The organism is Moraxella sp. CTOTU49803 (genome assembly GCF_032097965.1).
GTDB classification, from domain to species: domain Bacteria; phylum Pseudomonadota; class Gammaproteobacteria; order Pseudomonadales; family Moraxellaceae; genus Faucicola; species Faucicola tetraodonis.
The window spans coordinates 1-57,671 of the sequence record NZ_DAMCJP010000009.1 but is presented as its reverse complement, the minus strand read 5'-3'; the positions used below and the strand labels follow the sequence as shown (position 1 = coordinate 57,671).

The 57,671-nt window shown below is 45.7% G+C and carries 53 protein-coding genes, 1 tRNA gene and 1 riboswitch (1 of these 55 running past the window's edge); of the genes, 26 read left to right on the top strand and 28 right to left on the bottom strand.

Going from position 1 to position 57,671, the window contains the following annotated elements; genetic code table 11:
- A protein-coding gene (locus tag RT422_RS09690) for a ParA family protein (protein ID WP_313422088.1) crosses the window boundary here: on the bottom strand, window positions 1-337 show its beginning. 506 nt of this gene lie to the left of the window's left edge; the window shows 337 of its 843 coding nt (coding positions 1-337); its start codon is at window positions 335-337; the stop codon falls past the left edge of the window.
- A gap of 84 nt (window positions 338-421) precedes the next feature.
- Window positions 422-1,858: a UDP-N-acetylmuramate:L-alanyl-gamma-D-glutamyl-meso-diaminopimelate ligase gene (gene mpl, locus RT422_RS09685; protein ID WP_313422087.1), complete on the bottom strand. Its 1,437-nt coding sequence runs from the start codon at window positions 1,856-1,858 to the stop codon at window positions 422-424.
- Between the two features lie 302 nt (window positions 1,859-2,160).
- Here mpl and gdhA point away from each other — a divergent pair, with 302 nt between their 5' ends.
- Window positions 2,161-3,495 (top strand): NADP-specific glutamate dehydrogenase, encoded by a 1,335-nt coding sequence (gene gdhA, locus RT422_RS09680; RefSeq protein WP_313422086.1) that lies wholly within the window; start codon window positions 2,161-2,163, stop codon window positions 3,493-3,495.
- A gap of 79 nt (window positions 3,496-3,574) precedes the next feature.
- Here the strand turns inward: gdhA and RT422_RS09675 are convergent, their stop codons facing one another.
- On the bottom strand, window positions 3,575-4,558 hold the full coding sequence (locus tag RT422_RS09675; RefSeq protein WP_313422085.1) for an alpha/beta fold hydrolase: 984 nt from the start codon (window positions 4,556-4,558) through the stop codon (window positions 3,575-3,577).
- A 164-nt stretch (window positions 4,559-4,722) separates the two neighbouring features.
- Window positions 4,723-5,319: a YigZ family protein gene (locus tag RT422_RS09670; RefSeq protein ID WP_096489568.1), complete on the bottom strand. Its 597-nt coding sequence runs from the start codon at window positions 5,317-5,319 to the stop codon at window positions 4,723-4,725.
- Window positions 5,320-5,368: 49 nt separating this feature from the next.
- Between RT422_RS09670 and RT422_RS09665 the strand changes: the two genes are divergently transcribed.
- Window positions 5,369-6,073 (top strand): pseudouridine synthase, encoded by a 705-nt coding sequence (locus RT422_RS09665; RefSeq protein ID WP_313422084.1) that lies wholly within the window; start codon window positions 5,369-5,371, stop codon window positions 6,071-6,073.
- On the opposite strand, the gene RT422_RS09660 is transcribed toward RT422_RS09665, so the two are convergent.
- Window positions 6,070-6,729 (bottom strand): DUF2939 domain-containing protein, encoded by a 660-nt coding sequence (locus RT422_RS09660; protein ID WP_313422083.1) that lies wholly within the window; start codon window positions 6,727-6,729, stop codon window positions 6,070-6,072. The genes RT422_RS09665 and RT422_RS09660 overlap by 4 nt on opposite strands.
- A 253-nt stretch (window positions 6,730-6,982) precedes the next feature.
- Here RT422_RS09660 and dnaJ point away from each other — a divergent pair, with 253 nt between their 5' ends.
- Together dnaJ and dapB are read left to right on the top strand one after the other, a co-directional pair.
- Window positions 6,983-8,152 carry a molecular chaperone DnaJ gene (dnaJ, locus tag RT422_RS09655; protein ID WP_313422082.1) on the top strand — a complete coding sequence of 390 codons (1,170 nt, stop codon included), beginning with the start codon at window positions 6,983-6,985 and terminating at the stop codon, window positions 8,150-8,152.
- A gap of 222 nt (window positions 8,153-8,374) precedes the next feature.
- Window positions 8,375-9,181: a 4-hydroxy-tetrahydrodipicolinate reductase gene (dapB, locus tag RT422_RS09650; RefSeq protein WP_313422081.1), complete on the top strand. Its 807-nt coding sequence runs from the start codon at window positions 8,375-8,377 to the stop codon at window positions 9,179-9,181.
- A 70-nt stretch (window positions 9,182-9,251) separates the two neighbouring features.
- Here the strand turns inward: dapB and RT422_RS09645 are convergent, their stop codons facing one another.
- Window positions 9,252-9,815, bottom strand: coding sequence for a hypothetical protein (locus RT422_RS09645; protein ID WP_282842206.1), 564 nt, complete (start codon window positions 9,813-9,815; stop codon window positions 9,252-9,254).
- A 306-nt stretch (window positions 9,816-10,121) separates the two neighbouring features.
- Entirely contained in the window at window positions 10,122-12,140 is a 2,019-nt protein-coding gene (thiC, locus tag RT422_RS09640; protein WP_313422080.1) for a phosphomethylpyrimidine synthase ThiC, read from the bottom strand.
- A 142-nt stretch (window positions 12,141-12,282) separates the two neighbouring features.
- Window positions 12,283-12,385: riboswitch (TPP riboswitch) on the bottom strand.
- Window positions 12,386-12,546: 161 nt separating this feature from the next.
- On the opposite strand from thiC, the gene RT422_RS09635 reads away from it, so the two are divergent.
- Window positions 12,547-13,887, top strand: a complete 1,341-nt coding sequence (locus tag RT422_RS09635) for a TolC family protein (protein WP_313422079.1) — start codon at window positions 12,547-12,549, stop codon at window positions 13,885-13,887.
- Between the two features lie 81 nt (window positions 13,888-13,968).
- Here the strand turns inward: RT422_RS09635 and pstS are convergent, their stop codons facing one another.
- Complete coding sequence (pstS, locus tag RT422_RS09630; RefSeq protein WP_313422078.1) at window positions 13,969-14,973, bottom strand: phosphate ABC transporter substrate-binding protein PstS; 1,005 nt, start codon at window positions 14,971-14,973, stop codon at window positions 13,969-13,971.
- A gap of 346 nt (window positions 14,974-15,319) precedes the next feature.
- Here pstS and phoU point away from each other — a divergent pair, with 346 nt between their 5' ends.
- From phoU to RT422_RS09615, 3 genes are all read left to right on the top strand, one after another.
- Window positions 15,320-16,090, top strand: a complete 771-nt coding sequence (gene phoU / locus RT422_RS09625; RefSeq protein ID WP_060995892.1) for a phosphate signaling complex protein PhoU — start codon at window positions 15,320-15,322, stop codon at window positions 16,088-16,090.
- A 140-nt stretch (window positions 16,091-16,230) separates the two neighbouring features.
- Window positions 16,231-16,965 (top strand): phosphoglycolate phosphatase, encoded by a 735-nt coding sequence (locus RT422_RS09620; protein WP_313422077.1) that lies wholly within the window; start codon window positions 16,231-16,233, stop codon window positions 16,963-16,965.
- Entirely contained in the window at window positions 16,952-17,512 is a 561-nt protein-coding gene (locus RT422_RS09615; protein WP_060995890.1) for a DUF4385 domain-containing protein, read from the top strand. The genes RT422_RS09620 and RT422_RS09615 overlap by 14 nt, the downstream gene beginning before the upstream one ends.
- 39 nt (window positions 17,513-17,551) lie before the next feature.
- Here RT422_RS09615 and RT422_RS09610 read toward each other — a convergent pair whose 3' ends face one another.
- Window positions 17,552-19,045, bottom strand: a complete 1,494-nt coding sequence (locus tag RT422_RS09610; protein ID WP_309593130.1) for a YifB family Mg chelatase-like AAA ATPase — start codon at window positions 19,043-19,045, stop codon at window positions 17,552-17,554.
- A 208-nt stretch (window positions 19,046-19,253) separates the two neighbouring features.
- Between RT422_RS09610 and hemN the strand changes: the two genes are divergently transcribed.
- From hemN to RT422_RS09595, 3 genes are read left to right on the top strand one after another with little or no spacing between them, the layout of a single operon-like run.
- Window positions 19,254-20,732 carry an oxygen-independent coproporphyrinogen III oxidase gene (hemN, locus tag RT422_RS09605; RefSeq protein ID WP_313422076.1) on the top strand — a complete coding sequence of 493 codons (1,479 nt, stop codon included), beginning with the start codon at window positions 19,254-19,256 and terminating at the stop codon, window positions 20,730-20,732.
- Between the two features lie 17 nt (window positions 20,733-20,749).
- Window positions 20,750-21,208, top strand: a complete 459-nt coding sequence (locus RT422_RS09600; protein ID WP_313422075.1) for a hypothetical protein — start codon at window positions 20,750-20,752, stop codon at window positions 21,206-21,208.
- 20 nt (window positions 21,209-21,228) lie between these two features.
- Entirely contained in the window at window positions 21,229-21,837 is a 609-nt protein-coding gene (locus RT422_RS09595) for a class I SAM-dependent methyltransferase (RefSeq protein WP_313422074.1), read from the top strand.
- Between the two features lie 10 nt (window positions 21,838-21,847).
- Here the strand turns inward: RT422_RS09595 and RT422_RS09590 are convergent, their stop codons facing one another.
- A complete protein-coding gene (locus RT422_RS09590) occupies window positions 21,848-22,402 on the bottom strand; it encodes a DUF4442 domain-containing protein (protein WP_313422073.1) in 555 nt (184 codons plus the stop codon).
- Window positions 22,403-22,509: 107 nt separating this feature from the next.
- On the opposite strand from RT422_RS09590, the gene RT422_RS09585 reads away from it, so the two are divergent.
- Complete coding sequence (locus tag RT422_RS09585) at window positions 22,510-22,896, top strand: HNH endonuclease (RefSeq protein ID WP_313422072.1); 387 nt, start codon at window positions 22,510-22,512, stop codon at window positions 22,894-22,896.
- A gap of 42 nt (window positions 22,897-22,938) precedes the next feature.
- On the opposite strand, the gene RT422_RS09580 is transcribed toward RT422_RS09585, so the two are convergent.
- Window positions 22,939-24,027 carry a catalase family protein gene (locus RT422_RS09580; protein WP_050325333.1) on the bottom strand — a complete coding sequence of 363 codons (1,089 nt, stop codon included), beginning with the start codon at window positions 24,025-24,027 and terminating at the stop codon, window positions 22,939-22,941.
- Window positions 24,028-24,608: 581 nt separating this feature from the next.
- On the opposite strand from RT422_RS09580, the gene uvrC reads away from it, so the two are divergent.
- Both uvrC and RT422_RS09570 read left to right on the top strand, forming a co-directional pair.
- Window positions 24,609-26,486 carry an excinuclease ABC subunit UvrC gene (gene uvrC, locus RT422_RS09575; RefSeq protein ID WP_313422071.1) on the top strand — a complete coding sequence of 626 codons (1,878 nt, stop codon included), beginning with the start codon at window positions 24,609-24,611 and terminating at the stop codon, window positions 26,484-26,486.
- A 67-nt stretch (window positions 26,487-26,553) separates the two neighbouring features.
- Window positions 26,554-26,910: a YkgJ family cysteine cluster protein gene (locus RT422_RS09570; RefSeq protein ID WP_313422070.1), complete on the top strand. Its 357-nt coding sequence runs from the start codon at window positions 26,554-26,556 to the stop codon at window positions 26,908-26,910.
- On the opposite strand, the gene RT422_RS09565 is transcribed toward RT422_RS09570, so the two are convergent.
- The 3 genes from RT422_RS09565 to RT422_RS09555 all read right to left on the bottom strand — a co-directional run bounded on the left by RT422_RS09565 (window position 26,907) and on the right by RT422_RS09555 (window position 30,756).
- Window positions 26,907-27,821, bottom strand: a complete 915-nt coding sequence (locus RT422_RS09565) for a hypothetical protein (RefSeq protein WP_313422069.1) — start codon at window positions 27,819-27,821, stop codon at window positions 26,907-26,909. The two genes, RT422_RS09570 and RT422_RS09565, sit on opposite strands and share 4 nt — an antisense overlap.
- Window positions 27,822-27,949: 128 nt before the next feature.
- Window positions 27,950-29,257, bottom strand: coding sequence for a beta-ketoacyl-ACP synthase II (gene fabF / locus RT422_RS09560; protein ID WP_282850243.1), 1,308 nt, complete (start codon window positions 29,255-29,257; stop codon window positions 27,950-27,952).
- 269 nt (window positions 29,258-29,526) lie between these two features.
- Entirely contained in the window at window positions 29,527-30,756 is a 1,230-nt protein-coding gene (locus tag RT422_RS09555) for an anhydro-N-acetylmuramic acid kinase (RefSeq protein WP_313422098.1), read from the bottom strand.
- A gap of 225 nt (window positions 30,757-30,981) precedes the next feature.
- On the opposite strand from RT422_RS09555, the gene tyrS reads away from it, so the two are divergent.
- From tyrS to RT422_RS09525, 6 genes are all read left to right on the top strand, one after another.
- Window positions 30,982-32,202: a tyrosine--tRNA ligase gene (tyrS, locus tag RT422_RS09550; protein WP_128681037.1), complete on the top strand. Its 1,221-nt coding sequence runs from the start codon at window positions 30,982-30,984 to the stop codon at window positions 32,200-32,202.
- Between the two features lie 83 nt (window positions 32,203-32,285).
- On the top strand, window positions 32,286-32,558 hold the full coding sequence (locus RT422_RS09545; protein WP_062333167.1) for a type II toxin-antitoxin system RelB/DinJ family antitoxin: 273 nt from the start codon (window positions 32,286-32,288) through the stop codon (window positions 32,556-32,558).
- The gene (locus RT422_RS09540) at window positions 32,536-32,865 is read left to right on the top strand and encodes a type II toxin-antitoxin system YafQ family toxin (RefSeq protein WP_050325297.1); all 330 of its coding nucleotides are present in this window, start codon (window positions 32,536-32,538) and stop codon (window positions 32,863-32,865) included. The genes RT422_RS09545 and RT422_RS09540 overlap by 23 nt, the downstream gene beginning before the upstream one ends.
- A 14-nt stretch (window positions 32,866-32,879) precedes the next feature.
- Window positions 32,880-33,836, top strand: coding sequence for a D-2-hydroxyacid dehydrogenase (locus RT422_RS09535; RefSeq protein WP_313422068.1), 957 nt, complete (start codon window positions 32,880-32,882; stop codon window positions 33,834-33,836).
- 17 nt (window positions 33,837-33,853) lie between these two features.
- Window positions 33,854-34,252: an FKBP-type peptidyl-prolyl cis-trans isomerase gene (locus RT422_RS09530; protein WP_203171225.1), complete on the top strand. Its 399-nt coding sequence runs from the start codon at window positions 33,854-33,856 to the stop codon at window positions 34,250-34,252.
- Window positions 34,233-34,469 (top strand): DUF1653 domain-containing protein, encoded by a 237-nt coding sequence (locus tag RT422_RS09525; RefSeq protein ID WP_286130682.1) that lies wholly within the window; start codon window positions 34,233-34,235, stop codon window positions 34,467-34,469. Before RT422_RS09530 ends, RT422_RS09525 begins: the two co-directional genes overlap by 20 nt.
- Window positions 34,470-34,573: 104 nt before the next feature.
- On the opposite strand, the gene RT422_RS09520 is transcribed toward RT422_RS09525, so the two are convergent.
- A tRNA-Phe gene (locus RT422_RS09520) sits at window positions 34,574-34,649 on the bottom strand.
- Between the two features lie 112 nt (window positions 34,650-34,761).
- Window positions 34,762-35,160, bottom strand: a complete 399-nt coding sequence (locus tag RT422_RS09515; protein WP_065253908.1) for a hypothetical protein — start codon at window positions 35,158-35,160, stop codon at window positions 34,762-34,764.
- Between the two features lie 98 nt (window positions 35,161-35,258).
- Between RT422_RS09515 and RT422_RS09510 the strand changes: the two genes are divergently transcribed.
- The 3 genes from RT422_RS09510 (at window position 35,259) to RT422_RS09500 (ending at window position 38,540) form a co-directional block, all read left to right on the top strand.
- Window positions 35,259-35,828, top strand: a complete 570-nt coding sequence (locus RT422_RS09510) for a type IV secretion protein Rhs (RefSeq protein ID WP_313422067.1) — start codon at window positions 35,259-35,261, stop codon at window positions 35,826-35,828.
- Window positions 35,829-36,019: 191 nt separating this feature from the next.
- A complete protein-coding gene (locus RT422_RS09505) occupies window positions 36,020-37,666 on the top strand; it encodes a phosphoethanolamine--lipid A transferase (RefSeq protein ID WP_284034866.1) in 1,647 nt (548 codons plus the stop codon).
- 112 nt (window positions 37,667-37,778) lie between these two features.
- A complete protein-coding gene (locus RT422_RS09500) occupies window positions 37,779-38,540 on the top strand; it encodes a PAP2 family lipid A phosphatase (protein ID WP_284034867.1) in 762 nt (253 codons plus the stop codon).
- An 80-nt stretch (window positions 38,541-38,620) separates the two neighbouring features.
- Here RT422_RS09500 and lolB read toward each other — a convergent pair whose 3' ends face one another.
- Complete coding sequence (lolB, locus tag RT422_RS09495) at window positions 38,621-39,301, bottom strand: lipoprotein insertase outer membrane protein LolB (RefSeq protein WP_284034868.1); 681 nt, start codon at window positions 39,299-39,301, stop codon at window positions 38,621-38,623.
- A gap of 237 nt (window positions 39,302-39,538) precedes the next feature.
- Window positions 39,539-41,434, bottom strand: a complete 1,896-nt coding sequence (locus tag RT422_RS09490) for a tetratricopeptide repeat protein (protein ID WP_050325290.1) — start codon at window positions 41,432-41,434, stop codon at window positions 39,539-39,541.
- A 545-nt stretch (window positions 41,435-41,979) separates the two neighbouring features.
- Between RT422_RS09490 and hemA the strand changes: the two genes are divergently transcribed.
- Window positions 41,980-43,338: a glutamyl-tRNA reductase gene (hemA, locus tag RT422_RS09485; protein ID WP_313422066.1), complete on the top strand. Its 1,359-nt coding sequence runs from the start codon at window positions 41,980-41,982 to the stop codon at window positions 43,336-43,338.
- A gap of 143 nt (window positions 43,339-43,481) precedes the next feature.
- Window positions 43,482-46,160, top strand: coding sequence for a [protein-PII] uridylyltransferase (glnD, locus tag RT422_RS09480; protein ID WP_313422065.1), 2,679 nt, complete (start codon window positions 43,482-43,484; stop codon window positions 46,158-46,160).
- A gap of 96 nt (window positions 46,161-46,256) precedes the next feature.
- Here the strand turns inward: glnD and RT422_RS09475 are convergent, their stop codons facing one another.
- The 10 genes from RT422_RS09475 to mazG all read right to left on the bottom strand — a co-directional run bounded on the left by RT422_RS09475 (window position 46,257) and on the right by mazG (window position 56,078).
- A complete protein-coding gene (locus tag RT422_RS09475) occupies window positions 46,257-47,489 on the bottom strand; it encodes a sugar transporter (RefSeq protein ID WP_313422064.1) in 1,233 nt (410 codons plus the stop codon).
- A gap of 179 nt (window positions 47,490-47,668) precedes the next feature.
- Window positions 47,669-48,178, bottom strand: coding sequence for a ribosome biogenesis factor YjgA (gene yjgA / locus RT422_RS09470; RefSeq protein WP_050325287.1), 510 nt, complete (start codon window positions 48,176-48,178; stop codon window positions 47,669-47,671).
- 51 nt (window positions 48,179-48,229) lie between these two features.
- Window positions 48,230-49,105 carry an RNase adapter RapZ gene (gene rapZ / locus RT422_RS09465; protein ID WP_095356293.1) on the bottom strand — a complete coding sequence of 292 codons (876 nt, stop codon included), beginning with the start codon at window positions 49,103-49,105 and terminating at the stop codon, window positions 48,230-48,232.
- A 2-nt stretch (window positions 49,106-49,107) separates the two neighbouring features.
- A complete protein-coding gene (gene panC, locus RT422_RS09460) occupies window positions 49,108-50,076 on the bottom strand; it encodes a pantoate--beta-alanine ligase (protein ID WP_313422063.1) in 969 nt (322 codons plus the stop codon).
- Between the two features lie 19 nt (window positions 50,077-50,095).
- On the bottom strand, window positions 50,096-50,977 hold the full coding sequence (gene panB / locus RT422_RS09455) for a 3-methyl-2-oxobutanoate hydroxymethyltransferase (protein WP_313422062.1): 882 nt from the start codon (window positions 50,975-50,977) through the stop codon (window positions 50,096-50,098).
- A gap of 203 nt (window positions 50,978-51,180) precedes the next feature.
- Window positions 51,181-51,675 (bottom strand): 2-amino-4-hydroxy-6-hydroxymethyldihydropteridine diphosphokinase, encoded by a 495-nt coding sequence (folK, locus tag RT422_RS09450; RefSeq protein ID WP_313422061.1) that lies wholly within the window; start codon window positions 51,673-51,675, stop codon window positions 51,181-51,183.
- Complete coding sequence (gene pcnB / locus RT422_RS09445) at window positions 51,672-53,924, bottom strand: polynucleotide adenylyltransferase PcnB (RefSeq protein ID WP_313422060.1); 2,253 nt, start codon at window positions 53,922-53,924, stop codon at window positions 51,672-51,674. Before pcnB ends, folK begins: the two co-directional genes overlap by 4 nt.
- 240 nt (window positions 53,925-54,164) lie before the next feature.
- Window positions 54,165-54,563, bottom strand: a complete 399-nt coding sequence (locus tag RT422_RS09440) for a ComEA family DNA-binding protein (protein WP_313422059.1) — start codon at window positions 54,561-54,563, stop codon at window positions 54,165-54,167.
- 127 nt (window positions 54,564-54,690) lie between these two features.
- Window positions 54,691-54,960, bottom strand: a complete 270-nt coding sequence (locus tag RT422_RS09435) for a hypothetical protein (RefSeq protein ID WP_313422058.1) — start codon at window positions 54,958-54,960, stop codon at window positions 54,691-54,693.
- 293 nt (window positions 54,961-55,253) lie between these two features.
- A complete protein-coding gene (gene mazG, locus RT422_RS09430) occupies window positions 55,254-56,078 on the bottom strand; it encodes a nucleoside triphosphate pyrophosphohydrolase (protein ID WP_313422097.1) in 825 nt (274 codons plus the stop codon).
- A 299-nt stretch (window positions 56,079-56,377) separates the two neighbouring features.
- Between mazG and RT422_RS09425 the strand changes: the two genes are divergently transcribed.
- Window positions 56,378-57,577 (top strand): nucleotide sugar dehydrogenase, encoded by a 1,200-nt coding sequence (locus tag RT422_RS09425; protein WP_313422057.1) that lies wholly within the window; start codon window positions 56,378-56,380, stop codon window positions 57,575-57,577.
- Window positions 57,578-57,671 lie beyond the last annotated feature (94 nt).

Here is a 57,671-nt window from a genome sequence, read left to right as displayed (position 1 = left end):
ATAAATTATCAAATCGGGTGGTGTGAATACAGTGCTCCAACCCTTGATTGCGACTACCCGTCATACCGCCAAATGGAAATGCAAACATCATCGGCATAGGGCTAGACGCCGCTTGCAGGGTTTGCGAAAAGAAATTTTCGATATTGGGTTCTGTGATATGCGCGGGATGAATGTCTGTGTCAGCATCGCCGACGATATATTGGGTAGCGTTGCACTGTGGATCAAGGTCGATGAGTAGGGTACGCAAACCTTGATGGGCACTCATCGCGGCAAGATTGACAGCAATGCTGGATTTACCAACACCGCCTTTTTGATTAAAAATGACTCGGGTAAGCATTGTGTAACCTAATATTTTTACAAGTAATCATGAGTATGCTAAAAAATCACGATTTTTGCTAGCAAATTTACAAGGTTAAAACAGTTAGGCTTGCTGTAGCGCCTTCACCAGTCGACCATGAATACCTTCAAAGCCGCCATTTGACATCACAATCACCACATCGTCATCGCCAATGTGCGCTGCAATATGCTCAATAATCGCATCGGTCGATGTCATCACTTGTTGGTTGGCAGCATTGCCAATCGCATCGGCAACTGACCAATCTAGATTGGCAGGTTGATACCAAATGACTTGGTCGGCGATACTCGCTGACGGCGCAAGCAAACCTTGGTGGGTACCGAGTTTCATGGTGTTTGAACGCGGTTCAATCACCGCCCAGATTTTACGGTTTGGGTTATCCGCAAAACGTTTTTTGGCGCCATCAAGCGTGGTTTCAATGGCGGTTGGGTGGTGGGCAAAGTCGTCATAAACTTCTATCTGTTTGCCGTTGTTATCGATTGTGCCGACCAGCTCCATACGGCGTTTGATACCCGCAAAATTGGATAAGGCTTCACAGGCTTGTGCAACCGATACGCCAACATTGTAAGCTGCTGCAATTGCCACTAAACCATTATTGACGCTATGTAGTCCGCTCATCTGCCAATTGACTTGTCCTTTGTGACCATCAAACATCACTTCATATTGGCTTCCGTCTTGTTTCACTAGCTTGGCTTGCCAATCCGCTTGGGGATTGCTAGTGGGAGCAATCGCTGTCCGCCAAATCGGGGTCCAACAGCCTTTTTTAAGGGTTTCTTCCAAGCTTTCGGTATCTGCTGGCATGATGATTTTACCATTTGACGGTATCATGCGTACCATGTGATGAAACTGGGTTTGGATGGCGGCAAGGTTTGGGAAGATATCGGCGTGGTCGTATTCAAGATTGTTTAAAATTGCGGTGGTTGGGCGATAGTGAACAAACTTAGAGCGTTTATCAAAAAAAGCACTGTCATATTCATCCGCTTCGATGACAAAGTAACCTTCATGATCCGCAGTTTTATCACTACCCAAATAACTACTGTGAGCAAACGCTTTTTTTAGGCGTTCATCTGGGGTATCAACAAGTGGCACACCACCAATCAAAAAGCCGGCATCAATGCCTGCATAGTGTAAAATCCACGCCAGCATCGTGGTAGTGGTGGTTTTGCCATGCGTCCCTGCGACGGCTAATACGTGACGGTATTGCAATACCTGCTCTGCCAAAAACTGCGGGCCTGAGGTATAAGGAATACGCTCATTGAGCATATATTCAACCGCTTCAATGCCGCGCTTCATGGCATTGCCGACAATCACCAAATCAGGTGCAGGTTGTAAATGACTAGCAGCGTACCCTTGCATAATCTCAACACCCGCATTTTCAAGCTGGGTGGACATTGGTGGATAGACATTGGCGTCTGAGCCTGTCACGGTATGTCCAAGGTCACGCGCAAGCAGCGCCAACGAACCCATGAAGGTACCACAAATACCAAGAATATGAATGTGCATAAGTTTGCCTTAGGTCAAATACGCATTAGCGGCTAACCAAAGCCGCTAAACCTTGCTAAAAATTAACAATTTTAAAGGACAAATTAGGCTTTGTCAGCTATTAAATCCAGTTGTAGGTTAACTTGCTCGCAAACACCCATGTCTAGTTTTCGGCAACCCATCCTGCCAAAGGGGTACAGAAAAATAGTTTTACAAATTACAAAATAGTTTTACAAATTACTATGACAGTGATAAGTTACTATAAATTCACCAAAATAGTGTTTTTGCACTATTTTTATGAAGTTAAAGAATTGAGGAGTGGTATGAAAAGCAGTGAGTTATTAAGCATTTTAAAGCAGTGTCATAGCAATGAGCCAGAGTTTATCCAAGCGGTCGAAGAATTCTGGGAAGATATCGCAGCGGTTTATGACCAATCCACTGTTTATCAACACCTTAATCTATTTGACCGCTTAACCAACCCTGACCGTGTTATTCAATTTCGTATCAACTGGGAAGATGACCAAGGCAATGTTCAAGTCAACCGCGGTTGGCGTGTGCAATTTAACAATGCATTAGGCCCTTACAAAGGCGGTATCCGTTTTCATCCCAGTGTGAATCTTTCGGTACTAAAATTTTTAGGGTTTGAACAAATCTTTAAAAACGCATTGACCGGTCTGCCTATGGGTGGGGGTAAAGGCGGTTCAGACTTTGACCCAAAAGGTAAATCAGACGCTGAAATTCGCCGATTTTGCTATGCCTTTATGCGCGAATTAGCGCCTTATATTGGTGCAGATATAGACGTACCTGCGGGTGATATCGGTGTCGGTGGCCGCGAAATTAATTATATGTTTGCCATGTATAAGACGCTTAATCGTGAGTTTACGGGGGTATTAACCGGTAAGACGGTGGGACAAGGTGGTAGCTTGATTCGTACCGAGGCAACGGGGTTTGGTCTTGTGTATTTTTTACAAAACATGCTAGAAGCCCATCATGACGGCTTGATGGCTAAGACTGTTCTGGTCTCAGGTGCGGGCAATGTATCGCTACATGCCGCACAAAAATGTATTGAGCTTGGCGCACAGGTACTGACATTATCAGACTCAAAAGGTACCTTATATCTCAAGCATGGCTTTACCTTAGAGCAAATTGAAGCGCTCAAAACTTATAAAGCGCAAGACAAACGTTTAAAAGACTTCGTCGGCACCAGTGATGACGCAGAATGGATCGACGGTAGCCGTCCATGGCATATCAAAGCCGATATTGCCCTACCTTGCGCCACCCAAAACGAAATCAACGGGCAAGATGCGCAAAATCTGGTCAATCATGGCGTTAAATACGTGGCAGAAGGTGCCAACATGCCCAGTGATGCCGATGCCATCGCCATCTTCCAAACTAATGGCGTCATCTATGCGCCGGGAAAAGCCTCGAATGCCGGTGGGGTTGCGGTATCAGGTCTTGAGATGTCACAAAACTCGGTACGTCAATACGCAACCTTTGCGGTGCTTGATGAGCAATTAAAAACCATCATGAAAAATATCCATGACGATTGTTTTAACCATGGTAAGCAAGCGGATGGGAGCATTGATTATAAAAAAGGCGCCAACCTAGCAGGTTTTAATAAGATTGCTAAAGCCATGGTGAATTACGGCATTTTATAATGTTAAAAAACCCCTCATTAACTTTAATAAATAAAAAGCGCCGTCATTGTGATGGCGTTTTTTATTGAAGCAATAGCAATCAGTCAGCACAAGCCTGAAAAAATTTAAAGCTAGTGCTAGGCAGCCAATTCACATTGAGTTTTTTGTTTTGTAATTGCACAAAGCCTACATGTCCCCCATGCTGGCTATACAGTAAGCGCACACAAGGTGACACATCGTCTTGGGTGGCAAGAATGCCTAAAAATGGGTCGTCTTTGGCAGTGATAATCAGCGTGGGTTTAGTGATGTTTTTGAGTACGGGTAGGGCCGAGGCTTGGATGTAATAATTCGCCCCTGTGCCAAAACCATGGCGCGGCGCGGTATATAACTCATCAAACTCGTCAATCATCTTGATATTTTTTAATGCGTTGATTAGTGCTGGCTCATCCACCTTTTTTAAGGCTTTTTGCAATAAAGGATTGAGCAAATAAGGCGTATACACCCGTTTGGCGACAAAACGATGCATGGCTTTTGCCGAAGTCGTCAAATCGACGGGCGCAGAAATCACTACCGCTGCTTCACAGGCAGCTGCATCGCCTTGTTCACCCATATAACGCGCCAGCATATTGGCACCGAGCGACACCCCACTGGCTACAATTCGGCTATAACCGTACTGAGTTTTTAGCAGGTTAAACATATGCACCGCTTCGGCAGTATCACCCGCGTTATAGTCCAATTCTGAGGTATTATCCACCCCGCCGCAGCCGCGAAAATGGACGATAACCGCATCATACCCCAATCGGTGCGCTTGGTGGGCAAAGGCAATGGCATAATGGCTGTCGCTACTGCCTTCAAGCCCATGAAACATCACCGCCAATGGCTTATCAAGGTTTGGCTGATTGTCGGTATTGGCAAACACAAAGTCATAAGCCACTTGGGTGGTGCCGGTGCGGTCAGGGTGAAGCCGACGCTGATAGTTAGGTTTTGGCAGTTTGATAAACTTGGGTAAAATGGTTTGAACGTGGGGGTTGGCTAAGAAAAACGGGGTACGAAATGGCGTTAGGGGTAGTTGGTGAATATTCATAATATGCCTAGTGATTGTTATGATTTTTGACTATTTTACGGCTTTTTGACAGTTTTTTCATGGCGACTTGTGAGCTAAGTTTGGGACGTTGTGTAGGTTTTTTGAGAAAAATTTTGCTATGCTATCACTTCTATGCTGCTGCTGCTGTGGTTATTGGCTTTTGGTTATTCACTGGCTTTCACAGTTCCATAAAAGCCGATTTTTTCGCTGAGGACTTGAACCGACTTTTGCGCAGCCTCTACGGTCAAAACGACATTTTTACCATAATCAACCTTTAAAATCGTGGCATTAAAGCCATCTAATGTATGTCTGACAAAGGACTCATTGGCAAAATCGGTTTCAATTATTATCACGCTTAACGGCACAAACTCGTGCAAATTCATATTATCAACCACGGCTTGTGCGGTGCTACTATAGGCACGTGTTAGTCCGCCTGCACCAAGTTTGATACCGCCAAAGTAACGCACCACAATGACCACGCAGTTACCAATGCCCTTGTGTTGTAACACGTTTAAAATCGGCTTACCTGCTGTACCACTGGGCTCACCATCATCATCAAAACCTGCCGAGGTGGTGTTGTGCGGGTCGCCAATAATATAGCCATAGCAGACATGGCGCGCATCGGGATATTGGTTGCGTAATTGTTCCACGTGAAACATTAATTGCTCGCGGCTATCAATGGCAAAGCCAAAGCCCAAAAATTGGCTTTTTTTAATCTCAAGTGTGGCAGTACATGGGTCGCTAAGCGTGTAATAGGTCATGGTTAATCTATGTTACAATAAACAAAACAAGCACTAGGATAACAAAAAAATGCGTTTAGACAAATTTTTAAGCAAAGCCACCGAGCTATCGCGTAAAGACTGCAAAAAAATCTTGCACGCAGGCGAAGTCACTGTCAATGGCGAGGTGGTCAAAGATTCAAGCTTACACATCGATGAAGTGGGTGACGATATCGAATGGGCGGGTGAGCCGTTATCAGTCGCGACGGGCAATCGCTACTTACTGCTATATAAGCCAGAAGGCTTTGAATGCACCCTAAAGCCAAAAGAATGGCCGATTGTTACAGACTTGATTGATGTACCCCAGCTAGGTAGTTTGCGGATTGCAGGGCGACTCGATGTCGACACCACAGGTGCGCTGCTGCTTAGTGATGATGGTGGCTTTTTGCACCGCGTCACCAGCCCAAAACATCATGTGGCAAAAGTGTATGAGTTGACCCTTGCCGAGCCAATGACTGAAGCACAACAGGCATTTGCTATCCAAGAATTGGCAAAAGGCATCATGCTTGAGGACGAGTATGATAAAACCAAACCCGCTGAGTTAAGTTTTTCTGATGCTACTCATGCCAAGCTGGTACTCACGGAAGGCAAATACCACCAAGTCAAGCGCATGATGGGCTACTTTGGCAATAAAGTCATTGAGTTACACCGTGCCAGCATCGGTAACATTACCTTAGCAGGATTAGAAAAAGGTGAAAGCCGATTTTTGACCGCTGAAGAAATTGACCAGTTTTAAGCATTTAGCGGCAGTGTCACACCCACGATTTTCCAATGAATAAGCCCTTGGCGCTGCAAGCGGAGCGTTAAGGGGTAGCCACGCACCTGTCCGCTGACTTCAAAACAGTTAACACCACAATAGTGTGTGGTCGGTTGGGTCTGTGACGTTGCTGTGGTGGCGTTGGGATTAGGCGATTGTAGTTGTTGTTTGATTTTTTGATTAAGCTCAGCTGAATTGCGCGCCAAAATCAAGTCTTTGATATCAATCTTATCCATCGCTACTGCCACCAAGCCCCCTAGCAGTTTGACATTTGTTTTGAGCGGCTCACTGGTCGCTTGTCCTGTCAGCGCATACTGTACGCCCTCTGGCGTGACGGTATTATCTACGGCTTGATTGACCATTTTATTCACTAGGTCATCAGGGTTTAGCGCGATATTGAGCATCTGCAAAATAGGGGATTTTGCCACATGATTGGCTTTTTCTATTAATACAGGGCTTAGCTGTGATTTGATACTTTGCTGCAGTTGCGTAAATTCAATCGCTGCACTGATGGTGTTTGCTTGTTGTGCATCATAGGCTTTTTTCAGTTGGTACACTGCCCAATAAGGGGAGGCAAATACCCATGCGACGACAATCAGTGCAAGGATGATTAGCAAAGATAATACTTTTTTCATAAATCACTATTAGAGTTAGAGTTTGCTAATTAGTTTAAAACAACGGGCTAGGCTGTTGCGTATTTTTCTTGCAAAAAAAGCAAAATATTTTTGCGCTGATTGCCGATTATTTGCTTGATTATTTAACAAAAATCGCCACTATATTGCATATTTTTAAATTTTAGTCTTTCAAAGGTTTGGCAGCTGTTAAACGTTGCTACTGGTCGAACCCACTCTGCCGTACTGTCAACACTATGCTGCCAAAGGAGTTATTATGTCAAAACGCGATTTTTATGAAGTATTAGGGGTAGATAAAACCGCTAATGAACAAGAAATCAAAATAGCCTACCGCAAACTTGCGATGAAATATCATCCAGACCGTAACCCTGATGACCCTGCCGCCGAAGAAAAATTCAAAGAAGCCTCGATGGCATACGAAGTGCTAAGTGATGACAGTAAACGCTCAGCGTATGACCGTATGGGGCATGCCGCGTTTGAGAATGGCATGGGCGGTGGCGGCTTTGGCGGTGGAAACTTCCAAGACATTTTTGGCGATATTTTTGGCGGCATGGGCGGCGGTCGTGGTGGTGGCAGCGCGGGCGGTTTCCAAGACATTTTTGGCGACATTTTTGGGGGGCGCACAGGGGGTGGGCGTAGCAGACGCGGCTCAGATTTACGCTATATGCTCGATTTGACGCTTGAAGAAGCGGTGCAAGGGACAAAAAAAGAAATTACCTTTACCGCACCTGCCCCTTGTGAAACTTGTGATGGTAAGGGCGCCAAAGACAGCAGCGATATCGTCACCTGCGCAACTTGTGGTGGTGCGGGTGTGGTACGTATGCAGCAAGGCTTTTTTGCTGTGCAACAAACCTGCCCCAACTGTGGCGGCTCAGGTAAACAAATCAAAAATCCTTGCAATGACTGTCATGGCTCGGGTGTTAAAGAAAAATCACGCACCCTTGAAGTTACCATTCCTGCCGGTATCGACAATGGCGATCGGGTACGTTTAACGGGGGAAGGTGAAGCGATTACCGGCGGTGAAAGCGGTGACTTGTATGTTGAAATCCGTGTGGCACAGCACCCTATTTTTACTCGTGAAGGCGCTGACTTATATATGGATGTGCCAATTAGCTTTGCGGATGCAGCCTTAGGTCGTGAGGTGGAAGTACCAACGCTTGAAGGACGTATCAATTTACGCATTCCCGAAGGCACCCAAAGCCATAAAGTATTCCGTATCAAAGGCAAAGGCGTTACCCCCGTGCGCACGACGATGAAAGGTGACTTGTTATGCCGTGTGGTGGTGGAGACACCGACCAATCTCAACAATGAACAAAAAGAGCTACTTCGTCAGCTGCAATCATCCATGGGTGAGCATCAACAATCACCACAGAAAAAATCTTTCTTTGATAAACTCAAAGAAGATGTCAAAGATTTGTTTGACTAGGTTTTATTGGTTTATAGTGTTTTATAGAAGTTTCACGTGAAACATCGAACCCTTGTAATGATTGCAAGGGTTTTTTTTGGCATAAGCCAGTATTGAGTTAAGCTAGGATTCAATGAGACAAGCTGTTATGATTTGAACTTAGAAATTTATGCAAGAAAATCAGGCTAGAAAATCAAATTAGAAAGTTATACTAGGTAATTGGGCGAGATAAAGGATAAGCAAATGGTAAAAATCGGGGTCATAGGCGCAGGTGGGCGCATGGGACGTATGCTGATTCAAGCGGTGGAACAAAATCCACAAACTACCCTTGCAGGGGCGATAGAGCGTCAAGGCTCAAGCTTGTTGGGCGTGGATGCGGGCGAGCTAGTTAATCTCGACAAAACTAATGTCGCTTTGGTCGATGACTTGGCAGGCGTCATTCATGATATTGATGTGCTCATAGATTTTAGCTTGCCTGAGTCGACTGCCAAAAACTTACAACTTTGTGCTGATAAAGGCGTGAATATGGTCATTGGGACAACAGGCCTAAATGATGAACAAAACGCCATCTTAAAACAAGCAAGTGAAAAAATCGCCATCGTGTATGCAGGCAACTACTCAACTGGGGTGAATTTAACCCTTAAGCTGCTTGAAATGGCTGCCAAAGCATTTGGTGACAGCGCCGATGTCGAAGTCATCGAAGCCCACCATAAACACAAAATTGATGCGCCATCGGGCACCGCTTATATGATGGCTGAAGCGGTTGCCAAAGGACGCGGTCAAAACCTAAAAGACGTGGCGATCTATGGCCGCGAAGGTCAAACTGGCGCGCGCAAAGCAGGCGAGATTGGTATCCATGCCATTCGCGGTGGCGAGATTGTCGGCGACCATACGGTGATGTTTATCGCCGATGGCGAAATAGTTGAAATCACCCATAGAGCCCGTGAGCGCATGACCTTTGCCGCAGGGGCGGTGCGTGCGGCGGTATGGGTCAATGAGCAGCAAACGGGACAGTTTGATATGCAAGATGTGCTTGGGCTGAAAGATTAGCATCAACTGCTTATGCAACAAAAAAGCCGAAACACCATCAAAGTGTTTCGGCTTTTTTATTAACGAATGCTTATTTGGTTTTGGGTTGTAGCACTTGTTTTTTAAAACCCGCTTTTTTCATTAGGGTTTCTAAGCCATTACGCACTGCTAGCGTTAAATTTTTTGATTTGGTGAGTTGTTCTGCAAATTTTTTCTTAGAGTCAGCGGTCGGTTTTGGATTGGCGATGACGATTTGAGCGGCAGCGATATCGCTATTTAGCGTTTCGATATATTGGTCACGCAAGTTTGATACGCTTGGCTCGGTCAATTTGATTGCCGCAAATTTTTGTTTTTGATAGCTTTTATAGGCAATCACCTCATTTAAAAACTGGGTCTGAATCGCGGCTTTTTGGGCATCGGTTTTGGCTTCAGCGACTTTAGGCTGGTATTTTTTTTCGATTTCAGCTTGTTTGACTTGGGTCTCAGCTTCCATCGCTTGACCAGCTTTGATTAAAGTCAATAGATTTTGCTGTAGCAGAGTAGGTGCAGTTTGGTTGGCAGCACGGGCAGGCGTGGGATTAGTAGGCGCTGCATGCGCAGCCCCGACATGTGTAACCACTGAGCCAAGCACGGCAAGGGTCAAAGCTGTTAGCATTTTAGGGTGCATAAAAACCTCTTGATTTCTTTGTAGTACGCTTGTTTTTTTAATTCAATTAAATACGATTTGCAACTTGCGGGTTAAACGACTTTGCAAATTAGTAGCTGTTATAGGTTCGCGCGTTTTTTTTAACTTTAATTAATGGCACATTAAAAAGGCACTACCATAACAGGTAACTGATTGAAAAATCAATAAAAAATATGATAAAAATTGGTGTAAAAAAGCCGCTAAGCTGCAACCAGTATTTGGCAAGTTGACTATGCTAGCGGCTGTACATCATAGCGGCGTTAGATTAGCTGGGGCTTAAACTTCTTTATACAGCTGTTTACCTTCTTCAATAAATTTTTGCTTCATCTGCTCCATACCTAGGCGGACTTCATCGGCAGACGCTTCACCCACTTGACCGACTAGCGCCGTCTCCACCTGCTTAATAGCGTGGCTGGCATCCGATAACTCACCTGTATCAGGGGTGATATCTTGCCCAAGCTGTGGTTTATTAAACTCAAGCCCTGCTGCATAATCCCGCACGTTTTGGGTGATTTTCATCGAGCAGAATTTTGGACCGCACATCGAGCAAAAATGCGCTGATTTATGCGCTTCTTTTGGCAAGGTTTCATCATGGAATTCACGTGCCGTGTCTGGGTCTAGGCTGAGATTAAACTGGTCGTCCCAGCGAAACTCAAAACGCGCTTTTGACAAGGCGTTATCTCGCGCTTGGGCACCTGGGTGTCCTTTTGCCAAATCTGCTGCATGTGCTGCGATTTTGTAAGTGATGATACCGTCTTTGACATCCTTTTTGTTCGGCAGACCTAAATGCTCTTTTGGCGTGACATAGCACAGCATGGCAGTACCATACCAACCAATCATCGCCGCACCAATGGCGGAGGTGATGTGGTCGTAGCCTGGGGCGATATCGGTCGTCAAAGGTCCAAGGGTGTAAAAAGGCGCTTCTTTACAGACTTCAAGCTGTAAGTCCATGTTTTCTTTGATACGGTTCATGGCAACGTGTCCTGGACCTTCAATCATAACTTGTACATCATGTTGCCATGCCACTTGGGTCAGCTCGCCCAAGGTTTTGAGCTCACCAAACTGCGCATCATCGTTGGCGTCTTGTAGGCAACCCGGGCGCAAACCGTCACCCAGACTAAACGCCACATCGTAGGCTTTCATAATCTCGCAAATTTCTTCAAAGTGGGTATAAAGAAAATTCTCTTTGTGATGGGCAAGACACCACTGTGCCATAATCGAGCCGCCGCGTGACACGATACCTGTCAAACGATTGGCGGTCACCGGTACGTAGCGCAGCAGTACGCCCGCGTGAATGGTAAAATAATCGACGCCTTGCTCGGCTTGTTCAATCAAGGTGTCTTTAAAGATGTCCCATGTCAAATCTTCGGCAACGCCATCCACTTTTTCTAGCGCTTGATAAATCGGTACGGTACCGATGGGCACGGGGGAGTTACGGATAATCCATTCACGGGTTTCATGGATATGCTTACCGGTTGATAAGTCCATGATGGTGTCCGCGCCCCAACGGGTAGCCCAAGTCATCTTGGCAACTTCTTCGTCAATGCTAGAGCCCAGGGCTGAATTACCGATATTGGCATTGATTTTAACCAAAAAATTACGACCAATAATCATCGGTTCTGATTCGGGGTGATTGATGTTATTGGGAATAATCGCCCGTCCCGCAGCGACTTCGGCACGCACAAATTCTGGGGTGATGAGTTTGGGGGTATTGGCACCAAAGTTGTTACCAGCGTGCTGACGCGTATCAGTCAGGTCATGCTGTTTTTGGGTTTCACGGATGGCGATGTATTCCATCTCTGGGGTGATGATGCCTTGTTTGGCGTAGTGCATTTGGGTGACGTTTTTGCCATTGATCGCCCGTCTTGGCTTGTCGATATGCCCAAAGCGCAGGTTGGCAGTGGCGATGTCATTGGCACGCTCATTGCCGTATTGGCTTGAGAGTTTAGCAAGCTGCTCGGTGTCGCCACGCGCTTCTATCCAAGCTTGACGCAGTTTTGGTAAGCCTTTGGTCAAATCAATCTCAACATTGGGGTCGGTATATACCCCTGAGGTGTCATACACATAAAACGGTGGGTTTTTTTCGCCTTCTGCCTTGCCAAAACCGCCCACCGGGGTATCGGTCAAGGTGATTTCCCGCATCGGTACTTGGATGTCGGGGCGTGAGCCTTGGATATAGACTTTGCGAGATGCCGGCAACGCGCGCGTCAAATCACGCGCTTCTTCTTCAAAGCGGTCATCGGTAGGGTCACGGTGGGCAGGGGTTTTGTGAGTAACGTTGGTAAGTTGGTTCATAGCGAGTCCATGTTATGTTATGAAGTGATGGTTTGCTGGACTCGGGCGAAGATAGGTGAGTATGACTGTTTCTGGTAAAAGACTGATTCTAGAAAAAACTGGTTCTAGTAAAAAGCTGATTCTAGAAAAACACTAGTCTAACTAACCTAATAGACGACTTCCCTACGACGGTATTAACCGTGTCAGGTTCGACGGGTATGTCTCAGCCGTTGGTATGTCATCCAACTGCACCCCGAGTCAATACCTCCATATTAACAAAAACTCACAGGTTTACCTAATAGATTTTTAGCCATTTTGTGCCGATGATTTACTGCACTAAATTACTGATTTTTTTGACAACTATCGGTATGATAGAGGCTCCTTGGTTGTTGAAAATGTTGTAATTATTGATATGGAATGCATCTGTTTGTGGAATCGTAAAGCGACTGGCGCCCGATGGCGGTTAGGGGCGATGGTAGTGTCATTGATAGGGTCGATGTCCCTCAGCCCAGCCGCGATGGCAAAAGATTTGTGGGAATTGTATAGTGCAGCCCAGCGCACCAATGGCAATTGGGCAGGGCAGCAATATGACTATTTGGCAACGCAAAAAAATGTGCAGCTAGCGTTTGGCGATATGCTGCCGCAAGTGGGACTACAAGGCAGTGTCAAACATAACCAGTTTTATCCCAAAGATGATAACATCCCTGACACGGGCAATACCGCGAGCCAAGTCGGTATCGGACTGCGCCAAGCCTTGTTTCGTGCTGATAAATGGGCGAACTATGAAAAAGCCGTGCTCGCCAGTCAAGCCAATGACATCCAGCTATTACAGCAGCACCAACAACTAATCGAGCAAATCAGCAAAGCCTATCTCAATGTATTGCGCGCCGAAGCGATGACAGATAGCCTCAATGCCGAGTTCACCGCACTCAAAGCACAAAATGACATGATGCAAGCGAGACTCGCGCAAGGGGTAGCGGCGCGGGTAGATACCGAAGAAAGCCGTGCAAGGCTTGAAAGCGTCAGCGCCTCTATCGCCAACAATGACGTGGCAATCGTGAATGCCAAACAGCAGTTATCACTGCTCACCGGTCAACCAATCAATCAGCTAGACAGTATCAAGTTACCGCCTGATTTAAATCTTGTGGCAAGTCAAAGTATCGGAAACTGGATGCAGCAGTCACAAAATAATAATCTCGATATTCAGCTAGCACAAACCCAAGTGGCGATTGCCAACAAACAAGTCGATTATCTCAAAGCCAATATCTACCCCCGTGTCGATTTGGTAGGCAATGTGGGGTGGCAAGACTATACCCATAATAATGTTAGCGCTATTGATGGCACCAATTATAGCTTTGGGGTGGAAGTGGATTTTCCGTTTTATACCGGTGGGCGGACACGCGCAGGCGTTGAGCAAGGCACTCTGCAAGCGCAAGCGGCAAAAAGTCGCCTCGCCTATGTGTACCAAGCTGCGATGACTCAGACCAGCCAAGCGTATTTAAATTTGGTCGCACAGCGTGCCACGATTAAAGCCCAGCAAATTGCCGTGGATGCCAATCGGCGCGTCGCCCAAGCGTCAAAAACAGGCTATGATTTGGGGGTGCGCTCGATGGTAGATACCCTACTGGCAGAGCGCCAATATCATGCTGCCAAACGCGATTTGATTAATGCATATTTTGATTATCTAAATGCCTACATTGACCTACAAAAAGCTGCGGGCAATCTGACCGATAACACAGTCAAAGTGCTAGATAATCAGCTGATGTAATGTTTTTTTTTGGCAAAATTTTAAGCTAAAAAACCCCGCCTATCGGCAGGGTTAATTTGCGTAGTAAGGTGACGCAAATGACTATTTAACTTTCGTCCATTCTTTACGAACCGCAGCTTTGGTGTCGGCAGGTAGCGGAACGTAGTCAAGAGCGGTTGCTTGTGCATTGCCGTTAGTAAATGCCCAGTCAAAGAATTTAAGCGCTTCTTTGGCTTTTGCACCACCCGTACGGGGTACGAGGATGAACGTCGCTGCAGAGATTGGCCATGCGTTGGCTGCTGGCATGTTAGTGATGGTCACCGCAAAACCAGGGTATTGTGCCCAGTTAATGTTTGATGCTGCGGCAAACGTTGAATCGTCTGGTAGTACAAATTTACCGGCGCGGTTTTGAAGTTGGGTATAAGCTAAACGGTTTTGTTTTGCGTAAGCATACTCAACATAACCGATGGAGTTTGCAACACGTTGTACGTTGCTTGATACGCCTTCGTTACCTTTACCGCCTACGCTTGCTGCAGCATTAGGCCATTTAACGGTTTTGTCCGCGCCTACTTTTGATTTCCAATCGCTTGATACTTGGCTTAGGTAGTTGGTAAATACGAAAGTGGTACCTGAACCGTCTGAGCGATTAACAGTTGTAATCTTAGCGGCAGGTAGGGCAACGCCTGGGTTTAATGCTTGGATACGTGCATCGTTCCAAGTAGTGATTTTGCCCATATAGATGTCAGCAAGGACGGTGCCCGATAGTTTTAATTGACCGGGTTTGACGCCAGCGATGTTGACCACAGGTACGATACCGCCAATGACTGCGGGGAATTGGATTAAGCCGCTGGCATTTAGCTCTGCTGGGCTCATGGGCGCATCAGTGGCACCAAAATCAACCGTTTTTGCTTGGATTTGTTTGATACCGCCTGAAGAGCCGATACCTTGGTAGTTTACTTGATTACCCGTTGCTTTTTGGTAGTCGCTTGCCCATTTTGAGTAAACAGGTTGTGGGAAGGTTGCACCCGCACCTGTGATGTTGACAGCATTGGCTTGTACGCCTACAGCAGCGAATGCCACACTGACGATTAAATGTGATAGTTTCATAATGATTCCTTGATGGACAAATGAGATGATTGTCAGGGAAGATGGTAACTTAGCTTGGGAGTCGCCAACCAATATGTCGCGTTTTAAATCACCCAAAGCTGAAAAATTGTTGCCATGTTAATGTAACAAAATGTCAAACCTGTTACGGTTATGTTAAAGTTTGATGACATTGAAATGTTTGTTAGGTTTTTTGCTCGGTTTATATGATGCAATATCAGCGAATAGGCGCGCTATTTTTCATCATTTTGTCGTAATTTTTAGTTATAGTTAGCTTTTCTTTAACGTCTTTTTTAATCACAATTTTGCACAGTCCATGAGTCACAATCCATGAGTTAGGAAGGGAAATATGAATTTAATTGGTGAGCATTTATCAAAAAGTTATGACCAAGATTTACAAAACTTGGTCAATTTATTTTTAAAAATGGGTGGCATGGCAGAAGCCAATCTCACCAAAGCAATTGAATCTTTGGTAAAAAGTGATGTGGCGCTTGCCGAAGATGTCATTGATGGTGACAAAGAAATCAACTTTACTGAGCAGCAGCTTGATGATTCGGTGGTCAAAGTATTGGCACGTCGTCAACCTGCTGCTACCGACTTACGCCTAATCATGGCAGTGAGCAAATGCAGTGCTGACATTGAGCGTATTGGTGATGAAGCCAAAAAAATCGCCAAGATGGCGCGCCGTGCCACCCGTGAAGGTCAATCACCGATTGGGTATCATGAAGCGCATCAAATGGGTAATTTTGTGCAGATGATGCTAAAAAATGCGCTAGAAGCTTTTGCCAAGTTTGATGCAACAGGTGCTTACCGAGTAATAGAGCAAGATAGTGAAATTGATGCGATGTACAAATCTGCGTCACGCGCGATGATGACCTACATCATGGAAGATGGTCGCTATGTAGCAAAAGTCATTGATATTTTATGGGTGCTACGTTCGATAGAGCGTATTGGTGCGCATGCGCGTAATATCGCTGAGCAATTGATTTTTTGTATCACCGGTGAAGATGTGCGTTATCAAAAACTGGGTGCCAACAAAGACAGTGCATTTAACCCCGCAGCTAGCCATGAAATCGCCGATGCCTCACTAGATTATCAACCGAGCAATGGCGAAAACTAACGTTTTTTAGTCAAACTTGCTCTTAGCCGGAATTGGTTGTCAGGGTTAGGTTATTTTAATGGACGGTTGCATGGTATTTTTAGGTGATTCTGCTACACTGTAGCCTATCAATTTTTGGTGAAAAAACGATAGGAAACACCATGTCTAGCGAATCACTTAACACCCCAATCCCCACACCCACTGGGGAAAATATCACCCAAAAATCATTACTTATTTTTGACTTGGACGGTACCTTGATTGATAGCGTGCCAGATTTGGCAGACGCCGTCAATGCGATGCTAACCACGCTTGGCAAAGCCAACTTTAGCGAAGATGTCATTCGCAACTGGGTCGGAAATGGCGGCAAAGTACTGGTGCAACGTGCCTTATCAGGCTCACAAACCATTGACCCCAATCTCACTGAAGACGATACCAATCAGGCGCTTGCTTTATTCTTTGACTACTACCATCAAAACACCTGTGTCAAAACCCAGCCCTATGCAGGGGTGAGCGAAGGGTTGCGTCAGCTCAAAGAGCAAGGCTATACCCTCGCTATTGCCACCAATAAACCCATTGATTTTGTTCCTGCGATTGTCGAAAAATTGGGTTGGCAAGCCCTTTTTGCTTATATTTTGGGTGGCGATAGCTTGCCTGCCAAAAAACCTGACCCGATGCCGCTACTGCACGTCTGTGACCGATTAGGCTTTAGCATCGCTCAAAGCTATATGATTGGTGATTCCAAAAACGATATTTTGGCAGGGCAAAATGCGGGCATGGATACGCTTGGGTTATCGTATGGCTATAACTATGGGCAGGATATTCGTGACTATCATCCGACCCATACCTTTGATGACTTTGCCACGCTGACTGAGTTTTTGAGTCATGCACGAGTTTAACTATCATCTTAACTTTGACACGCTGAATTTTCGCGAGCATCCAGCGTTGTATCGGGTGGGGCGCGGCGAGCAGGGCGTATTACTGGTAGAGCCATATAAATCCGAGATTTTGCCGCATTGGCGATTTGCTACGCCGGAACTTGCGCGTGAGAGCAGTGATACCATCTATGCGATGTTTTTGGATTACCTTGCCCAAGGGGATTTTGTCGGTGCTGATATGGCGCGTAAATTTATCCAAATGGGTTATACGCGCTCGCGTCGTTATGCCAATCACAAAGGGGGCAAAAAATATGACGGCGCTGTCCCTGACGCTAAAAAAGGACAAAGTGGCGCGCATGGGCGTGAGCAATTGCCACAGCAACCACAGCAGCTTGAATCCGCACAAATCAAAGCCCAATCCGCGCAAATTTTTAAGCAAAAATGGGATGAATGCCGCGCTAATGCGGACTACAAAGCGCTAAAAAAACAGTTTGAAGCCAAATACGTCAACGACACCCAATACGATAACCTGCCGCCCACGTTTTTTCGCGAGCATCCGTTTTTATAGCCTTGCTATATCTTGCGCTATGATGAGTTAGCACGAAAATTAGGCATTCGTTAATTGACTACGATAACTTAATGCCTCAGTTAAATGCGCGGTTTGGATTGCTTCACTACCTGCCAAGTCCGCAATCGTGCGGGCGACGCGAAGGACGCGATGATAGCCGCGCGCGGACAGATTCAACCGACTTTGTGCCATTGCCAAAATACGACTTTCTGCATCGCCAAGCGGCGCAAATTGGTCAAGTTCACTGGGGGAGAGTTCATTATTGGCTTTGCCCTGTCTGGCTTGCTGACGCTGATAGGCTTGTATCACCCGCTCACGCACTACCGCAGAAGACTCACCCCTCTGTGCTGACTGCAAATCACTGGCAGGCAGGGCAGGCACGGTAATATGCAAATCAATACGGTCCAGCAAAGGTCCTGATAGCTTTTCTTGGTAGCGTTTGATTTGCTCGGGTCGGCACTGGCAGCGACCTGATTTATCCCCATAGTAGCCACAGGGGCAGGGATTCATCGCTGCTACCAGCTGAAAATTGGCGGGAAAGCGTACTTGAGAGTTGGCACGGCTGATGACAATTTCTTTGTTCTCGATGGGCTGTCTGAGTACCTCAAGCACCTTGCGATCAAACTCTGGAATCTCATCCAAAAATAACACCCCCCGATTGGCGAGCGTGATTTCACCGGGTTTGGGCGACGAGCCGCCGCCCACGAGCGCCACCGCTGAGGTAGTATGATGGACTTGGCGAAAAGGGCGTGTGCCATAGTCATAATCACTGTTGGCAATCGAGTAAATACTAGCAACTTCGAGCGCTTCATGGTCGTTGAGCGGTGGCAAAATGGTGGGTAGGCGAGATGCCATCAAGGTTTTGCCTGTCCCAGGTGAGCCACAAAATAGTAGCGAATGCCCGCCTGCTGCCGCAATCTCTAGCGCACGTCTAGCTTGGTGTTGTCCTTTGACATCGGCTAAATCTAGCTGATAATTGGCTGATTGGTAAGATGCCTTATGCTCGGCTTGGCTGAGTTGTTGCTCGTTCATCAAGTGTTGGCACACAGCTTTGAGGGTATCGGCTTGCAACACCTTCACGCCATCGACTTTCACCGCTTCATCGGCATTGTCTTTGGGAACAATCAAGGTGCGCTGCTCCGCCTTGAGCGCGCGTGATACTGCCAACGCCCCAGCAATGGCTCGTAAATCGCCATTGAGCGCCAATTCGCCAATAAACTCGTACTGCGCAAGCACGGTTTCATCAATTTGACCACTCGCTGCCAAGATACCTATGGCAATGGGCAAATCAAGCCGTGCGCCATCTTTGGGTAAATCCGCGGGCGCAAGGTTGATAGTTAATCTGCGATTGGGAAATTGAAAACCCGAGTTGATAATGGCAGAGCGCACACGGTCTTTACTCTCGCGTACCGCTGCTTCAGGTAAGCCGACCATGGTGACTGCAGGCAATCCTTGCGATAAATGTACTTCAACCATCACGCTTGGCGCGTTTAAACCTACCACCGAGCGCGTATATACTTGAGCAAACGACATTTTTAAAATCCTTTTCCAACAACTTGGCGGCTACCTTGATACACGGCAGGCCGTTTTTTTATGGCAGCAACTAGACAATTTTTGATAAAAAACGGCTAAATCATAGCATAATTCATCTGCTTTCTCATCATCTGCTATCTAGGATGACTATGGTATAATCACAACCAATATTCCGAGAATTTTATGCTACACGCTATACGAGACTATTATGACAGACCAAACTCGCCCTTTATCTGACAGCGAACTGCCCACCTTTGATCGTCCTGTCGAAATCATCGAAAATCCGTATGCCAATGCCAATCGTAGCTACACGACCCAAACCCATTTGTTTAATGAAGCTATCATTAATAAATACAACCGCTCAGGTCCACGTTATACCTCGTACCCAACCGCGCTAGAATTTGCCCCCATTGCTGACGGCATGGAAGCCCGCGTTTTGGCAGAAAAAGACCCACGGGTGCCAGTGTCCTTATATTTTCATATCCCGTTTTGCCGCCACCTGTGCTATTACTGCGGCTGCAATAAAATCATCACTAAGAAAAACAGTGATTCAGGTGACTATTTAGCATATCTTTTTGCCGAAATTCGGCATAAACGCAGCTTGATGCAAGGGGACCCTATTGTCGAACAAGTGCATTTTGGCGGCGGCACACCCACCTTTTTGACCGATGATGAGCTGGTCAAATTGTGGAACTTTTTGCAAACCCAATTTACTTTTAGCGATAAACCTACCGCTGATTATTCGATTGAAATTGATCCGCGAGAATTGCGCCCGACCACGCTTGAGATATTGCGTGGACTTGGGTTTAATCGGGTGAGTTTTGGTGTGCAGGATTTGCAAGAAAAAGTACAAATTGCCGTCAATCGCGTGCAGTCAGAAGAAATGATTCAAGGGGTGATGACGGAAGCTCGCCGCCTTGGGTTTCATTCTATCAATATTGACTTGATTTATGGGTTGCCGCACCAAACGGTGGATAGCATGCGCAATACGGTTGAGCGCATCATCACTATCTCGCCAGACCGTCTGTCTGTTTTTAACTATGCGCATTTGCCAGAGCGATTTAAAGGTCAGCGTCAGATTAATGAAGCGGATTTGCCAAGCCCTGCCGACAAATTGACCATGCTCGGTAATACCATCCACGCACTGACTGACGCAGGCTATCAATATATCGGCATTGACCACTTTGCCAAGCCTGATGATGAGCTGGCGATTGCGCAACGTGAGGGCAAATTACACCGCAATTTTCAAGGGTATACCACGCATGGCAATTGTGATTTACTCGGATTTGGGGTGTCGTCAATTAGCCAGATTGGTCTTCATATTTTGCAAAATCCAACGGATTTGAATGATTACCAAAATTTCATCAATGCGGGAAAATTGCCTGCGGTGAAGGTGATTTCTGCGCGCTTGCCTGACTTGCTGCGCCGTTATGTGATTATGAATTTGCTATGCCATGATTATATTGATTTTAAAGATGTGAATGCGCGCTTTAGTATTGACCCGATGACCTATTTTATTGATGAAATCCGCCAACTGGGCGAGATGCAAGCGGATAAACTCGTTGATATGGATGCTAAAGGCATTCGGGTGCTACCAAAAGGGCGGCTTTTGGGACGTAATGTGGCGATGGTGTTTGATACTTATTTGGCGAGTAAAGAAGGCAATCGTTTTAGTAAGGTGATTTGATTTCAAAGGAAATGGTTATGAAAAAATTTTTATTCGTTGCCTTATTATTGCTCAGTAATGTTGCGACGGCTGAAAATATTCCAAAAGCCTTTCAAGGAAAGTGGGTTGGCACTTGGCAAAGCCACATCAAGTCCAATGAAGTTAAAGCCTATTGTCAATTAAATGACTTTGACCACGTTTTAACGTTATCAATCAATAAAAATACCATGCAAATGAATTACTGGGAAGCAAGCGAAACAGTCAGTAATTTTAAATTTAGCCAAGTGAAACCTAACTATTTTTTAGGTACAGCAAAATTTGTACAGAGTGGATTTCTAACCGATGACGACGGTAACTTAATCGATAAAGATATTGTACTCAACCGTAAAGTTGAATTTATGCTAAAAAAGGGTGAGTTGATTGAGCTATACCGAGATGACCAAAACAATACAGGCAAATCCATTTGGTATAAACGCTATTGGAAAAAATGTAATTAGTGTTAATTTTAGGAAATGAAATGACCCATAAAATCCCCACCGACTTACTCAAAAAATCTGCCCACTGGCGCGAAGACATCCAGTTCAGCCAAGATGTGCTTGGCAAGCCGTTTCACTTTACCAGCACTTGGGGTATTTTCTCCCCCGAAAAACTCGACGAGGGTAGCCTTATGCTGCTTGACTATGTCGAGTTCAAAGACGATGACCACTCAATCGACCTAGGCTGTGGCTATGGCGTACTGGGTATGACGGCCGCCCGTGAATGCCCAAACGGACAGCACCTGCTCATCGACAAAGACTTTGTGGCGGTAGAATATGCCAAACTTAACTGCCAAAAAAACCATTTAAATAATGCCCAAGTTCAGCTATCGAATGGCTTTCGTGATGTTGAAAAAGACAAAAAATTTAGCCTAGTGATGAGTAACTTACCTGCCAAAGCCAGTAAAGAGCAGCATTATCTGTATTTGCTCGATGCCTACAATGCGATGGAAAGTGGCGCACGGTTCTATGTGGTGACCATCAATGGCTTGCGGGACTTTATGAAACGCTCATTTACCGAAGTGTTTGGTAATTCGGATAAAATCAAGCAAGGCAAAACCTATACCATCACCATGGCGGTCAAAGACTAACGCCCTTCAGCTAAATTCTCACCGTTTGGGTTCTTGATTTACTATAGGCTCGTAACCGGATGTAGAGGGTCTTGGTGACGGTGGCGACCACCGCATTTTGGTCGTCAACCACCTGTACCTCATAGTTGCGGAACACCGCTTTACCATCCTTTGCTAAGGCTTTTATGGTATCGATTTCGGTGTCATCCAGGTGAAAATCAGCAAACACATCGCTTTTGCCCGCTTTAACAAAATCAATGCTCGCCGACTTATCCCATACCACGTACGCATTGCCCAACGCTTGCATCAACAAAATCATCAAAAATGGGTCAGTCATCGAATACAAACTGCCCCCAAACTGGGTGCCGACGATGTTTTGATTGAGTTTGTTTAAGGGTAAACGCACCCGAATATGATGGTTGGTAAAATCAAGGCTTTCAACACGGATACCCGCCCCAAAATATGGCGGATAAAAGTTAAAAAACTGCTTTAACAACTTGGGGTTATGAAACGGATTAAGATAGTCTTTGGCCTGAGATTGAAAGGTTTGGCTTAGCTTAGATAGCTTAGATAGTTTGGATAACATGGCAGACTCGTTTTTAACATGAAAAAAGATATGGTACAACACGCCATTGGCAAAGCAACAATGCTATTGTATGATGGATACCACTGATAGCAAAGCGTGACAAAATAATGGCAAAAGGTAAAGCAAAAAATAACGAAGATGCAGCATTCTGGGAGGCGATTTTGGCTGAAAAAGCGCCATCGCCACCGTGTGAATTGTGTGGACGTGATGAAGTTGAATTAACCCAGCATCATCTGATTCCCAAATCCCGCCACGACAAAGCCCGTACCAAACGCGAATTTAGCCGTGATGAAATGAAAAACGACATCGCCATGCTGTGTCCTGCTTGTCATGCGCAGGTGCATGAAGTGTTTAGCAACCAAGAATTATCCAGCTACTATCATACGGTTGAGCGGCTTGCCGAGCATAGCGAGATGCAAAAATTTATCAATTGGGTAAAAAAGCGTCCCGTTGGTCAGACCATTCGAGTAAAAAGCAACCATACGCTACGCTAATTGTCACCCAATCAACTTTCAATCATGATTAATTACTCGTAATCAATCATCAAAATGAAAAGGACATCGAGGTTGTTGAATGGGTTCGGCATTATGCGTACTTCTAAAATCGGCTGAATTTGCATAAGCTGATTTGCGCGCACGCATGATAGCACCGACAGGACGATGTGCGGCAATACCATGCCAAGGCGAAAATGACATATGATCGTCAACCCGTTGTGAACGCGCTTCATCCCAAGCAACTTGGGGTTGAACTTGCAAAGTTGCCACAGTAACAAAGGGGCTTAATGATTCATCCCACTCAACAGTTGGATCTTCCACTGGCATTTTTTCAATATCAACACATAACTGCACTTGAAAATGCCACATACCCCCATGAGTCTGGAAAAAATCAATATTATCATCGCGTAACCCATTAGGTTTGCCTTCCAAGTCAACTTTTTGGTTTTTCTTTGCAAGCAGATCACTGCTCACAGGAATAAGACGATATTTGGCGATGTAAGGGCCGTATAAAGTTGGCACTTGGCTAAAGAAATTTTCGCCAATGACACTGGTAGGTGGTTGTCCACCCAACCCTGCAAGTGCAACACTTTGCACGCCTACCTTTTCTAACCCCTCTTCAACAGTTTGCAGTACAGTTGATAAAGCAATCTTTAAGCCTTCTGCTTTGTCAGTCGTTGCTGCAGTGGGGATAAGTCCTCTTAAAAAATGACGTAACGTAGGGGACTTAAATACAGGGCCATTGACCATGATAAAGTCTTGAACTTGTCCTTGACTGTCAGGTAGACGCTCGCCTTCAACATCAAATATCTTGATCGCACAACCACGTGGCGTAGATACTTTATCATCTAAAATATCACCAGGATTGGTTGAAAAACGCATGATAGCGCAGTACTGCTGGGGCGTCTGAAAAATACCTTGAGCCAAGTGTGGGGGTAAGTGATCATGGACAGTAAATGTACCCGTTAAGATGGAATGACTTTTTGCATGAACACTGCGCACTGGAAATCCGTAATCCTTATAAGTGGTCTTTAAAATATAATCCATCGCTTTATTGATAGCATTAATGGTTTGTTGCTCATCAGGGCTGATTTGTTCCATATCTGGGGTAAAAACTACAGGACTTGGCATAATTGGCTCACTTTGATAGTAGGTTTTAAAAGAGTAAGGTTTTGTGACAATCAGTTTTTTAAGGCTATAAGTACGACGGGTGGCTATTGACTTTTTAGCGATTTTAATACTTTTTTCAAAACTAAGCTTATACGTTTCTAACGCTAGCAAGTGTATTTTTTTTAACACGGTTTTGTAGTTTTTTGATAATTTATACACCTATATTTTTAACTTGTATGGTGTTTTGACAGTCACAAATTGTGATAACACCCTGTATTTTGCCTGATGCACTGTGGTCGTTATTTTTTAATTTGTAATCAACTCACTGGGTATGAGATTGATTAATTTGCGATTAAATGGGTTGAAAAGTGTGCAGTTAAACTTAATATATGATCTATATTGAACAAGGTTGTTTGTGGTGAGACTGTTAACCATGGCGATAGTGACTCGTAGCTATCACTTAGGGTAAATGGTGCTCATTACCATGTCGGGTTCATTGTATGAGCAATTGACCCAAATTGTGTATATGTACCCGTAAGTTGTAGTAGCGATAGCAAACCATGACTTAAGCATTGAAAAAAATTTGAAATAGTAATACGTAAATGCCCAAAAATAAAACGCCCAGTATCGACTCAGCCACCATTGAAATTGCTGCAGCGACTGCCGACCGCAAAGCACGCTTAGATCATTTAATTAAACGTTTACCCAATTTGCCAGGCGTGTATAAAATGCTGGGCAAAAATGGCGACATTATCTATGTGGGCAAAGCCAAATCGCTCAAAAGTCGCGTTAATAGCTACTTTGCCAAAACCATCGACCACCCCAAAACGCGGGCGCTAGTGCAACGTATCGACAATATCGAAACCATCATAACCCGCTCAGAGACCGAAGCGTTGCTGCTTGAGCAAAACCTTATCAAGCTCCATCGCCCACCTTACAACGTGCTACTGCGTGATGATAAATCTTATCTATACGTGTTTATCTCAGCCGATAAACCTTATCCAAGGCTCGCTTATGGGCGCGGTAAAGGGCAGCACCAAAAAGGCAGATTTTTTGGACCTTTTCCTTCGGCGCATGCCGCCAAACAGACCTTGCTAATGATGCAAAAAATGTTTATGGTGCGCCAATGTACCAATGCATTTTTCGCCCAGCGTCAACGCCCTTGCCTAGAGTACCAAATCAAACGCTGTAAAGCGCCGTGTGTCGGGCTGGTATCGCCCGAAGAGTATGCCGATGACGTCAATAACACCATTCGATTTTTAAAAGGTGAAGGCACGGATTTGCAAGTCAAATTGGTGGGTAAAATGGAGCAAGCGGCTGAAGATATGAACTTTGAGCAAGCCGCCTTGTATCGCGACCAACTCTCGATGCTACGCGAAGTACAAGCTAAGCAAGCAGTGTATACGGTCAAAGGTGAAGCCGATATCATCGCCATCGCCAGTCAAGCGGGTATTACCTGTGTGCATGTCATGAATGTGCGTAATGGGCAGGTTTTGGGTGGTAACAATTATTTTCCTGATGTGGATAGCGAAAATGACATAGCGGATAACTTGTCTGAGTTTGTCAGCTCGTTTTATTTTCAAGTCAGTGATGATTTACCCGAAGAGCTGATTATAAGTCATGAGTTGCCCGACCAAACCGCGATGACAGAAGCCTTAACTGAAACCTTTGGCAAAAAGGTGACGCTAAAAACCAAAGTCCGTGAACAGCGGAGCGAATGGCTCACCCTTGCCCAAATGAATGCCAACAACGCCCTGCAAACCAAATTGGGCGATTATTTGGAAGTTAAATCTCGCTTTAACGCGCTCAATGAGGTATTAAAAGAGGCGCTACAAGGCAAATCGCTCGACCGTATCGAATGTTTTGATATCTCGCATACCATGGGTGAAGCCACCATCGCTAGCTGTGTGGTCGCTGACCAAGGCGGGCTGCGCAAACGCGACTATCGCCAATATGCCATTCATGGCATCACGGGCGGTGACGACTATGCTGCCATGAAGCAAGTATTAAACCGCCGCTATAGCAAACAGCCGCTGCCAGATTTATTGCTGATTGATGGTGGTAAAGGGCAGCTTAATATGGCAAAAGACGTACTGAGCGAGCTGGGGATTTTAACCCAAACCTTGCTCGTCGGGGTGGCAAAAGGCGAAGGTCGCAAGGCTGGGCTTGAGGTACTGCATTTTATTGACCGTGAGCCGCTCGATTTGCCGGCTGATAGCAAGGCACTGCATTTGATTATGCATATTCGCGATGAAGCACACCGCTTTGCCATTACCGCCCACCGCAAAAAACGCGATAAACGCCGCTCAAGCTCAGTGCTAGAAGCCATCCCTGGGTTGGGGGAAAAACGCCGCCGAGAGTTACTCAATCACTTCGGCGGCTTGCAGCAGCTGCTTGGCGCGTCACAAGATGAAATTGGGCAAGTAAATGGCATTGGTAAGGTGATGGCCAATACCATTTATAAAGTGTTGCATGGCTAATATTAAATTTTTAGCCGTTTTGGATGAAACGGGTAGTTAACAATGATAATGACATGGCATTGTAACAATGGCAGAAATTTTTTTTAAATCGATCGCAGCTTCGGATAGCGATATCTGCATGCACTGTGGCGCATGTTGCGCTAACTATCGGGTATCTTTTTATTGGGCAGAAGGCGAGACACTCGGTATCCCCGAGCAGATGACAGTCAAAGTCAATGATTTTTATACCTGTATGAAAGGTACCGAAACAAAGCCGGTCAGATGTATTGCGTTAGCGGGCGAAGTTGGTAACTCGGTGGCTTGCCAAATCTATGATAAACGCTCAAGTACCTGCCAATCGGTACAAGTAGGTGACGAGCAATGTATCAAAGCCCGTCATCACTATGGGTTATCTAACGATATCTTTAGTCAAGTGCCTGTTTAATGGCTTTGTGATAAACGAACAGTCAGCTGTTTTTCCACTTCGGTTTTGAGCCATTGATTCAAATCCTCATTCATCAGCGTCATTGATTCGAGCAAATAGTTGTCGATATAGCCTTGTAGCTGTTTGACAATATCTTGTTTGATTTGTTCAATAGCGGGCGTGGTGGCGATAGATGGATTGTCAATATCGGCAAGTGGGTCAGTAACGCTCGTTTCATGGGTCAACACGGCCGCTGTTGGGTCATCAGCTAACGGCTCAGCAATGTTATCAGCGGTATCAGTGTGATCAATAGCATAGACCATCTCACTGCGATGGCGCTCAATCGTGATATCGCTGGTTGCGGTGTCCGTGGATTGAGCTTGCTCATCTAGCTTGTGATTCGCGACCTCGATTGAGCCGGTTGATAGTTGCGTCGCTTGTTGGGGTGGGTTTGCCTGTTTTGCTAGATGCGCTTGTTTGGCAATGGCGCGTTCTTGCTCCAGTAGCGCAATGGCTGCGTCATCTTGTGCTTGGCGTTCGCGTTGTAGACGTTCTTCTTGCGCTTGGCGTTCTTGCTCGTTTTCTTGTGTTAACTGTATTTGTTCAAGTCGTTGTTGCTCAAGGCGCTCTTTTTCCAAGCATTCTTGTTCCAGCCTGTGTTGTGCCAATCTTTCTTGTTCTAGGCGTTGTTCTTCAAGCTCGCGTTCCCGTGCTTGCGCTTGTAATTTTTCTTGGTGTTCACGCTCGATAGCCAGTAATTCCTCGACTTTATCATGCAGATTAGGCACGCTAAACTGATACTCATCAAGGTCGGTATCGGGGTAAAGCAAGGTAACGATATCATCGAGTTCTTGAATAATGGCGTGTTTGACAGGGGTAGGGGTGGCAAGCCAGCGCTTTGAAAATTGGTGGGAGAAGGCAAATCCTGACATGAATGGTGTCCAGCGTTAAGGATGAAATAGGATAGCTTCATTTAACGAAAAAACGGCTACAATTTCAATAGCCGTTTTCAAAATTCACACCGTTAAAATATTAATGCTATCATCACAGTGATTGCTATTTATCGTGACTGCCATTTGGCAAACAACAGCGAGCCGTTGGTACCCCCAAACCCAAAACTGTTAGAAATCGCATGGGTTAAGTGGTCGACTTTTCGGGCTGTATGCGGTACATAGTCAAGCTTGCACTCAGGGTCTTGATGATCCAAATTGATGGTCGGTGGCAATATTTGTTGTTGCAGCGCCTTAACGGTGAAAATCGCTTCGATACCACCTGCAGCGCCCAGTAGATGACCGGTCATCGATTTGGTGGAACTTACCACCATGTTCTCACCAAAGATACCCGCAATCGCACGGCTCTCTGCCACATCACCCGCTGGGGTACTGGTGCCATGGGTATTGATGTAGCCAACGTCACTGGGGGCAATGCCAGCATCACTCAAGGCGTGGCGCATCGCCATAGCCGCACCTTCACCATTTTCCGGTGGCGCTGTGATATGACTGGCATCATCACTCATGCCAAAGCCGACAAACTCTGCCAGAATCGTCGCACCGCGCGCTTTGGCGTGGGCAAGGCTTTCCATCACCAGCACGCCTGCACCATCACCCAGCACAAAACCATCACGGTCTTTGTCAAATGGACGACTGGCTTTGGTGGGTGCATCGTTGCGCGTTGATAACGCTTGCATTGCTGAGAAGCCACCGATACCCAGCTGGCTTGAGGCTTTTTCACAGCCGCCCGCTACAATCACATCGGCATCGCCATACGCAATCAACCGTGCCGCTAAGCCAATCGCATGGGTGGCTGTAGTACAAGCGGTAGAAGTGGCAAGATTTAACCCTTTAATCCCATGACGAATCGCCACTTGTCCAGCTGCCATATTCACAATGGCTGAGGGCACAAAAAACGGTGAGATTTTACGCGGACCTTCGCTATTAAGTTTTACCGCTGTATCTTCAATGGTGGTGATACCGCCAATCCCTGAGCCGATAATCACCCCGATACGGTCGGGGTCAACCTGCTGTACAGGCGCGGCTTGCAACTCACTAATAAAGCCTGCTTGCTTCAAGGCTTGCGCTGCTGCGGCAACGCCATATTGTACAAAGGTGTCATACCGACGCGCGTCTTTGGCGTTCATATACAAGCTGATATCAAAACCATCCACTGTGCCGGCGATTTGTGCACGGTAGTCAGTGGCGTCAAAATGGCTAATCGCTTTGATACCGCTTTCGCCATTAATGAGCCGTTGCCAAGTGCTCTCTACATCCAGTCCTAGCGGGGTAATGGCTCCCATGCCTGTGATAACAATACGCTCATGGTCAGGGCGTTCGTCGTAGCGGGGCTTTTTTGGTCTAATTTTTGTGGTCATTTTATGCTCGAATTTTTGAATAATATTTTTTGAATAACATTTTATGAAAGTTTAGCAAAAATAGTGTACAAGTGTAAACACAATAACTTTAATGTCTTTAGGTTGATTGTATATATCTTTAGCTCATTGAACAACATTAGCCCTCACCCAAAGATGACCGAAGCCCAGCATAAAGGCTATAAGTTAAGGGCTATAAGATAATTGTTATATGTCAGCGCTATAAGTAATTGGTACCAATGTCATTGTCGACGTAAAAAATACACGCCGTGTTAAAAACACACCTGTCCCAATACCACTTTTTTATTTGCCCCGGTGACACTAGGCAAGTTACTCGGTACGTTCAAAATCGTCTGCTGAGCCAGCCACGCAAACGCTACGGCTTCGACCCACAACGGCGACAACCCAATTTTGTCGGTAGTTTGTATGCTCCAAGTGGCTAAATTATCTTGTAAACGGCTCATTAAATAGGCATTTAACGCCCCACCACCACAGACAAACAACTCGCCTTGCGCACCATCAGTGACGGACACAATGGCATCGCTGACGGATTTAGCCGTAAGCGCCACCAGCGTCGCTTGCACATCGGCGGGTGAATACGCCAAATTAGGGAATTGCTGACCCAATTGTTCTAGCATAGCGTCAAGCCAAGCCAAATTAAACTCCTCTCGCCCAGTGCTTTTTGGGAACGGCTTGGCAAAAAATGGGTGGGTTAAAAGCAAATTTAATAATGGCTCAAGCACTTGCCCCGATTTTCCCCAGTCGCCATTGTGATCATAGCTTTGCTCGGTATGACGCTGACACCAACCATCAATGAGCAAATTTGCCACCCCTGTATCAAATCCAATCACCTCATCGCTGCCATCAAGTACCGTGATATTGGCGATACCGCCTAAATTTAAAATCACTTTTGGCACAACTTTATCGGCATGATAAGGCGGTGTAGCAAACATGGCTTGGTGAAACGCAGGCACGAGTGGCGCGCCTTGCCCACCCACTGCCATATCACGGCGCCGAAAATCGCTCACCACCGCAATAGCAGTGCGCTCAGCGAGTACATTCGGGTCAAGCAGTTGCAAGCTAAATGACCACTGTGGGCGATGACGTACGGTTTGCCCATGACAACCAATCGCGGTTACTTCATCAGGGGTGACCTGCGCTTTCTCGAGCAATTGATTGACCAAATTTGCGGCAAATTCAGCATAAAACACACTCGCCCAACCAAATACATCCAGTTCGCTCTGGAACGCCAAATTCTCATCAGCGATGAGTTGTGCCACTCCGTTTGGTTGGGTGAGCGCTAACAACACGGCGCGTAAATCAGCGGGAAACGGCTCGCTTACCGTCGCCAAAATCTCGACAGGCTCATCATTATCTTCGTCAACCTCATAAAACTGGCACAGCACCGCATCGAGTCCATCAAGGCTGGTGCCACCCATCATGCCAATCACATACGGCGAGTCGGCAAGCGGGTTTTCTTTGGTGGTCATCATATCATCCATGATGTCGGTAAAATGGCTAAAAAATCCTTCATCAAAAGGCAGGTTAGCAGGTAGTCCAGTCGGCAACGTTTGGCTCATAATGATTCTCGTTCGGGCTGTCAAAGTAGAGAGTGCCTTGATTATAGCATACTAAAAGCCTGCCTTATTTTATCTGCAAATTTGCTATAATGGCTAAACTTTACTTTTTTTTCAGCCGTTTTAACCCGCGCTTTTTTCGAGGTAAGCATGACCGATTCTACTCATAGATTTTTAGCAGCAGAAGAACAACTCAAACTCATCCAACGTGGTACGCACGAAATTATTTCGCAAGACGATTTAATTAAAAAACTTAAAGAAAACCGCCCACTGCGAGTCAAAGCAGGGTTTGACCCGACCGCACCCGATTTGCACTTGGGTCATACGGTTTTAATCAATAAACTCAAGCATTTTCAGGATTTGGGACACCAAGTGTTGTTTTTGATTGGGGATTATACCGCGCGCATTGGCGACCCAACGGGTAAAAATACCACTCGTCCGCCGTTGTCGGAAGAAAAAATCTTGGAGAATGCCCAAACTTATAAAGAGCAAGTATTTAAAATCCTTGATCCCGCTAAAACCCAAGTGATGTTTAACTCCGACTGGTTTAGCAAAATGTCGGCAGGTGACATGATTGGTTTGGCAAGCCAGCAAACTGTGTCTCGTATGCTCGAGCGCGATGACTTCTCAAAACGCTACCACAGTCAAACGCCGATTTCTATTCATGAATTTTTGTACCCACTGGTGCAAGGTTATGACTCAGTCGCCATGCAAGCCGATGTTGAGCTAGGTGGTACTGACCAAACCTTTAATCTACTCATGGGTCGTACCTTGCAATCTCGCTATGGTCAAACGCCACAAGTGTGTATCACCGTGCCAATTTTGGAAGGCCTAGACGGCGTACAAAAGATGAGTAAATCGCTTGGCAATTACATCGGTATTTACGACAGCGCAGGCTCAATGTACCAAAAAATCTTGTCCATGCCAGACACTTTGATTGCGCGTTATTTCGAGCTACTTAGCTTCAAACCCATGGATGAAGTCGAAGCCTTGCTAAAAGACATCGAAAACGGGCGCAATCCGCAAGAAGTCAAACGTATTTTGGCACTAGAGCTGATTGAGCGTTTCCATGACAAAGAAGCCGCCGAAAACGCGCACAAATCAGCGGGCAATCGCTTGGTAGATGGTGAGTTGCCAGTGGATTTGCCAGAGGTGACGATTAGCCTTGATGGGCAAGCGCAGTTATTTATCACCCAAGTGTTAAACCAAGCCAATTTGGTAAAAAACTCAGCGCAAGCCAAAGACTTTTTGAAAAACCAATCGGTGAAAGTGGATGGGCAGGTGGTGGATGCAGGATTTGCCCTCACTGCAGGACAAACGGTGGTCATTCAAGCAGGCAAAAAAGCGTATGCCAAAGTGACGATTTCCTAAAGTATATTGCTTAACCAATGGTTTTATTTTAAAATGTAGTGACAATATCACTACATTTTTGCTTTTTATAGAGGTCAGTAGCTATGACACAATCAACTATGTATCAATTTCGACTTGATGCCAATGAAAAGCGCCAAGCCTTTGAAGTGTTTGACGAACTGGGTATTAAGCCTGCGCAAGCGATTCGTCTATTTTTACGTCAAGTTACGGCAACAAAGTCTATTCCGTTTGACGTCGCAATTCCTAACGCCACCACGCAACGTGCGATGCAAGACGTTGAAGCCATGATTGCAGACAAGCAAGCCCGATTTAGCAGTAACAAGGAATTGTTTGATGCCCTCGAAAAAGCCGATTAATTCAAAACGCACGAATTTACCAAGAGCCTCAGATTTTACCAAAGATTTTTTGAATGATTGGCAAAGGCTAGTGAAAACAGGGCGTTATGACATGGTCAGGCTCAAAGAAGTCATGCTGTTATTAATTGCCAATAATGAGCCGTTAGGGGCAGAGTGGAAAGACCATGAACTAAAAGGAAATTGGGCAGGATTTCGAGAGTTACATGTGGGTGGCGATTTTTTATTAATCTACAAAATTCAAACCATCACAAAATTTGAAACAGTTTATTTTACTCGTGCAGGAACACATAACGAATTATTTGAATAAAAAGGGATTTAAAAATGAAAGCCATCTTCCTCGACCGAGCCACCTTTTCCGCTGATTTAGCATTAGCACCCCCACATGGACTTAGCGACTATCAAGTGTATGCGCAAACGCCCAATGACCCCAAAATCATCATTGAGCGTTGCCAAGACGCGGATATTGTTATCACCAATAAAGTTGAGCTTACCGCCGAAATTATCGCGCAGCTCCCAAAGCTCAAACTCATCCAACTCACCGCCACAGGGATGAACAACGTCGATAAAGACGCTTGTGACAAACACGGCATTACTGTTAAAAACGTCGCAGGCTATGCGGTCAAAAGCGTCCCCGAACATACCTTTATGCTGATACTCTCAGCCATGCGAGCGGCTCGCCATTATCATCATGAAGTGGTCAAGGGTGACTGGCAAAAAGATGGTCGCTTTTGTCTGCTCGACACGCCACTCATTGACCTTGAAGGCAAAACGCTGGGCATTATTGGCTATGGCACAATTGGCAAACGGGTTGGGGAAATTGCCAAAGTCTTTGGTATGACGGTATTGATAGCCGAACACCAAAACAGGCCGCCAAGAAATAGCGACTATAGCGCGTTTGATGATGTCCTTGCTCAGTCCGATGTCATTACTCTGCATTGTCCATTGACGGAGCAAACGCAGCATTTAGTAAATGCCGATACCATTGCCAAGATGACAAAAAAACCGTTGATTATCAATGTCGCGCGCGGTGGCGTGGTCGATAGTCAGGCGGTGGCTGATGCCGTTACCCAAGGTAAATTATTAGGCTATGGGGCAGATGTGTTTGAACATGAACCGATTAAAGACAATGACCCATTACTCACACTTAAAGACCACCCAAGAGTGATTTTCACCCCCCATAATGCGTGGGGCAGCGTCAACGCCCAGCTTAACCTATGGGACATACTGTGTCAGCAAGTGCAAGAGTTTATCCAACTATCCCATAAGGGAAATAACTAAAATAACGGAAAATAAATATGACAAGTAAACTGCAATTTCAGGACCTAATTATCGGCACAGGTAAAACTGCCGAGCGTGGGGCACTGATTACCGCGCATTACACGGGCTATCTGCCAGATGGCACGGTATTTGACTCATCGCATCACCGCGGGCAACCCTTTGAAGCTGTGATTGGCACAGGGCGGGTGATTAAAGGTTGGGACGTGGGCGTTTTGGGTGGCGAATACGCCCAAAAAATCGGCTATCAAGCCCAAGTTGAAAACCCTGCCAATCTCATAGCCATGCAAGTTGGTGGCAAGCGCAAACTCATTGTGCCAAGTCACTTGGCGTATGGTGAGCGCCAAATCGGAAAAATCCCGCCAAATTCAGACTTAACCTTTGAAATTGAATTATTGGATGTCAAAACTCGTGATTGAGATTACATTGGGTATTTATCAGCACTACAAAGGCAATCTGTATCAAGTGCTGCACATCGCCAAACATAGCGAAACTGAAGAGGAGTTGGTCGTCTACCGTGCGCTCTACCAAGCGTATGGGGTTTGGGTGCGACCGCTTGCGATGTTTGCCGAAACGGTGGAAGTCAATGGCGAAGCTGTGCCAAGATTTAAGCTGATAAAACCGCTAGACAGTTAAGTTTGGCGGTAGTTGATAGGGGGCAGTGATATAAAAATGACTGACAACAAAAAACCCCAAACTAATAAGCTTGGGGTTAATCGATTTATACCTAAGACAAATGATGGTGGCGTGGGGCAGGATCGAACTGCCGACACACGGATTTTCAATCCGTTGCTCTACCGACTGAGCTACCGCGCCATGTTTGTCAGCATCAGTATTTGAGCGGCTATTAAACTAAAAATCGCCAAAGGTGTCAAGCACTATTTTAAACTTTTTGCAAAAAGTTGCTAGTAACTGGCAAAATACTCATTTATATCAACTCGTACATGGCTAAAATACGATGAATTGCGCCGCAGCCCGGTACAAACTTGGTATTGCCTTTTTTGCGCTCAATATCGGTGACTTGTTTGACAAATTTGGGTGCAAGCCCGCGCCCGCGATTGGCAGGATGTAGTACAATGTACTGTAGCAAGCGGCTAGACTCGATGCCTTCATTAAAGCAGCCAATCGCGGCAATCGGTTTTTCATTAAACATCCCCAAATACAGGATATCACCTTTGGCAAAGGCCTTTTCAAAAAACGCCACAGCATCACGACCTGTCGCAAACTCAGGCGAGCTGTCGTACAATTTTTCCACCCGCAATTTGAGTTCAGGATCGTCAATGCTGTTGTTTTCAAAGTTATTGATGGCAACGGATTCTAATGGCATAAAGCCCTCCTTGTTAATTAGCTCACGTTTTAATTAGCGCATGTTGATTTAGTATAAAATAGTCACTAGGATACCAACAAACTTATAATTGTTATTCCGTGTTTTTTGCTAAAAATAAAAGCTTGCAAGGCGTTGGTCAGACCTTGGCAAGCCGTGATGGTTTTTTGGTTAACCAAATCTTGGATAAACTCTGTGAAATGATAATGTGTTTTTCAAAACAACCTGCTCGATGCCGTCCACTAACCGAGGGCGAAAAAGCCATCGCGGGTAGCGTCTTTGGTGATACGTTAGCGCTTGATAGTATACGCCTAAAAACTGCATGGTGGGTGTTCAAAGGCTATGCGGTCAGTCCCAATGGTCATGTGTATTTTCATCCAGCAGATTTTTGTGATGATTTTAGTCAGCAAAATGTCTATCTGCGGGCGTGGCTGGTGCATGAATTGACCCATGTTTGGCAAATCCAACAAGGCGTTAAGGTGTTTCGCCGCGCCCTGCTCAATCGGCGCTATAGCTACGAGCTGCAAGCCAATAAGCCATTTGGTCGTTATGGCATAGAGCAGCAAGCGCGTATGGTGGAAGATTATTATCGAAAACGTGAGCTCAAACAGGATTATGAGCCATTACTTGCCTTTATTCCGTTTGCCAGTTTACAGCCTGCCACCGCCTAGCGTTATCAACTCTCTGTGTCGCTGTCACCACCCAATGTTTGTAGCGATTGCGGTGGTTTTTTTAGCATAATTGCTTGATAGATGGGTGTCTTAAGTTTCAGTTAAGCTAAATCTGTATGATAGCCTCATCCTAAATTTAGTTATTATATAATGGCTATTTTTTGGTGCATTTGGATAAGGTGAGTAATCGTATGTCAGTGAATAACTCTCGATGGGTAGCATGGCGTCAGCAAGGTATTAATGCTTATGTGATGATGGGTATTGTCGCGCTATTTTTGACCCTGACCGCAAACGTTACTTTCTTTGATAAAGCCACTGAAGTCTATCCGTTTGCCCAGCATATTGGGTTTATCGGCTCATTGCCGTTGGTACTATGTGGTGTGATGCTACTGGTTATTGTGCTGCTTAGCTATCGTTATACCCTTAAAGCGGTATTGATTTTTTTGCTATTGACCGCGGCAGTCACGGCGTATTTTACTGATACCTATGGCACTGTCTATGATGTCAATATGCTACAAAACGCGCTACAAACCGATAAAGCAGAAAGCGCTGATTTGTTTAACGTCAATTTTATCTTACGCATTTTATTGCTTGGGGTATTGCCTAGTGTGTGGGTGGTGTGGCAAAAGGTCACATTTCCGCCCATTAAGCGCAGCATATTGCAGCGCGGCTTGACGTATTTGGTCAGTCTCGGCTTGGTGGTGTTACCGATTTTGGCGATGAGTAAAAATTACGCCAGTTTTTTCCGTGAGCATAAACAGCTTCGTAGCTATACCAATCCTGCAACCCCTGTCTATGCACTGGGTAAACTTGCCAGTATACAGCTGAAACAAGCACAAGCTCCCAAAACCCAAATCATGCATGCCACCGATGCGGTACAGGTGAGCAATCCCAGCACCCGTAAGCCAAAACTGGTGGTATTGGTGGTCGGGGAAACCGCGCGCGGCGACCATGTGCAGCTAAATGGGTATAACCGAACCACCTTCCCGCAGATGGCAGCGACGGCTGGGGTAACTAATTTTAACCAAGTCATCGCCTGTGGTACCTCAACCGCTTATTCGGTGCCTTGTATGTTTAGTTATGTCGGTATGAAAGACTACGATGTGGATACCGCCAACTACCAAGAAAACGTACTTGATACTTTACATCGCCTAAAGGTCAATATCTTGTGGCGTGATAACAACTCAAGCTCAAAAGGCGTCACTAATCGTTTGCCCGCGGCGGATTTTGTCGATTATAAAACCGCGCGCAACAATACGATGTGTAATACCAACCCCTATGGCGAGTGCCGTGATGTGGGTATGCTAGTAGGCTTAGATGACTACGTCAAACAGCAAGCTAACCAGAATACGCTTAACCAGGATACTCTAATTGTGCTGCACCAAATGGGTAATCACGGACCTGCGTATTTTAAACGATATGATAAGCAATTTGAAAAATTCACCCCAGTCTGCCAAAGCAATGAACTTGCCAAATGCGACCCACAAAGCGTGATTAATGCCTTTGACAATGCGCTACTTGCCACCGATGACTTTTTGGCAAAAACGGTGAACTGGTTAGACAAATACGACAGCACCCACCAAGTGGCGATGCTGTACGTCAGTGACCACGGTGAAAGTCTGGGCGAAAACGGCATTTATTTACATGGCATGCCTTATAAAATCGCGCCTAAAGCGCAAAAACACGTCGCATCGATGTTTTGGGCAGGTAAGCACTCAGGCATTCAAGCAGTGCCATCTAATACTGAACTCACCCATGATGCCATTACCCCAACCTTGTTAAAACTGTTTGATGTGCGTGCGCAAACCGTACAAGGCAAACCCTTATTTATCAAGTAAAGTTATCCAATAAATCCAGTTGGGTAATTAGAGCCATTTAAGTAATGTTAGCGACATAGAAATTGCGTCCAACTCCAGCGACAGTGACGGCAAGATAGATGGTTCAAAATAGATGAGTATACAGATCGCTAAATTAAAAAATTTTGCCAGTAGGCAGACCGTGCTCGGACTGGTGCTGGCTATCATCTTTACGCTAACGCTTGAGCACAGTGCCATCGATGTAGCTATCAGCCAGTATTTTTATTCCCCCACAGATGGCTGGCTGCTTGCCAAAGAATCACTACTCCCTAACTTAATTTTTTATACCATTCCCAAAAGACTATTGATTGCGTTTGAAGTCTATATGGCAATCGCATGGCTACAACGCTACTTATTACAACGCCGTCCATCAAGTCACTGGCTTGCCAAGCGACAGGCATGGTTTAAGCCTTTTAGCCCACTATCACTGACTGAAATGGGCTATCTTTTAGTCGGGATGGTGTTGGTACCTTTGATTATCGCATCGCTTAAAGGGGTGACGCATGTGGTGTGTCCCAATCACTTGCAAATTTTTGGCGGTGAGTATCGCTATCTCACGATACTAGAAAACATCCAAGCCGGCACCCGCTCAAAATGCTTCCCTGCGGCGCATGCCAGTGCTGGGTTTGCCCTGTATGCTTGGGCGTTTATCCCAAGTCTTTGGCACAAGCGCTGGCAAATCGCAGCGATGGTGACGGTGATAGCTTGGCTAATGGGTGGGTATAAAATGTTGATAGGTGACCACTTTTTCAGTCATACGCTAGTATCTATGAGCCTGGCGTGGGGGATTTGCGCGGCAGTGGCATGGGCTTGGTATCGATTTTATGTCAAAGATGCCTCCGCAAAAAATTCATAATGCTAACAGTTCATCGTATAAAAGCATAAAGCTATAAAAAAGCGTTGAGGAACACCTCACGCTTTTTTTCGCTTTCATGCCTAGCTTAACCGATTGATGGTCATTACCACTTTATAGCCACCCGGATGACTGGCAGTTAAGCGAGAAGGCAGTTTATCGTTACTGTTGCTATAGCTAAAGCTGGCTGTCCAATCACCATTTTGGGCACTCACTAGGCGATTAGTGCTGTCTTTTTTATCATTGGCATCACTGGGTGCTGGCTGACCTTGAATCCAGTAAGGCAGCTGTGAAATGGGCGCTTGCCAACCGGTTGCACGTAATAGCAATTCTTCAGGGGTAGCGGCATTGATGGTGCCTTTTTCATTAGTTAACGTCGCAGATTGACCATTGTAGCTGATTTTGGTTTGACCCGCATTCATCGCACCGGCAATCTCAATGGCAAAGTTTTGTCCTTGCTGTGTCCAAATATAAAACGCGCTACCTGCCTGCTGCGGCGTGGTCATGCCAATTTTACCATTGATGGTAAATTGCGCGTTCGATAGCGTACTTGCAGCCACTTGCTCAGTAGTGGTAGTCGATGGCGTCGTGGCAGTTTGGGTATTGACCACAGGATTTGTCATCACTGTGGTGACAGGCTTGGCGGTGATAGGCTTAGTTGTTGCCTGTACTGACTGACAGCCTGTTAGCAGCATGCTACTGATGCCCAAACAGGCAATACTTAACACCGTGACTTTGCTGGTGACCGCTGGTAATAAATGCATAATATCCTCAAATGTTAATCAAATTTGTTAATCAAGTTTTCATCAAATGTTAACTGGTTGCGCTCAAGTATAATGGTTTAAAAAACTGATGGGTAAACTATAAATAGCCATTGTTAAGCCTGTTTTGCTTAACTGCTCAAATTGGTGAAAAAGCGGTTATTATTTATCTGTTGTTTATCTGCCTTACAACCGTCATTACTTGCTAGTCGTCACGCTCAGGGACGATTTTAGGCAGCGCTATTGCAGATTTTTGGGTTGATAACCGAGTTCATGGACCAAGATTTGGTTGATGCGAGCCGCTTCTTTTTGGTTGCCCAAATTTAAGTAGGCTTGTTGCAGCAGCAGGCCACTAATCACATCGGGTACGATATCAAAATTATCTGATAACAGACTAATGACGGTGGCGTTATTAGCCTGATGCAGCGCTTGTTGCGACAATATTTGCCGCGCCTTTAAACCGACTTCTTTGTCATTGATTAATGCCGTCAGTAGGGCGGTCACTTCTTCATTATTTTGTTTTAAATTGACCAAGGTTTGCGCATATTCGAGTTGATAATCCACGTTTGTGGGTGCAAGGCGAATCAACTCTTTTAATAGTCGCAGTTTACTGGTGTAATCATCATCGGGCAGTAACAACACCTTGGCAAATAAGATATCGGTATTATTGGGTAAACTGGTTTGTGCGCTATTAAGCAAGGCTAATGCTTGTGTGGTTTGATTATTTTTTTGCAAAATATTGGCTTGCATGATGTAGCTTTGCGGTGCAAAACTGTCAAATTGCTCCCGTAATTTGATGCTACTGGCAATCGCTTCATCAAAACGACTTTGCGAGATTAACAAATCAATCTGTTGCTGTCTGGCTTTGAGTACCAAGTCAGGTTGCATCACTTTGCCATAGTAGCCAATCGCATCATTGAGTAGGTTCTGGCGTTCGGCACTGACAGCCAAATAATAATTGGCTTGATCCTTAAAGTTGGGGCTGGCAATCAATGCTTTGAGCAAGCGATCTGCCGCGGCGTATTTTTTCAAATCAATACCCACCAAAGCAGCCAGCAGTTTGATTTCTTCATCTGCTAAAAACTGCTGATTAGCACGGGCATTGAGCTGTTGCCATACTTGCGCGCTTTTGCCTTGCTTTAGCATGTAGCGAATTTGATAGACAAATAGCGCTTTATTGTCAGGCACGGTTTTACGCGCCTGCGCAATAAACGCAATCACTTGATGACTGGGCGATAAGGCTTGTAAGATATCTGCTTTTAACGTCAAAAAAGCCGGGCTTTTTGGGTTGGTTTTAAGCGCCCGATTAATCGCCACTAACGCGGCTTTGGGCTGTTGAAACTGTAGCAGCAGGCCTGCTTTCATCACCAGTAGTGAAGGGTTGTTTTTGATGTCTAATCGATTGAGCGTAGCAAGCAATTCAGCTTGGTCACGGGTTTCCGTGGGATAAATCCCAATCAAAATCTGACTTAAATCAGCGTCAGGATCGTACTGCAAAATTTGATTGAGCTTTTCACCGGCTAATTCATACTCGTGCGCTTTGAGTGCCAAATGGGTCACATAAAAAATCGCAGGCACATGGTCAGGGTTTTGCTGCTGCCACGCATTGGCAAAAGCGAGCGACAACTGTGGCGGTTCATTTTGTAAAGATAAACCCAGTGCGCGTTCAAATACGGGAGCCGCATCCGCCAAAAAAGACTGCTGCTTATAGGTCGCTAACGCCTGGTCTATACGACCGCGATCTGCGGCAAACTCTGCCATCAAAATCGCATACAGGCTGGGCTGGGTGCTGACCACAGCGCTCGGCTGATTAACAGACTGACTAGCGGATGCAAAATTTGCCCCCGCACTAAAAACCGCTGGGCTAAACAATAAACTTGCCAACGTGAGCGTAGTCGCGACTACATTTTTGCCTAAAGCGGTAAAAGGCTTAAATACATCAAGCGGTTTTAGGTTAGATTTCAGATTGGGCTTTAGATTGACAAAAAGTTGCTGCGGTGTTGATAACTGCATCGGTAAATAAATCGATAAACAATAAGGCTTGACATGTTTTGACGCAAAAAAGCGTGGATTGAGAGGACAACCACGCACAGCGCAACAAGCCGATGAAATAACCGCTGGAAACAACTTTCGCATTTAGCCCGCTTGGACAGTAACGTATCTAAAAATCACAGTCAGTATTACAGTCAGTGACAAGTAAGATGTAACAAAATGTTCATGAGAAACTTAAATTATACGGCTACGACGGGCTCAACTATGTAGAATTATGGTTAAATCGTATGGGTAAATAGCAACCAAACAAGCGGATGTGGCAGAGTTAAGTAAAAAAATATAATGATAGCTCGGATGGCAGCTCAAAATGCTAGGCATGCTAGACAGGGTAATGCTTCAAATTGTAATGCTTTAAAGCGTGGCTAAAGAATTTCCCTGAATCAAAAAAGCAGGATGTTTTTCATTTGTTATTAGCAATGGTATAATAATCCACTTTTCTACTTTACTTTTATTAAGTGGTTATTATTAAGTTGCTTTAGGTTTCTTTATATTGCCACTTTTCCCCCTTTGTTATCAAACATGACAAATGTCGATAGGCTGATATGGGCTGGATGTCGCTTAGCTAGCACACTTAGGTTCACAAAAATCAGCTTTGATAAACGCGGTCATTTTTAAGGTCATTACGTTATATGCAGCTTCTGGTTATTGGGTTAAATCATAAAACAGCGCCAGTTGCCATGCGTGAGCAATTGGCGTTTGCTGCTGAAGATTTGCCGATTGCCTTAGATTCGCTCAAAGCGATCACCCAAGGCGCGGTGATTTTATCGACTTGCAACCGCACTGAAATCTATGCGCTAGCCCCCGAAGGACAGACCCTCACTAGCACGATGTCACAAGTGATTGAATGGCTAGCGGCTTTTAAAAACACGCCCATGCAAACAATCGCGCCACACCTGTATCAATATCAAAATAACCATGCACTGCTACATTGGGTGCGGGTAGCGTCTGGGCTAGACTCGATGATTTTGGGCGAGCCGCAGATTTTGGGACAAATCAAACAGGCGGTGCGCCAATCCCGTGCCAAAGAAGGTATCTCAAGTAAGCTTAGCTGGGTGATTCAGCAGGTATTTGCCGCCGCCAAACAAGTGCGTAACGAAACGCGGGTAGGCTCACAAGCGGTTTCGTTAGGCTTTGCCGCTGCCAAATTGGTGACCCAAATTTTTCAAAAACCTAGCAACAACACTTTGCTGGTGGTCGCGGCAGGGGAGATGAATCGGCTGGTTGCGACCAATATCGCAGGTTTAGGTGTCGGCAAAGTCATCATCTGTAATCGTAGTCCTGAGCGTGCCGCGCTGCTTGCCTCTGAGCTTGAAACGATTGTGCCGCAGATTGAGATTACCCCGCTTGATCAATTACCCAGCGTGTTGCCGCAAGCGGATATTGTAACCAGCTGTAGCGGTAGCTTATATACCTTGATTGATAAAACCATGGTGAAACAGGCGTTAAAACAGCGCCGTCATCAGCCCATGTTAATGATTGATTTAGCAGTCCCTCGCGATATTGAACCTACCGTCAGTGAGCTAGATGATGTTTATTTATACTCAATCGATGACTTACAACATGTGATTGCAGGCAATCTTGAACAGCGTCGCCAAGCTGCCGTAGAAGCAGAATTATTGGTGAGCCAAATCGTGGTGGCGATTGAGCGCAAATACTTGGTGCGCCAAGTGGGTCAGGATATTCAGCAGTACCGTGAGCAAGCCAAACACCATGCGGATATGATTTTAAGCCAATCCTTACAGCAGCTTGCCGATGGTCATGCAGCCGAAGCCGTGTTAACCGAACTGACCCGTAAACTCACCCAAACGTTAACCCATGCACCGTCCAAACTATTGCGAGAAACGGCTAGCGAACAGCCCGTAGAAACCGTCAATTTTGTGGCACAACAGCTGACCCATGCCTTTCGCAAAGACAAATGCCCCTATCTTACCCATAACAACACCCTGCTTGATGACGAGCCAGCGTCACCATCTTTTGACAATCAATAATTTTCCTATCGCTGAGCTTTTAAGCCCAAGTTTTTAAGCCTAAGTTTTCGCTACAAGCGGCGGCTAGCTTTTTTGCATCAAATTTGTAATACTGAAAATTGATCTGCTAACTCTGCTAACAATGGCGTCGATTAGGATTTGCTATGTTTACTTGCCCACCGATACTACCGTATTTTACCCCACTGCCTGCGCTTAGCCTGCAAGGCGAAGCCAATCTTGGCATACCCGCTTGGTTAGCCGCAGTGGAAGCGGACTTGGATAAGGCGCTGGCATCTGGCATACCGATTCGCCAAGTCGTCATGGGGCGCTGCTGTGCGATTGATAGCATGATGGCAGCCTTATTTGAGTTGTATGAGCTCGATCAAACTGATTTGACGCTGTTTGCCACAGGAGGGTATGGGCGTGGGGAGTTGCACCCGTTTTCAGATGTGGATTTATTGCTGTTAAGTCCAAACCCGATTGATGAGTCCTTGAACCAAAAAATTTCCCCGTTCGTCGCTAAGCTCTGGGATATTGGGATTGATCCTGCTTTGGTGGTGCGCTCTGTTGAAGAGTGCGATGAGGCTTGTCACGATGATATCACGGTCGCAACAAGTCTGTTAGAAGCACGAATTTTGGCGGGCAATGTTGCCCAAGCTGGGTTGCCGATGCAGCTACTTAATAAAAACTGGTCACAAACCAAGTTTTATGAGGCCAAAATGGCAGAAGCTAAAGAGCGCTATCTTAAACATAATTCGACGGAGTATAACCTAGAGCCTGACCTTAAAAACGCGCCAGGGGGCTTGCGAGATATTCATACTGTCGGCTGGATTAGTAAGCGCTATTTTCGCGTGACAAACTTGTTTGGACTGGTGCAGCAAGAATTTATTACCGAAAAAGAATTTGATGAGCTGCAACAAGCGGAAGATTTTTTGTGGTTGATTCGCCATCATCTGCACAAAATTGCCAAACGCAATGAAAACCGTGTTTTATTCGACTATCAGCGCCTGATTGCTGAGCGTATCGGTTACCGTGACAATTCGCATCCCAATGCCGCAGTCGAGCAGTTTATGCGCGATTATTACCGCTATGCCATGTCAAACTCAACATTGTCTGAAATGCTCACCCAGCATTATTATGAAACGTTGATTGAGGCGCGCTTACCCGATGAACAGCGCCCGGTACATAAGGTGATTAATGAGCGTTTCAAACTGGTCGGTAATCGCATTGCGGTGACGCATACCCGGGTATTTGCCCAGCATCCGACCGCGATTTTAGAAATGTTTTTGTTGATGGGTCAGCAAAATATTCGCCATATTCGTACCCGCACGCTACGGATTTTAAAAATCGCCGCGCGAGGCATTGATGAGCATTTTCGCAATGATCCCGCCAACAAAGCCATGTTTATGGACAATATCAAAGAGCAAAATTTGCTATTTTGGCGACTGCGAGTCATGAAGCGTTATGGCGTGCTAGGTAGTTATCTGCCTGCTTTTGGGCAAATTACTGGGTTGATGCAATATGACTTGTTCCACCGTTATACGGTGGATGCCCATATTTTGATGTTAATACGTATGTTGCACCGCTTTACCGATGACAATTATGTTGATACCTATCCGCTTGTCAGTGGTATCTACCGCCGTATTGACCGTAAAGAGATGCTGGTGTTGGCAGCGATTTTCCATGATATTGCCAAAGGTCGGGGCGGTGACCACAGTGAACTTGGCGAGCAAGATGCCATCAAGTTTTGCTTGTCACATGGGTTAAGCCAAGCCGATGCCGAGCTTGTCGGCTGGCTGGTGTCTCAGCATTTATTGATGTCGATGACCGCGCAGAAAAAAGACATCTCTGACCCCGAAGTTGTCGCAGAATTTGCCGATAAAGTCGGGAATGTGACTTATTTGAATTATTTGTATGTGCTTACCGTTGCCGATATGAATGCCACCAACCCGCAGCTTTGGAACAGTTGGCGGGCAACCTTGATGCGTCAACTATATACCCAAACCCGCCGTATCCTGCGGGCTGATATCGATGCGCCGACGAACCGACAAGATATGATTGCCAGTAACAAGCAAAGCGCGCGTGATTTGCTAGCAGCTGATAATAGCTTGGCTGACATTGAAAGCCTGTGGGATGGGCTAGGGGAAGAGTATTTTTTGCGTGAAGTCCCAAGCGATATTGTTTGGCATTCTAAAGCCATCATGGCGCATGATGAGGTACAAAAACAACGCACAGAGAGCGAGCAACCTGAGCCGCTGATTATTTTGCGTGAACATCGCGAGTTGGCACTCGATGCCGTGCAAGTATTTATCTACACCCATGACCAATCCAATTTATTTGCGGTGACCATGACGGTGTTTGACCAAATGGATTTGGACGTACTCGATGCGCGCGTCATCACCGCCTCGCGAGATTTTGCCCTAGATTCTTACGTACTGCTTGATAGACATGGCACGCTGCTCACCGATACCGAGCGCCAAACTGAACTCATAGAGCGTTTAAAACAAGCCTTTATTAGTCCGACGCTGCCTGAGGTGGCGCAGCGGCGCATGCCCAGACAGCTCAAGCATTTTCATGTGCCCACCAAAGTGTCTTTTAGTTTTAACCCGCAATCCAATCAGCATATGATGATTTTGGAAACCCTTGACCAGCCAGCCTTGCTTGCGCGTGTTGGGCAGGTGTTTTTGGCGCATGATATTGAAGTGCATTTTGCCCGCATTACCACATTGGGTGAGCGCGCCGAAGATATGTTCTTTATCACTGACCATGAAGACAAACCACTATCGGATGAGCGACTAGAAAAACTCAAACAGGCATTGGTAGAAACGCTGAATATCAGTTAACTTGTCAGTGGGAAAAGTCGGCTGCAAGCAAGCTCAATCGTAAGTCCAGTCGTAAGTCTAAGCGCAAGCCCAATTACAAGTAAGCTCTGTGTTTGATTACTTTTGGGTGCGCGCCAAATACACCATTAGACAAACCATGGCAATGAGCGCGATACCTGCCCCCACATAACCCACCATAGCCAGTCCTAGGCTTGCAATCACCAGTCCACCGACGAACGCGCCGCCGCCGATACCGATGTTATAAATTCCTGAAAAAATTGACATCGCTACATCAGTGGCATTCGGCGCAAGCTGCAATACACGTAGCTGCAAAGCAAGGCTAATCGCCGTAATTGCCAAGCCCCATAGCAAGGCTAGGGCAAGCCACAAGATTGGCACATGGGGCAGCCAAGCGGATGCTAACAACGAAAACAGCAGCGTTGCCATCGCGCTAATCAAAAACGCCCGTGGAAAGCGGTCGTAAAAGTGCCCAAATAGCCAGCTCGCTAGCAAACCTGCCACCCCAAAACTCAGCAAAATCACCGTAGCAAATTGCTGACTAAACTGACTAATCGTCAGCATATAAGGCTCAATATAACTATACGCCGTAAAGTGTGCCGTCACACATAGCACAGTGAGTGTATAGACAGTGAGCAAGGGGATATTGCTGAAGATACTGGGTAAACTTGCGGCTGAGCCGACATCTTTGCTCGGCAGTTTTGGTAAAATCCACCACACCATGATCATTGCCAAGAGCGCAGCCGCGCCAATCGTGCCAAACGTCATCCGCCACCCGAGCCACTGCCCAATCATCCGACCTAATGGCAACCCAAGCACCGTCGCTAGCGCGCTACCCATCGACAATAGCCCCAAGGCTTTGGTTTGACGATCTTTGGGTGCCACACGCACCACAAGGCTTGCGGTAATTGACCAAAACACCGCATGCGCTAGCGCAATCAAAGCCCGCCCAACCAACAGCATGGCAAAACTTTGCGCCATCACCGACACCGCATGCCCCCCGATAAAGATAACAAATAACCCTATCAATAGCTTACGCCGTTCGATACGGGCAGTGACAAGCATGGCAGGGAGCGACAAAATAGCCACAATCCAAGCATAGATAGTGATCATATGCCCCACCGTTTCTACCGGCATGGCAAAGCTATGACCAATGTCAGACAGCAGCGCAATCGGCACAAATTCGGTGGTATTAAAAATAAATGCCGAAATCGCCATGACAATCACGCGCCACTGGCGAATTTGGTTGGGATAGTTGGGATTGGACTGGGTGTGTTGACGTAACTGGTGAAAATGACTCATTGCGGACAGGATGGCTAAGGCTGATGGCATACCTTAGCGGCTCACTCTATAAAATAAAAGCAATTTTACGTTATTTTATGATGAAAATAGCTTTGGTAGTAAAAAATCGACTCATAGGCTAGCGCGCCAACCCTAACTCATCAAAAAAGCAACGCCCACTAGCAAAGCAATATAAGGATAAGTGGTTAGAAAACTGGCAATCAGTCCGACTATTTACCTTTGGACAAAATCGCCACTTGGCGGATATAAGTGTGTAAATCAGCCACACTCTCATTCATCAATTCATCATCTTGGGTATATTCGGCGTAGGCAATCCAAATCAGCAGCTGCTTGATAGTGTTGAATTCACTGTCAAAAAAGGTTTTGGTAAATTGTTTTAAGGTGTTGTCATCTTGCAAATTCAGGCGCGTTTGCCAACTTTCAATTTTGGCTTGTTGCTCAGGGCTAAAGGTATGGCGAAATAAAAATTCGACAATCGCATGCGGTTCTTCTTCAGCCAGCAATTTACCCAAACGCTTAATGTGACGTTTGCGTGCTTCATGGCTGGTGATATCGGCAAGCTGCAGCAAGTCATCCAAAAAAAACTCACTGGCAGGCAGTGCCTTCATTTGTTTTTTTGACAAATTGGCAAGCGGCTCAGCCAGTCGCTGTAGGCGCTCATGGGCTTTTTTTAGTTCGGTACGGCTAACTGCCATATCCATTTGGTCAAAATTAATCATTTATCAATCTCAAAGTTATCAATCATAAGTACAAAGTTGATTCAGAACGCACTACCAGCGGTTTTTTTCACGGTGCTTGATACGTACTACCATCTCTTTGGGTAGCGATTGGGTCAGTGACTCGCCCAACTTTTCTGCGATATACACAGAGCGGTGTTTGCCCCCAGTACAGCCGATAGCGATGGTCACGGTGTGGCGATTGTTGTGCAAAAAAGGCGGCAGCCATTTTTTAAAAAAAGCGATAATATCATTCGCCATCTCATCTACTTCGCTATAGTCATCAAAAAATGCTTTGACACCATCATCTAGCCCTGTCTGGTTGCGCAGTTCAATCATCCAATGGGGGTTTGGCAGGGTACGCACATCAAAGATAAAATCGGCATCAATCGGTGCCCCATATTTAAACCCAAAGGATAAAATATTGACGGTTACCGCATTATCCACGCCCAAATGATCGCGAATGACTTCTTTGAGTTGGTGGATATTAAGAAGGCTGGTGTCAATTTTGATATCAGCGCGGATGGCAATCGGCTCTAAAATATCGATTTCTTTTTTGATGGCATTGGGTAGATTGCCCGACACTGCCATTAACGGATGCAGGCGGCGCGTGGCGTCAAACCGTGCCACCAGGACGCTTTCTTGGGCAGTCACATACAGTATTTTAATCGCCGGTTTGCTATAAGTATCTATCAGCTTATGATAGACCTCGGCAAACCGCGATAAGTCCGCTTGTGGTGAGCGTACATCGACACCAATGGCGATTTTATAAATTTGGCTGTCATGTACAAGTTTATCAATGGCACTAGGGACTAGCGAGAGTGGCAAATTATCAATTGGATAATAGCCAAAGTCTTCCATGATATTGAGAACCGATGTCTTACCCGAACCTGAACGTCCTGAAACAATGATAACTTGCAGCTTTGACATAGTTAATCCTTTACAGATGCGGTGGTAGGTTGTTGATTAAAATCGCTAGCCGATTGCTGCCCCAATTGCTGATTCAATTCCGGACTAAATTCCTGATTTAACTCCCGACTAAACTCTAGGTTATCTAAAAGCCGTGTTTTCTTGCCCAAAAAAGCGGCGGTCAAAATTACCAAGTCTTTATCAGTGGGCTTCGGCGGTTGTAATAAGCGATTTTTAACTTCCAAATAATCCACTTTAAAGCCTGAATCAGCCACCGTCACGCGATTTAACTTATCAATTGCGCCGGCAATAATCTGGTCAAAATCGGCAAAATTGGCAGTTTTTAACTCATTGGCAAGCTGTTGCAAGCTTTTTTGCAAGGTGGGGGCAAGTTGACGTTCTGCTTCGCTTAAGTATTGATTACGAGACGATAATGCCACCCCGTCCTCAGCCCGCACGATATCCACCCCGACAATCTCAATCGGGAAATTTAGCTCAGCGACCAACTGGCGGATAATGGCAAGTTGTTGATAGTCTTTTTTGCCAAAAACAGCGATGTCAGGTTGGACGATATTAAACAGTTTGCTCACCACCAAGCCGACACCATCAAAGTGGGTGGGGCGAGTGTTGGCACACAAGATTTTGCTAATATCACCTGATAGCACTTGCACGTTGTTAGGGTAGGTTGGGTACATTTGTTCCACGCTTGGGGCAAACACAAAATTTGCCCCCGCGTCGGTAAGTTTTGCCACATCAGCCTCTAGCGTGCGTGGGTAGGTATCAAAGTCTTCACCCACGCCAAATTGGGTTGGGTTAACAAATACACTGACCACCACGATATCGGCAAGTTCTTTGGCTTTTTTGACGAGGGTCACGTGACCGCTGTGCAAATTACCCATCGTGGGAACCAGCGCTATCTTTGGCGCAGCCGCTTGATGGCGTAAAGGTATTAAGGTGTCACGTAATGCGCTGATGGTATGAAATACTTGCATTTTTTTGCCTTTATGATTACTAAAAACTATGGGCTGGCGTTGGGAACGTACGGTCTTTGACCGCTTTATGATAGGCTTTAAACGCCCCGGTGATATCTTTGGTTTCGTTATGCTCGTCGGTCAAAAAGTCTTTGACAAATTTGGCAGGTTTACGGGTATATACCCCAAGCATATCGTGCATCACCAGCACTTGACCATCACACTCCACGCCCGCACCGATGCCAATCACTGGGACGGGGAAAGTGTCACGCACTTTTTTGGCAAGCTCAGCAGGGACACATTCGAGCAGTAAAATGGCGGCGCCCGCCTCTACCACTGCTTGACAGTCAGCCATGAGTTTTTCCGCTTGGGCATCGGTTTTGCCTTGTACTTTGTAGCCACCAAACACATTCACTGATTGCGGCGTCAAACCTAGATGCACACAGGTCGGCACGCCGTTGTTGGCAAGCACTGACACGATTTTGGCAAGCTCGGCACCGCCTTCGATTTTGACCACATGGGCGCCGGCTTGCATCACCGCTTGGCTGGCATCGAGTGCGCGCTCAAGCGTGGCAACGCTCATAAAAGGTAAATCACATAAAATCAGTGCATGACTGTTGGCACGAGCCACGTTTTGGGTATGATACACCATGTCTGCGATTGTGACAGGTAAGGTTGAGGTTTGTCCTTGCACTACCATGCCAAGGCTATCGCCAATCAAAATCGTATCAATCGCGGCAACTTGCATGGCTGCTGCAAAACTGGCGTCATAACATGTCAAGCACGAGAACGTCTCGCCATTGGCTTTGAGTTTGTTTAAAGTGGACAAGGTCACAGGTAATTTAGCCTTGGTCGTCGCTGCGGCAGAAGTTGACTCAGTTGTTGAATCAGGGTTAGATTCTAGGTTGCTAACGTAGCTCATGCGGTTTCCTTTAAAAAGCAAGGTTAAAAGAAGTAAAGCTAAAAGAAGTAAAGCTAAAAGAAGCAAGGGCAAAAGAAACAGGCAAAAACAAGAAATAGGAAAAACAAAAAACGTTACTTTATCAATGGTTTAATTTTTTGCGATTTCAAATCTATAGCACCAATAATTTGTTAATTTTTACAAACCATGTTAACTGATATGAGTTAAACTCCGGTTAATTTTTCCAAGCCCTGCCACTGTTGACTGGTCGGTAAGTCTGCCAATTTTTGCCCATTTACCATAAGGGTTGGGTCAAGCTCTAGCATCGGAATCAGCACAAAATTACGCGCAAATAAGCCCTCATGTGGCACGGTTAAACGCGCATTGTTGATTGTGTCATCGCCATACAATAATACATCGACATCCAAACTACGCTCACCCCAGTGGCGCAAACGCGTGCGCTTGGCAGCGCTCTCTAAACTTTGGCAAAAATCCAACAGGGCTAAGGGCGTCAAATCGGTATCAACTTTTACCACCGCATTAAAAAAATCGGGCTGGTCGGTGACCCCAAAGGCTTTGGATTGATACAGTGATGATGCTGTAACATTGGCAAAGTGTGGCGATGCGTAAAACGCCGCAATGGCGTTGGCTATATGCTGCCTTGGCGTACCAAGCGCGTTTGCGATATTGCCACCCAAACCGATATAGCACGTAATCATGGCTGATGACCGTCGATTTTGACCGCGCGTTTGCGCGTGCGTTTTGGCGCTGCCGCTGCCTCGCTATCAGTCACCCCTTCTGCTGAGACTTTGCTATCAGCAACCGCTTTTTTACGCGTCCGTGGCGCTCGCTTTGGCTTTGGCTGTACCACGCCATTGTCAATCATTAATTTATTGGAAGCCGAATGATTGACGGTGTCAGTGTTAGTGCGAATGTCAGTGCCAATATCAGTATCGGTATGAGTCACCGCCTGATTGTCGGTGCTTTGTCTGACGGGTGTTGGGCTGACAGGTTCGCCACGCAAATCACTAGCGGATGTTGTGATATCCGCTTGCTGGCGTTGCTCCAAAATCGACCAGGTTGAGCTAGGGGCACGTCGCGCACGTTTGGCAGGTACACTGGCTACCGATAAATAAGCTTTATCGCGTTTGCGTGAGCGACCTAGGTTCGAATCGTTTGGGTGTGAATTATTTGGGTTCGAATCATTTGAGTGTGAACTATTTGGGCGTGCACTTGTCTCAGTATAAGCTGATACTGAATCAGAAACTATCGGCTGATAAGGGTGGTCATCGTTTTTTTGCGCTGTGATTGGCGCTACGATAAGTGATTTAGCCGGTGCTGAGTTGGTGTGACTGGCAAGCGATAACTGCTGCAGTTGGGCTTTTTCAAGTTGCTGCTGCTGCGTTAGTTTGTGTGCTTTGGTAGATAGCGCTGTATCTTGCAGCAGTTCATGCTCGATTTGGCTGCTTGCTGCAAATGGCAAACGGCGTCGTTCGCGGCGGCGCTGTGCATGACTCAAATCGCTACCCCTGCCTGCCTCATTATCATGCACCGCATCGCTAGTTTGGTAAGCAACACTGTCATCCTCAAAACTGGTCTGATTGACAATATTCGCAAAGCGCAAACGCACCGATTCGAGGTCAAACTCATCAATCGCTTGTTGCTGCTGTTTGGCACCTAGGGTTTGAAACCACGCCCACCAATGCCCCATGCCGTTGGTACTTTCATTATCCAACGTAATCGCTGCGCCATGCTGTTTGGCAAGCGCTTGGTTTTTGGCTTCCACTTGCTCACGCATCATCAAAAAGTCATAGGCAGCCCGAAAACGTGGGTTTTCAAACAACTTTTGCAGATTTTTTTTGCGCGGCTGGGCAAGTCTTGGCTGCATGAGCCAAATATCTTTAATAAACTGCTCGGCAAACTTGGGCATGGCTGTGTGCTGGCGCTGCTTGTCCAACACTTTATTGGCGGCTTGGTTTTGCGCGTCGCTAAACGGTGTGTTCTTTTTAAACTTATCCAATAGATACAGATAGTTTTCCCACAAAATAGTCGCATAAAAGAACGCAGGGTTAATGCTTTTACCACTACCTATGCGCCTATCGGTATTTATGGTGACTTGGTTGAGTAGTGGTGTCACGCTTGTTGGTGGATAAAATAACAACTGGGAAAACGCACCATAATCAAATAGCAGCGGTAACATCGGCACCAAGTAGCCGCCTGTGAACATTTTTTGCGTCTCATCGTACAAGCGGTGAGGGGATACTTGCGCCAATAATGCCCAGTTTTGCGCTTTGAATTGTTGATTTAAGGCATTGTCAAAATCAAACTGCAATTTTGCTTTAAAACGCAGCGCTCGTAACAGGCGTACAGGGTCTTCTTCCACCCGTTTTTGGGTGTCACCGAGCAGACGAATGGTGCGGTTTTCAATATCGTTGAGACCCCCACAAAAATCATAAACGATGTCGTCAAATGGCTGATAGTACAGGGCATTGATACTAAAATCGCGGCGCACCACATCTTGATAAATATCACCCCACACATTGTCACGCATGATCATGCCGTCTTCGGTGAGATGATTGTTGTCCTTAGGCGGCGCGCGAAAGGTCGCAACTTCAATCATATCGCGACCAGAATACACATGACACAGCTGAAAACGGCGTCCGATGATGCGGCAGCGTTTGCCAAATACTTCTTTGATTTGATTGGGGGTGGCATTGGTCACAGCATCAAAGTCTTTGGGCTTTAAGCCTAACAAGGCATCACGCACTCCACCACCGACGATGTAGGATTCAAAACCCGCCTGCGTCAGTGTGCTAATCACTTCTTTGATGGAGTTGGGTAAATCAGCTTTGTTTAAGCCCAGTTTTTTGGCATCCCGGCGAGCCGACTGTCTATCTAAAACATAATCGGTTGCGGCATTGCCAGCAGTGGTTGCTGTGCTAGGTGATTTGCGAGTTTTTTTTGCCATGTATATAACCAAAATCCATGAAAACGGCAGAAATTTATTAGCGGTTAGTGTACCAAATTTCTGCCTAACTAGGGATATTAATTCACGGTTACAAAAAATCCAGTGAGCAAAAAGTATTATTAAACGATAGATTATTTGTAGGACGTGAGCGCTACTGGATGAGATGGTTTGCTTGCTAGTACAGCGTGTATAAAATAAGAATAGGCTTGTGATGATTGCCAATGCTTTATTGAGCTATCATTATTGGGTGGTAATGCGGTGGCGATTTTTATCGACAGTCGCTTTGCCTATACCTTTGACGTTGGCTAGGTCATCTGCCGTGGCAAACGGCGCTATCATTCGCCGGTATAAAATAATTTGCTGCGCTTTTTTGGCGCCGATACCATCAAGCTGTGTAAGCTGGGTTTCACTGGCTGTATTGATATTAATCACTTTGGGTGAATTGGCAAGAAGATTTGCAGAGGGTTTTGTGGTACCACCGTTATTCCCAGTCAAATTTGTCACTGCCAAAAAAGCCTGCTCGGGCGTCAAGGATGGGGTACATACTTGCGCCTGTGCGGGCACTGCCCATAGCGCTAGAACTAAAATGGCAAAAATCGAGCCAACTAATAATCGAAAAATCATTGCTTTAACGGTCAAATCCCTTTTAACTCAGTATAACTTGCCAACGCGTCTGGAACAATAAATCTTGGGCAATAAAAAAGCCAAAACCCAGTCAGGTTTCGGCTTTTACTATGCACTAAAGGCTTGTGGCGATAACGAGAAATTATCTTGGCTGACCTTTTGCATGCTCTCCTTTTATATGAGGGTGACCACGGTTTACTTTGACCTGTTTTTTGACATAATGTTTTTTCACCTGTTTTCTAACAGGTTTTTTGACAATTTTTTTCACAGGTTTATGGTGTAATTCATTCTTATGAACCACTTTTTTGTGAGTTACGTTATGGGCAGGTACAGGTGGTACAGCCGGTGCTGCAAAAGCGGTTGTTGAAGCAAATACCAAAGCTAGGGCGGATGCAAATAGCGTTTTTTTCATAGTCGTCTCTTAAAATATTATTGTTATACCGATTTATGTAATGGATCAACAAGATTGAATAAACAAGATAGATTCAATGACAAACGAATCAAACCTTGTGTTAAATCAATGCTATTAATGAAATTGGATTAATACATGGGTTTAATGAGTTGATGTGAGCTATTATGCCACCCCAAACTTAGTACAAACTTAGCTAAAAAACTGTTTTAGCAAAAAAATGTACACGGCATGTAAAAAGGGTATTAGCTGTCAATAACACTAGACCCTAAAACCTATGCCGTGCTCAAACCCCCTTATACAAGTTTTTCATGCTGTTTTGCCAAATCCCACAAGTTATCCATTTCTTCTAAGCTAGCAGTTTCAGGGGTTTTACCCATTTTGGCGAGCGCATCTTCAATAAAGCCAAAACGAGAGCGAAATTTATGCACGGTGGTCAAAGTCGCTTTTTCGCTATCAATGCCCAATTTGCGGGCAATATTGACTAGGGCAAAAAAACAATCCCCCAGTTCTTTTTCTAGCAGCGCTTTTTGCGCAGGTGTCGGTTTTTGACCATCGATTGGTAAGATTTCTTTGAGCTCTGCCACTTCTTCATCCAATTTGTCCACCGCACCCGACACCACATCCCAATCAAAACCGACTTTATTGGCAGTTTTTTGTAGTTCTTGCGCTTGCATTAACGCTGAGCCTGCCTTGACCGCATCAAGGGTGCGGCGATGGTTTGCCAGTTTACCCTGTTTGGCTTTTTCGGCATTTTCCAAGGCTTTGATTTCATCCCAGCGTTTTTTGACATCTTCATCGGTTTTTAGATTTTCTTTGTCAAACACATGCGGGTGACGGCGAATGAGTTTTTGTTGTAAGGTGAAAATCACCTCACTGATATCAAACTGCTGCTGCTCTTCATATAGACAAGCGTGAAAAACCACTTGTAGCAGCACATCGCCAAGCTCACCCTTGATGTCGTCAATGTCGCCTGATTGTATGGCTTCGACGAGCTCATAGGTTTCTTCTAGGGCGTAAGGAATGAGGCTGTCGTTGGTTTGTTTTTTATCCCAAGGACAGTCTTGGCGCAGTCGTGCCATTAAGGCAATGAGGTCAGCAAAATTGGAAGTCGGTTGCATCGTTATCTCTGAAGGGTGATTGATGGTAAATAATGAAAAATTCACAATATAATTGACCTAACTATTTTAGCGCATTTGACGTGGCAATCTAAGTCCATTAGTGAATGCATTTGTCTTGACAGTCTAGATGCTTAAAATACAGATGCTGCAAAATAATCGTTGTCATTGCTATGCCATTTTGTCAAACTATAGTGATATTGGCACAAACTTACCTAATTTAAAAATATAAGAAATATCAAGGCTGAAAATACGCGACGGCTTCGCTAATTTTTGCTGCGATTTGTAAGGTTCCATCACCCATGATTACAACTATTTTTGTCATTGGGGCAGGCTATGTCGGTCTGTCCAATGCCGTCTTATTAGCCCAGCCTAAACTCGCTAACCAAGTCACCTTGGTCGATATCGATGCCCAAAAAATTGCCCAATTACAACAGCAAGAGTCGCCGATTGACGATGCGTTGATTGCACAGTTCTTGGCAACCCAGTCACTGAATTTAGCGGCGCAGTTGGTAAGTGAGGCGGATTTTTCAACCGCAGATTTGGTGATTATCGCCACACCAACCAATTATGATGTCGCCACGGGCAAATTCGATACCTCATCGGTGGAAACCAGTATCCAAACCGTACGCGCTCACAACGCACAAGTACCGATTGTGATCAAATCGACTGTGCCAATTGGATTTACCGTTGACATGCAGGCAAAATTTGATACGCGTATTTTGTTTATGCCGGAGTTTTTGCGGGAAGGCAAAGCGTTATATGACAATCTTCATCCATCACGTATTATCGTTGGCTGTGATATAAACCATGTGCCAGCGCTGCAAGATGTTTGTCACCAATTAATCACCCAATACCAAACCGCCAGCGAACAAACCGACACGCCAAGCCAAATCATGCCGCCCACCGAGGCGGAGGCGGTCAAACTATTTGCCAATAGCTACCTTGCCACACGTATTGCATTTTTTAACGAGTTAGATAGCTTTGCCGAAAGCATGGGGCTTGATAGTGAGTCGATTATCACCGGTGTGAGCTTAGACCCGCGGATTGGCATGCATTACAACAACCCATCATTTGGCTATGGTGGCTATTGTCTACCCAAAGACACCCAACAGCTTAAAGCCAATTATGAAGGGATTCCTGCCAATGTGATTCATGCCGTGGTGGATGCCAACAATACCCGCAAACGCTTTGTTGCCCGTCAAATTATCGCCAAGCAGCCTAATAACGTGGGTGTATACCGCTTGAGCATGAAAAAAGATGCCGATAACTTTAGAGATTCTGCAATTTTGGACATTATTGAACTGCTCAAACAACATGCCATTGATGTACAAATCTATGAGCCCAGTCTGTCGTCACCGCAGTTTATGGATTGTCCTGTAGTCAATGATTTAGCCAGTTTTTTACAAACCAGCGATGTGATTGTCGCGAACCGATTACATCCCGAATTAGCGCACGTCGAGGCAAAAGTGTATAGCCGCGATGTGTTTGGTGATAGCTGATCATTGCTAGTGTATAACTGATTTCGAATAATTAACAGTTAATTAACCTGAATTCGACATAAGAAAGGATAAAAAAAAGAAGTCCAACATGCTA

What these genes read in the sequence shown, in the direction of transcription:
- RT422_RS09660 (WP_313422083.1), bottom strand. Translation starts at nt 6,729, where the DNA reads ATGAAAAAAGTATTATCTTTGCTAATCATCCTTGCACTGATTGTCGTC.
- RT422_RS09475 (WP_313422064.1), bottom strand. Translation starts at nt 47,489, where the DNA reads ATGCCATCAGCCTTAGCCATCCTGTCCGCAATGAGTCATTTTCACCAG.
- lolB (WP_284034868.1), bottom strand. Translation starts at nt 39,301, where the DNA reads ATGCATTTATTACCAGCGGTCACCAGCAAAGTCACGGTGTTAAGTATT.
- RT422_RS09610 (WP_309593130.1), bottom strand. Translation starts at nt 19,045, where the DNA reads ATGTCGTTTGCTCAAGTATATACGCGCTCGGTGGTAGGTTTAAACGCG.
- phoU (WP_060995892.1), top strand. Translation starts at nt 15,320, where the DNA reads ATGAATTTAATTGGTGAGCATTTATCAAAAAGTTATGACCAAGATTTA.
- RT422_RS09535 (WP_313422068.1), top strand. Translation starts at nt 32,880, where the DNA reads ATGAAAGCCATCTTCCTCGACCGAGCCACCTTTTCCGCTGATTTAGCA.
- RT422_RS09595 (WP_313422074.1), top strand. Translation starts at nt 21,229, where the DNA reads ATGACCCATAAAATCCCCACCGACTTACTCAAAAAATCTGCCCACTGG.
- hemN (WP_313422076.1), top strand. Translation starts at nt 19,254, where the DNA reads ATGACAGACCAAACTCGCCCTTTATCTGACAGCGAACTGCCCACCTTT.
- RT422_RS09600 (WP_313422075.1), top strand. Translation starts at nt 20,750, where the DNA reads ATGAAAAAATTTTTATTCGTTGCCTTATTATTGCTCAGTAATGTTGCG.
- RT422_RS09490 (WP_050325290.1), bottom strand. Translation starts at nt 41,434, where the DNA reads ATGCGAAAGTTGTTTCCAGCGGTTATTTCATCGGCTTGTTGCGCTGTG.
- RT422_RS09530 (WP_203171225.1), top strand. Translation starts at nt 33,854, where the DNA reads ATGACAAGTAAACTGCAATTTCAGGACCTAATTATCGGCACAGGTAAA.
- RT422_RS09585 (WP_313422072.1), top strand. Translation starts at nt 22,510, where the DNA reads ATGGCAAAAGGTAAAGCAAAAAATAACGAAGATGCAGCATTCTGGGAG.
- RT422_RS09665 (WP_313422084.1), top strand. Translation starts at nt 5,369, where the DNA reads ATGCGTTTAGACAAATTTTTAAGCAAAGCCACCGAGCTATCGCGTAAA.
- glnD (WP_313422065.1), top strand. Translation starts at nt 43,482, where the DNA reads ATGTTTACTTGCCCACCGATACTACCGTATTTTACCCCACTGCCTGCG.
- pcnB (WP_313422060.1), bottom strand. Translation starts at nt 53,924, where the DNA reads ATGGCAAAAAAAACTCGCAAATCACCTAGCACAGCAACCACTGCTGGC.
- RT422_RS09580 (WP_050325333.1), bottom strand. Translation starts at nt 24,027, where the DNA reads ATGCCAAGTCCTGTAGTTTTTACCCCAGATATGGAACAAATCAGCCCT.
- pstS (WP_313422078.1), bottom strand. Translation starts at nt 14,973, where the DNA reads ATGAAACTATCACATTTAATCGTCAGTGTGGCATTCGCTGCTGTAGGC.
- RT422_RS09540 (WP_050325297.1), top strand. Translation starts at nt 32,536, where the DNA reads ATGCCCTCGAAAAAGCCGATTAATTCAAAACGCACGAATTTACCAAGA.
- thiC (WP_313422080.1), bottom strand. Translation starts at nt 12,140, where the DNA reads ATGAACCAACTTACCAACGTTACTCACAAAACCCCTGCCCACCGTGAC.
- panC (WP_313422063.1), bottom strand. Translation starts at nt 50,076, where the DNA reads ATGCAAGTATTTCATACCATCAGCGCATTACGTGACACCTTAATACCT.
- hemA (WP_313422066.1), top strand. Translation starts at nt 41,980, where the DNA reads ATGCAGCTTCTGGTTATTGGGTTAAATCATAAAACAGCGCCAGTTGCC.
- folK (WP_313422061.1), bottom strand. Translation starts at nt 51,675, where the DNA reads ATGATTACGTGCTATATCGGTTTGGGTGGCAATATCGCAAACGCGCTT.
- RT422_RS09500 (WP_284034867.1), top strand. Translation starts at nt 37,779, where the DNA reads ATGAGTATACAGATCGCTAAATTAAAAAATTTTGCCAGTAGGCAGACC.
- fabF (WP_282850243.1), bottom strand. Translation starts at nt 29,257, where the DNA reads ATGACCACAAAAATTAGACCAAAAAAGCCCCGCTACGACGAACGCCCT.
- RT422_RS09545 (WP_062333167.1), top strand. Translation starts at nt 32,286, where the DNA reads ATGACACAATCAACTATGTATCAATTTCGACTTGATGCCAATGAAAAG.
- RT422_RS09555 (WP_313422098.1), bottom strand. Translation starts at nt 30,756, where the DNA reads ATGGATGATATGATGACCACCAAAGAAAACCCGCTTGCCGACTCGCCG.
- RT422_RS09435 (WP_313422058.1), bottom strand. Translation starts at nt 54,960, where the DNA reads ATGAAAAAAACGCTATTTGCATCCGCCCTAGCTTTGGTATTTGCTTCA.
- RT422_RS09675 (WP_313422085.1), bottom strand. Translation starts at nt 4,558, where the DNA reads ATGAATATTCACCAACTACCCCTAACGCCATTTCGTACCCCGTTTTTC.
- RT422_RS09505 (WP_284034866.1), top strand. Translation starts at nt 36,020, where the DNA reads ATGTCAGTGAATAACTCTCGATGGGTAGCATGGCGTCAGCAAGGTATT.
- RT422_RS09620 (WP_313422077.1), top strand. Translation starts at nt 16,231, where the DNA reads ATGTCTAGCGAATCACTTAACACCCCAATCCCCACACCCACTGGGGAA.
- RT422_RS09570 (WP_313422070.1), top strand. Translation starts at nt 26,554, where the DNA reads ATGGCAGAAATTTTTTTTAAATCGATCGCAGCTTCGGATAGCGATATC.
- mpl (WP_313422087.1), bottom strand. Translation starts at nt 1,858, where the DNA reads ATGCACATTCATATTCTTGGTATTTGTGGTACCTTCATGGGTTCGTTG.
- tyrS (WP_128681037.1), top strand. Translation starts at nt 30,982, where the DNA reads ATGACCGATTCTACTCATAGATTTTTAGCAGCAGAAGAACAACTCAAA.
- RT422_RS09425 (WP_313422057.1), top strand. Translation starts at nt 56,378, where the DNA reads ATGATTACAACTATTTTTGTCATTGGGGCAGGCTATGTCGGTCTGTCC.
- yjgA (WP_050325287.1), bottom strand. Translation starts at nt 48,178, where the DNA reads ATGATTAATTTTGACCAAATGGATATGGCAGTTAGCCGTACCGAACTA.
- RT422_RS09515 (WP_065253908.1), bottom strand. Translation starts at nt 35,160, where the DNA reads ATGCCATTAGAATCCGTTGCCATCAATAACTTTGAAAACAACAGCATT.
- RT422_RS09590 (WP_313422073.1), bottom strand. Translation starts at nt 22,402, where the DNA reads ATGTTATCCAAACTATCTAAGCTATCTAAGCTAAGCCAAACCTTTCAA.
- RT422_RS09615 (WP_060995890.1), top strand. Translation starts at nt 16,952, where the DNA reads ATGCACGAGTTTAACTATCATCTTAACTTTGACACGCTGAATTTTCGC.
- RT422_RS09525 (WP_286130682.1), top strand. Translation starts at nt 34,233, where the DNA reads ATGTCAAAACTCGTGATTGAGATTACATTGGGTATTTATCAGCACTAC.
- RT422_RS09565 (WP_313422069.1), bottom strand. Translation starts at nt 27,821, where the DNA reads ATGTCAGGATTTGCCTTCTCCCACCAATTTTCAAAGCGCTGGCTTGCC.
- dnaJ (WP_313422082.1), top strand. Translation starts at nt 6,983, where the DNA reads ATGTCAAAACGCGATTTTTATGAAGTATTAGGGGTAGATAAAACCGCT.
- uvrC (WP_313422071.1), top strand. Translation starts at nt 24,609, where the DNA reads ATGCCCAAAAATAAAACGCCCAGTATCGACTCAGCCACCATTGAAATT.
- mazG (WP_313422097.1), bottom strand. Translation starts at nt 56,078, where the DNA reads ATGCAACCGACTTCCAATTTTGCTGACCTCATTGCCTTAATGGCACGA.
- RT422_RS09645 (WP_282842206.1), bottom strand. Translation starts at nt 9,815, where the DNA reads ATGCTAACAGCTTTGACCCTTGCCGTGCTTGGCTCAGTGGTTACACAT.
- rapZ (WP_095356293.1), bottom strand. Translation starts at nt 49,105, where the DNA reads ATGTCAAAGCTGCAAGTTATCATTGTTTCAGGACGTTCAGGTTCGGGT.
- dapB (WP_313422081.1), top strand. Translation starts at nt 8,375, where the DNA reads ATGGTAAAAATCGGGGTCATAGGCGCAGGTGGGCGCATGGGACGTATG.
- panB (WP_313422062.1), bottom strand. Translation starts at nt 50,977, where the DNA reads ATGAGCTACGTTAGCAACCTAGAATCTAACCCTGATTCAACAACTGAG.
- gdhA (WP_313422086.1), top strand. Translation starts at nt 2,161, where the DNA reads ATGAAAAGCAGTGAGTTATTAAGCATTTTAAAGCAGTGTCATAGCAAT.
- RT422_RS09670 (WP_096489568.1), bottom strand. Translation starts at nt 5,319, where the DNA reads ATGACCTATTACACGCTTAGCGACCCATGTACTGCCACACTTGAGATT.